We start from the raw sequence: 55,338 nt of genomic DNA on the forward strand, positions 1-55,338 counted from the left end.
GATGCTGCTTGACGAAATGAAAAAAGTGGAGCAAAATGCAAAAATTAAAGACGATAATTTCTATAAAGGATATTTAAACAATATAGTGCAATTAGATGCAGACAATTTTTTAATCCAGTTTTCTTATATAGGAATCAAAGAAAATACTCCGGTCCTGGCTGCAACTTTTGAGGTTATAGCGAAACAAAAAGATCATAAATTCTTTTTTTCATCTCCCCTAAAACGAAATACTATTGCATGGCAAAGTAAAAAAATCGGAAACTGCACTTTTCATTATAAAAATAAATTAAATAACAAAGTAGCAGCTGAATATGTAAAAACAGTAACTCTTCTGGATAAAAAACTGAATATAACTAACGCACAAATAGAATGGTATGGCTGCAGTGATTTTTCTGATATTATACAAAATATTGGAGTTGATTATAAATTAGATTATAACGGAAAAAGCTCAAGTACTTTTAGTGCAAACGAAAATAATACCTTATTAATAGTGAGTGGCAATGGCGACCAAAGCTTTAATAGTTTTGATCCTCACGATTTATGGCATGACAGATTACGTTTTGCTTATTCCAGAGATGTAATCAACAAACCGGTTGACGAAGGCTGCGCTTATCTTTATGGCGGAAGCTGGGGAATATCATGGGAACAAATTTTAAAGACATTTAAAGAAAAAGTAGCTTCTAATCCAAAAACAGACTGGCTGGCTCTGGCAGTTTATGAAACACCTCAATTAAATTTTGGAGAAAGCAAGGAAAAACACTTAATGGCTGATTATGTTGTAAATGCATTACTGGTCGAAAAAATTGAAAAAGAAAAAGGGTTTTCTGCTGTGATTGAATTTATATGCTGCGGAAAAAACAAAAAAGGAGGTAATGACAATTATTTTACTGTACTGGAAAAATTAACAGGGATTAGCAAAAGTAATTTTAATACCAAAATTTGGGAGCTGATTAAAGAAAGTAAAGCATAAAATGGTTAAAAAAAATTTCCCGTATTTTAGACAATTGGACTACAGAGATTGTGGTCCGACTTGTTTAAGGATGATCGCCAAGTATTACGGTAAAACTTTTTCGAGAGAATTTCTAAGGGACAAAGCAGGTATAACCAGAATTGGTGTTACAATGGCCGGAATTGCCGAAGCCGCCGAAGCCATAGAAATGCGTACTCTCGGAATGCGAATCTCATTAGAAAGTCTGATAGAAGAAGCTCCAACACCATTCATTGTGCCATGGCGCCAGAAACACTTTGTTGTCGTATACAAAACATCCAAAACAAAAATCTGGCTTGCAGACCCGGCTCAGGGATTATTAACGTATTCGCATCAGGAATTTCTGGATGCATGGACAGATACCATTGATAAAACCGGATTTGTACTGATACTCGAACCCAATACAAATTTTAATGAGCAGGAAGATGAGAAAGAAACTGAAAAAGGATTTTCTTTTTTATACCCCTATTTTAAGCCTTATAAAAAGCTAATTTATCAGATCTTTATTGGTTTACTCGTAGCCACTATTATTCAGTTCATACTGCCTTTTTTAATGCAGTCCATAGTTGATATAGGGGTTAATAATCAGGATATGCCATTTATCTACCTGATCCTTGTTGCGCAGCTGGTCCTTATTTTATCACAAACATTAGTCAGTGTTTTTAGGGAATGGATTCTGATACATATTACAAGCAGGTTTAATATAAAAATGATTTCAGATTTTTTATATAAAATGATGAAATTACCGGTAAACTATTTCGAAACCCGAAATGCCGGAGAACATTTGCAGCGTATTACAGACCATACGCGTATTCAGAATTTTATATCCTCGTCGAGTCTGAATATGGTTTTTTCGATGGTGACTTTTTTGATATTTAATGCAATTCTGGCTTATTACGACTTTGCCATTTTTCTTGTATTTATAATCGGAGCCATTTTGTATGTTGGATGGACATTTTTCTTTTTGAAAAAAAGAGCAGAATTAGATTTCAAAAGATTTGATCAGTTATCACAAAATCAGACGTCATTAATTCAGATTATAAATGGAGTCAAGGAAATCAAAATAAACAATTCGCAGAGAAAAAACCGCTGGAAATGGGAGTTCAATCAGATCAGTTTATTTAAAACTTCCCTGAGTACCTTAAAACTAGCCCAATACCAGACCATTGGAGCAAATTTTATCAATGAGTTAAAGAATATAATAATTACTTTTCTTTCGGCTAAGGCAGTTGTCGATGGTAATCTTACACTCGGTATGATGACCTCTATACAGTTTATTGTCGGACAGCTTAATATGCCATTAAGTAATTTTGTCCTTTTTATACAATCGTGGCAGGATGCAAAAATAAGCCTTGAGCGTTTATCACAGGTTCATCTAAAAGCAGATGAAGATGCAGATGCGGCGCACAAATCAAAAGAACTGCCAAATGATAAATCAATTGTTTTAAAAGATTTATCTTTTCGCTATGGCGGAAAATCTTCACCATTAATCCTGAAGAATATCACCTGTGTTATTCCCCAGGGAAAAACCACGGCAATAGTGGGGGCCAGCGGAAGCGGCAAAACTACCTTAATGAAATTGCTGTTACGATTTTATGATCCTGTCGGAGGAAGTATAAATATTGGCGCAATAGATCTGAAAGACATCAACAATGATTTCTGGCGTTTAAATTGTGGCGCCGTTATGCAGGATACTTTTATGTTTAATGATACCATTGCAGGGAATATTTCAGAATCGGAGCAAAACGAAATTATCGACAGAGAAAAATTAAACAATGCTGCATTTGTGGCCAATATAGAAGATTTTATTGAACGATTGCCTAATAAATATAATACAGAATTAGGAACATCGGGAATACGACTCAGTGGAGGCCAGGAACAGCGTATCATGATTGCTAGGGCAGTTTATAAAGATCCTTTTTACTTATTTTTTGATGAAGCCACCAGTGCTCTTGATGCCAATAATGAGAAGGTAATCATGGAAAACCTGAATAACTTTATTTCGGGTAAAACTGCCATTATTGTGGCACACAGACTGAGTACAGTAAAAAATGCAGATAATATTATTGTACTTGAAAACGGAGAAATTGTAGAACAGGGTAATCATAGTGATCTGACCAGACTGAAAGGTAAATATTATGCATTGGTCAAAAATCAATTAGAACTAGGAAATTAAATGGAAGCATTAAACGATGGTCTGAAAATATACAGCGAAGAGGTAAGGGATGTTTTATCTGACCCGCCAAAAGCAATCCAAAAATGGGGAAACACCATTTTGTTGTTGTTTATCATTATCTTATTTCTTATTTCCTGGTTTGTAAAATACCCGGATATAATTAATTCCCAAATCACGATCACTACCAATGTGCCGCCACAAAAACTTATTGTAAGGACATCCGGAAAAATCGATAAGATTTTGGTAAAAGACAGAACACAGGTAAAACAAAATACACCTCTTGCAGTTCTGGAAAATTCAGCAAAATACCAGGATGTTTTTCTGCTAAAAAGTATAGTAGATACTATTAATATAGAGAAAATTAAATTCCCTTTTGAAAAATTGAGCTATGTACAATTAGGAGATGTAGAAAGTGCTTTTGCAAATTTCAGGAAAGAATACATTGCAGATCAGCTTAATACTAAACTTCAGCCGTATCATGTAGAAGACAATGCGCAGAATTATGAGAATATCCAGCTCAAAGAAAGATTGAATTTGCTTATATCTCAAAAAGAGATCAATCAGAGAGAACTAGCCCTTCAGAAAAATGAACTGGACCGCTATGAGATTTTATTCCAAAAAGGAATCTATTCTTCTCAGGAAGTAGAACGACAAAGATTAACGTATCTGCAGGCACAAAAAGCATACAAAAACCTGCTTAGTACCATTTCGCAGTTAAAATCATCATTAAACGACCTGAACCGCAACAGTAAAACCACTCATATAAATGAAAGCAAAGAATTGATAAACCTGCAAAACAATAAAGTTCAGGCATTTTATCAATTAAAAAAAGCTATAAAAGACTGGGAATTAAGTTATGTACTGCGGTCATCAATAGAGGGTAAAATTACGTTTTTGCAAATTTGGTCCGAAAATCAGTCTGTTGAGGCTGGGTCTACGATTTTTGCAATAATTCCAAATAACGAAAATGGTTATATCGGAAAAGTGAGCGCTCCGGCCCTAAACTCCGGAAAAATAAAAATTGGACAAACCGTTAACGTAAAACTAACCAATTTTCCTGACAGGGAATTTGGAATTATAAAAGGCAAAATCAAAGCAGTCTCACTGACTCCTGACACAGGAGGAAATTTATTAATAGATGTTTCATTTCCTGACGGATTAAGGACATCGTACAAAAAAGATATTGCATTTCAGCAGGAAATGCAGGGCAGGTCTGATATTGTTACAGAAGATTTACGACTGATACAACGTTTGCTTTATCAGTTTAGCGATGTTTTTAAGAGATAATGACTATTGTTTTCTGATATTTAAAACTTAAACAATTCCGCATAATCTATTTCAAGCGCATTGCAGACTTTTTCAAGAGTTGATAGGGTTGCGTTCGCGTTTCCGTTTTCAAGCCTGGACATATTGCTCTTCTCAAAATTGCATTTGGACGCCAAATCCTGTTGTGAAATATTTTTTTGTATTCTTATTTCCTGGATTCTTTTTCCAACTTTTTGTTGTAAGGTCTTTTCCAATTTAAATTATCTTTTATGATAATTCAAATTTTGTTCTATATTTGTTAACTATGGTTATCTTATAAGATAACTTTATGAAATTAACTAAATACTTTTAAAATTAAGCAAATGGATATAAATCGCAAAGAACCGGCAATGCATTTATTGGAGTTAATCTGTAAAATGAAATATTTTACAAAACTAAAACCAGAAGATAAAAATGATAATTCATTTAATACAAACCTAAAAGTTTCAAGTTACATCGAATTAAATCAGATGATTACTTCTTTACTCAAAACAAGCATCAGTACATTGAGAAATAATACTTCTGAAAGTAAAATTGATGCAATGATTTTACTTGAAATTGCTTTACAGTTATTGCCAAATGATGAAATGGAATTACTGGATGAGTTGTATAATATGAGTGTTAATCGGGCAATTTGAAATAAGTCATAATTCAGGTGAATGGCTTTTATTTGAATAAATGAAATTATTCAATGTCACATCATTTTTCCTTCTTTGGCATATTCCTTCTTAATTCCCTGAAGCAGATGATTAAGGTTAATGCTTTTATTCTGGTCTTCTAAAGTCCTAAGACAGGCATACTGAATGATGTTGACAATATTAGCACCCGTAATATCGTATTTTTTTGAAAGCTCGTTGAGATTTACATCTTCTGCAATCTTAATTCCTTTGGGCAGGTTATTGTGCCATAATTTTAAGCGTTCGCCGTAAGAAGGAACTTCAAACTCAATAATAGACTGAAATCTTCGGGTAAAAGCCGTGTCAATATTGGTTTTAAAATTAGAAGCCAGAATAACCAATCCGGGATGATTTTCGATGCGCTGCAGCAAATACGAAACTTCCTGATTGGCATATTTATCGTGTGCATCCCTAACGTTGGTTCTTTTTCCGAAAACAGCATCGGCTTCATCAAAAAACAGAATCCAGTCTTTGTCTGTCGCTTTGTCAAAAAGAGAGGATAGGTTTTTTTCGGTTTCACCAATGTATTTCGAAATCACCATCGACAAATCAATTCTATAAACATCTCTTTGGGTATATTTTCCTAAAAGTGAAGCCGTAAGCGTTTTTCCCGTTCCCGGTGCACCGTAAAACATAACCCTGAAACCGGGCTTTATTTTGGCTTTCATATCCCATTCATGAAGTAAAATATCGTTGAACTTAAGCCACGTTTCTATTTCTTTAATTTGATTTAAAGTAGTAGAATTGAGCACCAGATCGTCCCAGTCTAATTGGGTTTCGATTAATTGAGCAGGGAAAATACTGCTAAGCTGCGGTTTCAGGATTTTTCCGGTAATAAATTTCTCGATATATTCATCTTCCAAAATCAGTAAACCGCTTAGTTTGGGTTCGCCATTTGGAACAGACTCTATTTTGATGATCCTTTTTTGATAAAGAAAAGAATGATTGTGTAAGTAATCATAGAAAGAAAGCCTATTATCAAGATCATTTCCGGCAATTAAAAACTGGGCAGTTTCGCCGGTTGGTAAAATTCCACGATGATTTTTGGTTTTCATTCCGCCAAATTCGGGCAATTCGCCGCCATTAGGCAAATATTCGGCAATAACCGAACTTAAAAAATCGGGTTTAACATGGGGAGCAAGAGCCAGTCCCAATAAAAGAATCTCGATTTCTGTCAGGTTGTTTTCGATTATGAATTCATTGATAAAACCACCCGAATCAATTTGATTCAAAACAGGTTTTTCCATTGGGTTTTCGGCCTGAAAAAGATTGTCAAGCTGAAATACGAATTGGTTTTTCAGATAGGTGAATACATTTTCCATTTATACTAGAGATTCGATTGAAAAAAAGTCAATTTTAGATTGTTTAAAATTTCGGATCCTATTCAGGACCGCGTTTCCATTATGGGAACCGTCAGAATTAGTGTTGCCTTCAACTGTTTCAATGATATCACCATGAACTGCCTTTACGATTCCGGTATGAAACCAGTCGTTTGTTGTTTTTTGAATTAGAAATACATCTCCGGGTTTTATCAAAGCCGGACTGGTTCTGGCAGTTTGAAAACGTGTTAGTATTTTTTTCTGAAGCCCGGTCGTGCCAACAGTATCGCAGCTGTACGTTAACGGCATCAGCGTTTTAAAGTTTTTTCCCTGAACAGAAGCCGCCTGATCAATAATAGCCTGAACAAATCCCATACACCAAAACCAGTCACTTCCTTCGTGACCGTCCATATAACTTCGTACCCAGGGACCGGTATTGCTCTGGCTGTTGATGACAAGTTCAAAAGGATGATTTTTTACATGATTCTGAGCCGTATTCAGGATTAATTCCCTCAAATTATTTCCGGCTACAGGACTTGCAAAAGCCTTTTTAAGAGGAGAAACAAGTACATCAAATACGGCTTGATCTACTTTTCCGGTTTGGGAAAGGCCATTGACTTTTTGAAAATTAAGCACAGCTTTTTCCGTTGCCGGTCCAAAATCGCCATCGATACCCGTTGCAGTTCCTGAATCAGGATTTTGCATAGCAAATAAATTAAGCCAGGACTGAATTTTTTCGATATCCTTTTTGTTATTATCGATACCTTTTCTTTGTTGTGTTGCTTTAATAAGCAGCTCTTTTTGATAGAATGTTTTTTGCATGATTACTATTTTTTAAGTTTATAAAAATTAGCTATAGAATGTTAGACGGGCTGCCTAACTTTTAATTGAGCTCTGGCATTATTAATATTTTCAGGTGTCAGTCCTTCAGGTAATGAAGAACCTGAAAAATCCCAGCCGCCTGTCATCAAGCTTGCAATTCCAGTTGTTGATGTGCGTTGATGAGGAGCACCTCCCGATGCATAAACTTCTGTCCATCCAATACGAAAAGTAGCTGCAGGATTATATCTTTTTACTTCAGTTGATAATATTTTTAAAGTTCGACAGCATTCATCACAAGGGCTAACGCCGCTTAAAAGAAGATTTATATGAGTGATTTTTCTTTTAAAAGCTTCTCCTCTTTGATTTATCCATCCTTCAAATTGATGTTCGGCGTGTGTTCTGTTACCATCTCTATGTCTATTAACAGAACCGGTATTCCAGGTAACCAATTCAACATGGGTTGGGTCAGCTCCGGCTCTTGACCTAAAAACTCCTCCGCCTCTGTTTTCCTGGCCGCCAAAATTACCAAAGGTTGAAAAGCCTCTGTTATCACCTGTCGTACCTAATTCTTCGTCATTTGTTTGATCGTTTATGGTAATTTGAACAGCCAAATTCACTGATTTATCTTGAAATTGGTCAGGAATTAATTCAAATAATTCTTGTATTGGACTTGCAGCTGCCTCAATTTTATATTGATTTTCTTCTCCTGCCATTGGCACAACACGAAGTATTCGTAATCCTCTTGCTCTTAATTCTTCAAGAACTGTGGCGGTGGCAGTTCTTGCTTCTTCAACGCTGGATTCAGGACCTAGTATAGAGAGCAATCTTGTTTTAGCATCATTTTTTACAGCTCTGCTTTCTGCTGTTTCTTCTCCTTCTTCATCGCCACCTCTTCCCATAATTCTGTCCAACAATGCCATTCCCCGGTCAACAGCCTGATTTACTAACCACGTTAACGCCTCGTCAACCATTTGACGGACAGAAATAATCATTTCGCCCACTCTTGCCCCAATTCCTGAAAGTCCAACCTGATTGGCAAGGAATCCAATTACAATTGGCATGGCTTGACCCATGGTGTTTTCGAGATAGTTGGCCGCGGTTGTCACATTTCCTTTTGCGATATCGGCCACACCGTTGACAAACGAATTGACCACTTCGAGCATTTCACGCAAGTATTTTATAAAACTTTGAATGGCACTGTACAAAGCCATTGCTCCGTTTATCACAGCCATAATTCCGGTTGGGTCTAACATGCTCAGCAGTCTGGCAGTTATACGGTTTACGATGCGCTCCATGATAAAGTTTTTCACGGCATCGAGAACGGTATTCCACAAATTACTAAGCTGTTCCTGTATTTTATCCCAAATGGCAGCCATACCACGTTCCTGAACATCTTTAATAAAAGTCCAGATACCTTCGAGCGTATTAATCATGCTACGGATTCGGGCGACTCTTGCCGGGCCAATTCTAGGATGTGCTGCAAGTTTTTCCCAGATTCTTTCCATTGAGATTCCAAGAACTTCAAGCACCCAGGAAATTACGCCTCGTAAAGAGAAATCAGTCAATACAGGAATATTGGCATCTTTTAATTCACTCATTAACCAGCCTGTAACACCGTCAATTAAATGTGTTACAATGTTGTCAAAGAATTGGACAAATCCTTGTTTAATGGCACGTAGAATATTTTTAAGGAAACCAATAGGATCTTTTTTAATATCTTCAATTGCCTGCATTGCGCGGGTTATGATATTTCCGATGAGGTCAAAAGGGAAATTCATAATTTCCAGAATGGCAACAATTACAATTCGGATTATTTCGGCAACAAAAGCAATAAGACGACCGATTGGTTCTCCAAATTTTTCGATAATTCGGGTAAACGCATCAAGAGGATGAATAAGATCATCAATCGTAAACGAGTTCCAAAGATCCGTAAAGAGCCGGATAATACCCGCAGGAGTCATGTTTAAAGTCGCAATGGCCGCTTCAATTTCACCTGCAATTCTGGCGATTGCACCCGTTTCGACCATTTGGGCATATTGTTCTTCGCCGCCGTCCATCAAACTCATAAAACCTCTAATAAGATTTGGAACTGATCGTTCGACAGTTTCGTTCGTAAAAGGATCACGTCCTATAATTACTTTTATCAACGAATAGCCCCTAACGGTAGCAGCCTGCTCAGAAAGCCATGCTAATAAGGATTCCTTAACAAGTTCTAATACTTTGAGTGCCACACCTACAGCAAAATCCCAAACCCTTTGCAGGAATCCTCCGGCCTGGTCTGCAAGGGCAGAAAGATTATCGGCAATATTGACCAGATTCGACGGCTGGATAGCATCCCAGGCTGAAGTTATAAGTCCGCGAAGTTCACCTAATAATGAAGTAAAAGTCCCAACCTGAGTGTCCAGCCAATCGGCCGTTTTTTGCAGCGTACCTTTTTCACGCATTTGCTCAAGCTCGGTTTGCTTGTCTATCAGTATTAAGAAATCTTCTAATATTTCGACCGTTGTTGCATTGACTGCTTCATCGCGTAACGGATCGTATTTGATTATTTTTTTGATTAATGACCAGGCTTTGTTTTCTGCCAGTATAGGTTCTGCCACACCAATCAGGGCTTCTTTTATCCACGTAATGACCTGATCAACAGTTGCGCTTATGAAAGAAGTAATTCGGTTAACGACCTCATTAAATTTTTCAGTAACTAAATCAATAATATTGGTATAAGGAAATGATACCTCGTGCCACACATCTTCGACCAGTTTTAAAATACTGTCAATTGTTAACCCCAATTCTCCCAGTTTTCCTTCTACCCAGTCAAAAACCTGCTGCAATATTCCATATTCCTGAAGTTTGTCGAATATGGCAGTTCCAAAAGGAACAAGTCCCATTAAACCTTCAACCAGATTAATTGGAGTTCGCTCTACATCAACCTGTCGTAACGGATCGTAACCGATAATTACAGTGAAAAGGGTATAACCCGGAATATGTCTCGCCTCGTTGATAATCCAGTCCGGAACTAAATCGAGGAACGAACCCTGAATCATTTCTGGAGCAGGGGATATAGGCTCCTCTTTTTTTCTAATGGCAGCTCCCTGCTGTACCGTATGTGTTAATTCGTGAGCCAGTAAATGCTTGCCATCCTGCGACCCCGGATTGTATTTTCCTTCGTTAAAATAAATATTATTTCCGGTTGCAAACGCCTGCGCTCCCAATTGCTGGTTCATTTTTACAGCGGTGGAGTCATTGTGTATGCGGACATTGCTGAAATCGGCTCCAATACCGGATTCCATGTCGGTTTTTACTTTTCCCGATAATGGTGTACCACCGCCTTTACTGCTGTTTAAAGTACTTTCGAGATTCGAAGTATCAGAAGGATTTACATCTGCACTGGCGCTCATCTGCACTTCCTTTTCGTCTTCTTTGGCCTGGATTTCCTCTTCTTCCTTAGCCTGGATTTCTTCTTCTTTTTTCTTCTGTATTAATGGTTTTTGAGCAAGGTGTGCTTCTTTATTTTTTGGAGTTTCTGTTTTTACGGAATCCGTTTTATTTTGAGCTGTGTCTGCTTTTTCAACTGTATTTTTTTTCTGAATTTCTTCTTCTTTTTTCGATTGTACCAAAGATTTAGAAGTACCGGTTTTTTCCTTCGGTTTAGGAGATTCAGTTTTGTTTTGTACCGATTCTTCTTTCTCTAATTTTAATCGAATAACCGGAACCGTTTTCTCAGTTGCGGTTTCTTTTTGAACTTCTTTTTCAGTATTATTTTTTTTCTGGACTTCGTTTTTTTGTTTGTTTTGAATAACAGGCGAAGCAGGGAAAAAAGTTTCAGGTTTTGCAGCCTGCTTATTATGGACTACTTTTAGTTTTGGCTGAACACCCGGTGTAATTCCTTCTGCAGCAGCTTTATTTTGAACAGTAGGTGAGGCCGCAAAAAATGATTCAGGAGCTGTGTTTTTTTTATCTGAAACAACAGTATCGGCTACTTTGTCTGCTTCGGCTTCAAATTTATCATTTGATTTTCCAATATTGAGTTTTGCCTGCACACCAAAAAAAGAATCCCTCTCATTTCCTTTGTTATGAGGATTGAGGCTGCTTTTTCCGGCTGTACTTTTGGCAAAAACACTCATTTTATTGATTTTTCTTGTATGGTAATTAAATGTGTTTGATGAATTAAGTTTTGTAATTTCAGCAAATGCTCTTTATTATCAAGGTTTAAAAATGTATCTGTTAAAACATATAACGTATGTTCATGATCAATAACTTCGGTATAATACCAATCATTGATTGTATTGTCCAGATTTAAATTTTCTATTTGTTTTTTACCTAAAAAGTTAATCCACCAAAAACCGTTAGGAACTTGGCTAATGTTGATTTCATTGATTGAAAAATGAGAAGGTATATTAAAACGATTATCAGGGTCGAAATTTGGTTTAGGAAGAAAATCTATATACTCAAAAGGTAATTGCGACAAAATTTTATCATAGCTTCTTTGTGCAAAATATACCAGAAGTATTTCTTCATCTTCCGTGTAAGCATACATTCCGTTAAAGTTGATAAACAGACTTTTTAATAAATTCAGAAGAGGTTTTAAATCGGGTATTTTGGGAAAACTATGAATTAGTGCATTAAAAGAAAACCATAAACAATCATAGATTTCGTCTCCGCAAATTTCTTCAGTAAGAAATAGGTTAAAATCTTTAGTTTCATTGCTAAATACGGTTATATCTTTTTGTTTTTTAGTTAGATAAGTATGAATTTCATTTGAAGTAATTTCATTTTTGAAGTATTGATCTCCAAGATATTTTACATTTTTTTTCTCATAATTATGCTTTTCCAGCTCGTTTATTACGGCTAGAATTTTTTTTGATAATTCTAAATCAGATTCTTTCCTGCTTAGAATTTTGAAACGGATATATGTGAAATCTTCTTTTTTCATTATTCTGGAATGCTTAAAACCGGAGGATAACCTCCCCAGCGTGTATTAAGTAATAAAGCAACGTGACGATCCGGAATAGACCAGACGTGGAAAAAAGCACATCTTTGTGCGACAAAAACACCGAAATTTTTCTGAGCATCAAATCTTGCTAATGTGAGATCTCGCAGACTAATCATTGCAGGATTAAAGAACCAGCCAAAACCAACTTTAACTTCCCAAACAATTGTGTGATTGGTTTGTCCATCATAGTTAATAGCCGAAAATGGAGGGCCTGGCCATACATTAAAATCAAATGATCTGCCCGATACTTTTGTTGCATAGGCATCATGTCTGGCATGTCCTCCCAGTCTTGTAATTTCCCTGCTTTTGCACCCTGTTCTATCGTCATCTTCTTCTGGCTGTGGTGCCGGATCCGGTAATGGAATAATATCTGTTCTTGGATCCGTTTCTTCGTCTCCGCTTGTTCTCGGCGTTAGTCTTCTGGCTCTGCCTAAATAGTCTAAATATTCTCTTTGATTAGGAGATAAACGATTGACCCAATCATACTCTCTTGGAGATGCGTATGGACCTCCTGTTATAGGATTTAATTCATCCATCCAGCGAGGTGCGGTAGAGGTTGGCCATAATAAAATTGTAAAAAAAGCAACTGGCGGTGCAGCTTCGGCAGAAAACATTGCTATTCGGGTAAGTACAGAAGTTGCCTCTGCGCCTGCAGCAACTGTCGCTCCTCCTTCTGCAAGTGCAGCTCCACCTTCAATCACTGATGCTGAACCCCATCTTGCGGCGGCAGTTTCTAATGCAGTTGTACCTGTAGCTGCGGCTCCACTTGCTCCTGTTCCGGTTGCAGCTGCGGCAGACGGAGCGGTTAATCCGGCAAGTAGTGCAGGTGCGGCACTTGCCATTGAAGCAGCTTCTTCTTGTGTTACAGGAATTTGAGGTATTGTGGGAACATCATAAGGTAAATAAGGTGCGCTTAATAATCCCGCTGCTTCCCATTCAATAAGAGAACTTAACATGGTAGATATTCTGTGTTCAACTCTTGGTTGAGGAGCAGGTTCTGGGGGAACTTCTTGTCTTTGAAGTTTTGGTTTATTTCCTTGTTGTATAGTATGTGTTAACTCATGTGCCAAAAGATGTTTGCCCGATTGTGAGTTCGGATTGTATTTTCCTTCATTGAAATAAATATCATTTCCATTAGCAAAAGCCTGCGCTCCAATTTTTTGGCTCATTTGTACAGCATTTGCATCATTGTGAATTCGTACGTTACTGAAATCGGTACCGAAACCCGATTCCATTTCTGTTTTAGTATCTTTAGAAAGTCCCACGCCATTGCCTTTTGAACTATTCAGCTGACTCTCGAAATTAGAATTAACTGCTCTATCGGCCTCAGCTTCATCTCCTTCCTTTTTTTGAACATTTTCATCTTCACAATTGCATTTTTGAATGGGCTGCAATTGTACTACAGGCGTAATTGGTTCTGCCAGTGGTTTCTCCTGAATTTCATTTTCGTTGTTTTCTTTTTTATGAACATTTGGAACCTGATTTTTTTGTACAGTAGAAGAGGAGAAGAAAGGTTCTGTTGTTTTTTTTGAATTGTTTGATACTATTCTGTCAGCAGTTTTATCGGCTTCGACCTCATATTTATCATTCGATTTTCCAACATTTAGCTTTGCCTGAACGCCAAAAAAATCCTCACCCTTTCTTGAATTAAAGGGAGAAGATTCTGAAGCATTTGGTTTTGATCTTTGGTTGAATGCACCCATGACAACTATTATTTGAATTTTACATTACTGTCTGTGTTTTGTTCCTTTTCCGGTAAAAGCATTTTCGCCGCATGACTGCGGAGTAGCAATAATCATGTTGAAAGTATCAACTTTTAATGCTGTGAAATTGAAAGGAAATGTGCCTCCTATTCCGACAGACATTGGGCCTCTGACAACTGCCCCGTTAGAGTCTGTAATTGTCACACTATAAGTTGAACAAGGATTTTCATTTTTGTTTCTTTTTGTAGTCAGCGTAATAGAAAATGATTTGCAATCTTTTGTTGCTTTCAATGGTTCTATATGTGTTGGTTCTGATGAAAATTTGAATCGGTTGAATATGTCGCAGTCTTTTTTCTTTGGAGGTTTTTTATTTTTTCCTTTGTCTTTTCCAGCATAAATGTCGTCTAAGCGGCCAATTGTTTGTATGCCAACAACACCATCATAGGCCAAATCATTATCGGATTGGAAATTGAGAACTGCGGCTTTTGTTTCACTGCCATAATCACCATCAGCACCAAATTTTGGAAGACTATATCCTAAATCCAGCAAACCTGATTGCACTTTTTGTACCGGTTCGCCCTTTGATCCAACGGCGAGATAATCTAAATTATCATGCGCTTGTTCCAGTCTATATTCACCTTGAAAACGAGCAGCTTCTAAATCTTCAGAAGCACTTGCATTCGGATCAATTGATTTTTGGACGGCTCCGGTTTGCTGCACGGTGTGCGTTAATTCATGTGCCAGCAAATGTTTTCCTTCTTTTGAGCCCGGATTGTATTTTCCTTCATTAAAGTAAACATCATTTCCGTTGGTAAAAGCCTGAGCTCCCAATTCCTGACTCATTTGAACAGCACTGGAATCGGTGTGGATTTTTACATTGCTGAAATCGTTGCCAAAACCCGATTCCATTTCTCTTTTTGTTTTTTTATCTAAGCCCGTTCCGCCGCCTTTTGAACTGTCAAGTTTTCCTTCTAACTCATTGTTCTGAATTTCAGTTTCTGAATTTTGTGCTTTCTTTTGAACCGGTTTTTCCTCTTCTTTTTCCTCTTTTTTCTGAACCTTTTCTTCTTTCTCGCAATCGGTGCATTTTTTCTGTACCGTTTTGTCTTCTTCTTTTTTATCCGATTTTTTCTGAACTTTTTTATCTTCTTCCTTATCCGGTTTTTTTTGTACCGATTTATCTTCTTCCTTCATTTCTTTACTCTGAACCGTAGAAATGGTTTCTGAAACAGGTTTTTGCTGTACTTGTTCTTTTGACTGTAAAAGTCCGCCTGAAGACGGATTATGGTTCACTACTTTATCTGCCACATTATCTGCTTCGACCTCGTATTTATCTCCAACCGATCCGGTTTTTAGTTTTTTCTGAATTTTAGGTCCAAAAAAGACAGTAGTATTATCGGGAATGTTTCTTTTTCGTTGTTCAAATGCTCTCATAACAATATAATTTTACCATTGGGTGTAGATTAATTTTTGAATCCACGGAATTTTAACGATGCTGATATTCCACGGAATTTTTTCTAATAAAAGATCCTGCGTTTTTCGTTCAATTGTCAGTTTTGGATTCGATTCGCTCCAATCCAGTTTGCCTTCTCTTTGAAGAAATTCACTTCGTAAAACAGCTGTAGAAGTATTTTTTAAGGCAGACCAGTGATAAACCGCTGAGTCTAACATTTCTTCTGCGTGCTGTTTGTGTTTGTCATCAATTTTGATTTCTCTTTGGATGGATTGCTGCAGTGGGATTCCGCATAAAAACTTTTCAAAAAGCATCAGGTGTTCGTAATCATTTTCTCGTTTTGTAGCCGCATAATGCAAAATATGCGCTGCTAACTCTTTGTTTAAAAGCGTATTATTGTCATCTATTAAATCACAGCTTTTTAGCATCTCCTTTAAAAAGGGATGCAGAATGATCAAGCCTGCATTTTGTACATAACACGATTTAGAATCTATAGTACCATCTTCAATTATGGATTCTTCTTTTATTGGAAGTATTTCTGATTGAGGAGCGGTTTCCTCTTTTATTGTATCAGAATTGGCTGCTACAATTGACTTTTCTTTTTCAGAAACCAGATAATCCGTTTTCATTTTCATCAGCTCTTCAGTAGAAAAATCAAGAATTGCCAGTATTTTTATATTTTGGATATAATTTTCGAATGAGATTTTCTCGGATAAAAATTGAGATTCTTCTTTATAATAAAATTTAACGAGGCTAATTGGCTTTTTTTCTTTCCAAAAATCAAAAATCAATTGCCAGAAAGCAGTTTTAAAAGCGTGCGTTTTTTGATTCAGAAAATCGGTTAAATTATTTTTTGAAATGGTTTTTCGCTGTTTTTCTAAACCTAAAAAAGCCGAAATCAAAAGCATAATTTCAGGATTGGAAAACTGGTTTATGATTCGGTTTTGAACTTTTTTCTGCACCATTAATCTCCTGAATGGAATCCTGAAAACATCATTTTCAAATTGATCAGGACTGATTTTTTTGAAAAAATCAGCCTCATTTCCGTTCGAAATCCACCAAGGCATACTGCCATTTTCTATAAAATAAAGCAAGGTTTTTAAGTCTTTATCTTCGGGTGAAATTGTAAGAATTTCTAAGTCTCTTTTGTCTTCTTTTTTAGTGTTTTTTTGCAGTTCATTTAACGCTTTTTGAACCTCTTTTTCGATTTGGTTTTTGATGTCATTACTGGAAAAAGAAACATCGTTTTTCCCTATAATGGATTCAAGGTTGATTTCAATTTTTTCTATTTGAATAATCTGATTATCAATATTTTTAATTGAATTAAAATGTTTTTCAAAGATCGAAAGGACCTCATTCTGCACGAACATGGCAAGGTTGTTTTTGATAGAATTAGCCATCGCCATTGAGGGGGTATCTATCTCTAAAAAAACTTTTTGTATGCTATGTGAATTTTTATTCATTTTTATTTGTTTGTATAAATTTTTTTCCTACATTTGTATCTGACCGTGAAGGTTATACTGGGAAAAGATAGTTGTCGTAATTGATAGCAGCTCCCCATTAAAGCTTGAGATTTGCCAGTTTGGTATTTGTCTCAAGCTTTTTTATTTGGTGTCACCCGGTTTCTTTGGAGTTCTTTTAGTAACAGGCTTGGTTATTTTTTTGGTAATAGGGGATTTGGTTATTTTTTTTGTGTTAACCAAAACTCTCTTTTTTATACTTCCATCTTTAGAAAAACGATTTTGTTCTATCTTAATAAAGTTACCATTGGCAGGTTTATAGAAATAGAATTCTGCCTTTTTAGCGTATTTGGTAAATAACTCTTCAAAATCAGAAAGTTTTACGTTTCTGGTTGTATCAATATGAATCATGTATTTACTCACTTTATCCTCATTATGAATCTTTTTTCTTAAATTGATAAATAGCACTAATTCATCATTTGTGTCTTTACTGTTTTCGAGATAGTAATTGTACATTGTTGTATTGACATAGTTTCCGGTTGTCCAGTCACCGCCAATATAAATGTCATTATAATGATCGTCTATTCGAACAATTTCCTGGGCAATATTCAACAACTCGTCTGCAACGGTTGTATCTTCATATTGACCATTATTATAAGTAACCGGAATGCTGTAGAAATCATCAAAAATTTTCGGGAATCTTATCAGTGATTGTGTGCGTTTATGGAATCGCAACTCGCTTCTTAAATATTCGAATTTATCCCAATCATCATTAAAACGTCCAAAATTGTCATCATCCTTATTAATAGGATCGTAATGGGCATGGATTTTTTTATAAATCTCGGCTTTATGCGAATTCATAATGGCGCAGGTTATTTTATTTGAAGAATAAACTTTACCATTTTTGGTCACTCCGTTTTGTGTAAACGTATAAGTAGGAGCAGTTCTGGAAAGTGTAATGTCTTGAATTTCAAATTCAAACGTGTCTTTTTCAAGACGCATAATTCTAAGTTTTTTCTCTTCTTCAATAAAATCAAATAAAAGACCTGTAGGAAACCTGTTGTTGAGTGTTTCCATTACCACATGCAAACGACGGGCAAGAAGCTGATCCAACGGAATATCTATTAAAACTCTGTCGGTGATTAAATTAACGCCATTTATGGTATATTTTTTTACACTTAGTTTGTAATGAGTTGGCAAATCAACTTTGTCGCTTCTGCTTCCTCTTAAACTTCTGGATAAATTATTGATATATCGAAGCGAACTAATCCATGGGTATAAACAGCCCATGATCGTGCAGCAGCCCAATCCGCTGTCTGGATTTATTTTTCCATCAATAGCAAAATCAGTTATCAATGTAGTTCCTGATTTCAGGAGTAATAAAGTACCTCCTTTTTTGACCCCGGCTTTATGCTCAAAGGAATAATTGGTATTGAATAAGATTTTTAAATCGGCAGCATTTTCAATAACATCCATAATATAAAAATCAAAATCCAGTCCGAATTCTATTCTCTTTGCGATTAAAAATGCTTTTACATCGTCAACGTTGCCGTTTAGATAACCTTCAATTCGGTAAAAATCATGATCGTCTATACAAAATCCCAACGGAGTTTTGATATAATCACTATTGAGCAGATTTGTGGTGTGATAGCTAAAATTGGCCAGATGGTTATAAAGACTGCTTTTTTCAAAATCCCAGGCATGGAGTAAATTATCATCGACATTATAGTAATACGGAACTGATTTTGCACCTAATTTGCCCATTGCTTTTGAAGGCGTAATTTTAATGCCGTTGGCTGTTGTTTGATAATTATCTAAAATGCCTTTGAGTCTTCTCATCAAAGAATCAAAATGGCTGAATGTTTTATTGTGGTCTAAAGCTGGTGCTTTGTAAAATTGATGTCTGTAATTTTTAAAACGATTATTGTCTTCTACTAATCCCAATAACAAATGTTTTGGAAATGAACCAATGGGCGGATTACATTCTGTTTTTAGCTGCAAAAAAAGGTCTTTTAGTTCTTTGTAAGTTGCCAGAATATCTTTTAATAAATCGTATCGGTAATGAATATCTGCCGGAATATTGTTTGGGTCAATGGTAAACAATGTAGTAAAGCGGGCACTGATGGCGGCAAGTTGTGTCGTATAGCCAAAGGGTATAAGGACAGTGGTTAAATTGGCAAGTAACTCGGATTGAAATGTAACATCATTGACAACAGTGCTAAAAAGCTGCTTGATTTTATTGGCAGTTGAGGTATTGTTAAATGTTGGAATTACTTTTTTTATGCCCAATTCGTCAAGCATGCTGTATTTGTCAAAAACATCATATTTACTATAAAGAGGATCTCTTTGCGGAGTACTGCTTTTGCCAATAATACTATTGGCAGTTGTCTGACTTACTACAAGTACACGTAGGTTGAAAACTTCTTCACCGCCTTTGTTAGAACAATCCGTTTCATCACATAAAGTGGCATTTTTAGTATAATTTTCAAGGTAAAGAAGAACAACATGGTTTTTTAGATTCGCAAAACTAGTCAATAAAGATTCGCCGGTTTCTAAAGCGCCTGTTTTTTCAGGCAGTAATTCCCACATTGGTAACATTGCGCTGCCGTTTTTAAAATGGGGATAGTCACCTTTATCCGTATCAAAAACTTTATAGGTTTTATAATCAATTTTTGAGAGATCAATCCTGAACAATTTTTGTTTTACATCTTTTGCTTTTTGTACATCAGCAATTGTAGAGGCTTTGGCTGATAATTTTATTAAATCACCATCAGTTGTAATTCCGTTTCCCTGAGATATGGTTACGGTAGAATAGCCTGGATTTGCTGAAACCTGAAGGCCGCAAACAATTCCTGTACCGGTAAGAAAGACTCTGTTCAGTCGATTTTGGTCATCAAAATAATCAATAGTCTCGTTAAGCTGAAAGTGTGTTAACACCTGATCTGCTACATAACTATGATATTGTCCTGTAATGGTGGTAAGTTTTGCTGCCATGACCTTGTATTTTTATATTGTTCCTAAATTTGTTCTTCCTAATACTATTTTTCCTGAAATATCTTCTTCTTCATCTACACAATTGTATAATGTGCCGGTAGGATAAACAGAGTTTAATTTTGATAATGACCTGATGAATTCTGGTAAAGCATCTTGTTTATTTTGCGTTTTATCCGTCAGGAATTTTTTGAAATCTTCTTCAAAATCGAGTAAGTCATTATCTTTTGGGGTAATCTGATCTTTTCGGTAACCAATCCAGCAGATTTTGCCCAAAATATGCGATGGGATTTCCTGCCGAATTACATCTTCGGCAAAATTTCTAAAATCAACATCGGCAAAACGATACGTATATCCCGGTAAAACCACACTGATTTTAAACGAATACGGATTTGGGATACAACAACCATCTGAGCAGTCGTCTGCACATATTGGCATGTAATAACTTGCATCGATTACTTCGTTTGGATTGGGAACCAGCAGAATATGTTCTACCAGAAAAACACCTTCATCGCTAAATTCTTCTTTAAAGAAAATAAGCAAATCAAGCATTGCGGTTTTTACTTCTTCCAGTGTGGCATAAAGCTCGTATTGTCGTGCAATAATTCTGTCCGGATTGCTGATATCATCCACAAATTCCGGATTTACGATGTGAAATGAATATTGATGCGTGTCAGACTCAATTACTTCAAAAGTGTTGATAACAGTGTCTTTAAAAGGGATTGCGTTGTCTCTGTTTTCCAAAAGTTTTTTAAATGCCTGTTCAATTTGCTTTTCGCTGGTTTCGTAAATTTTCAGGATCGAAAAATACATTTCCTTAATCGCAGTCAATTGATTTTCATAATCTTCGGTTGCGGTTAAGATAATTTCACTGGCATTGTTTCTGATTCTCCATCTAAAAAGATTGGGAATCACGCCCGGACTCGGATCATAAAGCTGTACAAACAAACCGGAAATATCTTTTCTTTTGATTCCTCTTTTGCCCGTAACCGGATTTTTATCGCCTTTAATTCCTAACAAACCGGCAATTCGGTTTTCTAATCCGGTCACATTAAAAGTGTTCCATAAATTAGAAATCGGCTGGTTAAAATAATTAAACCCGCTGCCGCGTTTGCCGCTTATCGTATCGTAATTGATTAAAAATTCGGATTTATTTTGGAGTACGATTTCATCAGAAGATGCGCCGTACAAGGATTTCATCAGGAAAGCATATTCTGCAAAACGCTCTGCAAAACGAGCAATAAGGTGATCTTTTATCTGGTTTTGTCTTTTAACAGAATCGTCGAGATCACTAAAAAGCAATTCGTTGAGTTTTTTTTCATTTGCTGACAAATACGTCTCATTTACGATTTCTTCAAAACCCGTCATATCTTTAATAGCCTGAGTAAAATAAGTAGTTTCCTTATCACCGTTGATAGAAAGCAATTCTTTTACGGTACTCAAATGCTTGAAATAACTCGCCAGAATTTGATCAAAAAACAGCAAATATCCTTTTAATTGTTTGGCTTTGGCTTTTCGTTCTTCGCTGGCAGATTCTGAAAGTCCAATTTCACCAATACCATAATTTTCTGGAAAATTGTTGGTAATACTGGTATAGAAATCAGATGCCGTAATTTTGCCTTGCGGTATTGACAGCTCCTTGTTTTTAGCTGCATTTAACTGCGAATAGGCAAGGTCTTCTTTTAACTCTTCCAGATATTTTTTTGCTTTTACTTTGTTGACTGTAACGGGCAAAACACCTTTGCTAAAGTTCAGCGTGCTTTTTTGGCAAAGACTTGGTTTTTTGTTGGCCGGAATGCAGATGTTCCAAACACTTCCTTCTGTTTCAATGGCTTCGCAATTATTCAGTGCAATGTCTTTGATGACACTTACGCCTTGTATATTCATGATAATCTGCATAATATCAGAAAGACGGACTTCGGTTCTTAATGATGAATTTTCTAATTCTGCAGTATCTATAAATCCCCTTTCTAAAAGCGGCCCTTCAAAAATCTCGTCGCTTGAATACCCTTTCTCAAACATTTCGGCCAGCGAATAATAAGTGACGCCCGGCGACAGGTATTTTTCAAGCTCAAAAGTGATTAAAGCATGAATATATTCTTCGTTGGCTTCCGGCTCAAGTTCAATTAAGGCACAAACGGCAATGGGCTGAATTTCTATTTCTTTAATTTCTAAAATATCTTCGCAAAGGTTTCTGTTGGCGTGAAATTTTTCGCTTATTTTAGTTTTTAGCAGGTTTTTCTCTGCGACGGTAATTTCTTCAAAATCAACTAATATGTTATAGTATCCTTTAATTTTAGATTCTTTAATGAAAATATCCGGAGTGCCGGTAAAATCTTCTTTTTTGAGTGAAATTTTAGCCTCTTTGCAATTGACAAATAAGTTTTTGGTGGTTTTTTGAAGCCAGCAGTTTTTGATGTTTGGATCAATATCAATTAAAATTTTTCGGTAATCAGGAGCCGTAACAGCCTGCATGGGTAAAATTTCAGAGGCGGCAAAAAACTGTTCCTCAACTGGGGTCGAATTATTGCTTAACAGATCTTCGATAGGCAGATTGATTCTCATGCCCAGATCGGTAATGGCATAACAAAGCACTTCCAGAATCGTAATTCCGGGATCGTGTGTGTTGTAGTCCGTCCAAAACTGGCTTCCTAACGATTCAATGTACTCGATTCCTTTTTTGCGAAGGAAGTCAAAACTCATGTCATCATTAGAACTGACATTTTTTGGGATGCTGATATGTTGGTTTATAGCTGACATTCTTCTTGTGGTTCTATGGTTTTAACAGTGCATTGTGTGACATTGGTGCTGATTACATGATTTTTTGCCGAAACTAAAATCGATTTTGGATTAGACGGAACGGCAGTTTTTTCAGCCAGGGCTCCATCTTTTTTTAGTGTTACATCTTGCAGATAATCTACATAACCTAATTTTTCGATGTAATTAATAAGGACACTGGAGTGAATCGTAACTCCAAATTTGATGGGAACATTTTTGTCCAGCGCCCAGGGCGATAAAAATTTGATAATATCGGCATTGAGTTGCTGTATGTAGAAATTTTCATCAAAACCCGGTTTGAATTTTACTTTTAAATCAACCGTAACTTCTTCATAATGTGGGTTTATTACATATGTGGTTACATGCATTGAGTTTAGTTGGTCAATATGCTTTTTGACTTTGTTGAGCGTTGCAGTACTTACTCTTGGCTGAAAAATATCGAATACGTTTTTGTTTACCGTGTCCGGAATTACCACCAGCGTTACATTTCCTGGTGATTGATACGAGCAGTCGCAGGTATGGTTTAAGCATTTTACTTTATACAATTCCGGAAACTTTTGCAATACAATGTGTTCGTAATCCCACATGGTAACCGCTCTGTTTTTGTGTCGAAGACGTTCGCTGATTCGTTTGTAATAATCTTCGTTTGATTCTTCCGGTTTATAATCAAAACTGCTGTAAGGCTGCGTAACCGATTTTACATTGCTGAGTCTTTGGAGTAGTTTTGAAATCGTTCCGGCTGGTAATCCGGTTTTTAGATGTGCTAAATCATTGGCATTATCCTGAAAAGTGGACAAAACAGCCTGTGAATGAATGCCGGTTATTTTGCAGACTACATCAAATTTTTTATGCATTTTGGCTTTAAGCCAGATATAATTTTTAGGAAGCCTGGTGTTGTTTTGTGTCGCCTCTTTTGGTAAACTGAATTTCAGGATTCCGGATTGTAATAAGTTATCGGTTTCATTCAGCAAAATGTCTGAATGGTTCAGAATACGCCATTCGTTATTGCCCAGAACAGACCATTCTATTTTTTGTTTTCCGGTAAAGGATGGTGTTTCGGGATTTTCGCTTCCTTCCAATACCTGAAAAAGTAATGTGATTTGCTGTAATTCCTGTACATTTTCAAGACCAATAAACAATTCTCCGCCTTTGCAGTAAGTAGGGAACAAATAAGAGTTTTGATCTTCTGCATAATCTAAAACAGATTTTAGATAACTGTGTTCCTCTGTATATCCAAAAGGATGAATGTGGAATAATTTTGCTTCGTTTTGACTATAAATAGCTTCGAATGTTTCCGTTCCGGTTTTTGAAAATTTAGTTGTTTCAGAAGCAGTATAACTGAACACAAGATTTTCAGCCAGCGGTGTGTAAGGCTGATTTGGAATGACCACATTATCATCGTCTGTAGAAAGTGCTAAAGCATAAATTTTGGGATATACACTATGTAAAAAAGAGTTTGTTAGTGTTAGTTTTAACTGGCCGTTTTTCTCTGTGGCATAATTAGAATTGACTACATTTAATGTTGTTTTAAACGGACTTGCAGCCGTAAATAAAGTTACAGCACTTCCGTAATTCTGCCAGATATTATTCGATAAAATTGCAGGCTGATATTGAAAATAACTATTGGCGGTTACTATTCCGCCGGCATTTTCAAAATTATTAGAAGAATTCAGTACACTGGTTTTAAATGCACCTACACTAATCGTATTTAATGCAGTCGTTTTGTACGCTTTGTAATGTTCTACAAAATCTGCCGGAGTATTTTTCCAAAGTACATCAACGTTTATATTTTCCCAGTTTTTAGAAAAAGCTTCGTTGTATTTGATAAGAAAATTAGACCCGGCAACAGGTTGTGGAGAAAATGCGAAAAACGGTTTTGCAGCGTTGATACTTCCGTTGTCATTTTCTAAAATGACACTCTTAATATTTTGAACATCAATATTGATGGTGATGTTTTCTAATTTATTTTGGGCTAATAATTTATAAAAATCATAACCGTCATTTTTTGCCAGATCCAGATTGAATTTTGCCACAGGCAGATTGGTAGCGAATTCATCACCGTAAACTTTAGGATCATAAGCCGTAACAGCGTCTGCATTTTCATCTAACAGAAAAGTAATTTTCATGGTTTTTCCGGTAACGGAAGTTGTGTAAGTGCTACCCGATTTTATCGTTAATGAGGGTGAAATTTCAGCAACTTCCAGCCATTTTTTGGCTGTGGTTACCTGAAGGCTCAAACATTCTATAATCATTGCAGGCGTTATCGTCGTAATGTCATTCTCAAAAGTAAAACTCATTTGAATGCTTCGTTTTCCTTCTGCTAAAGACAGAATAGGAGAGGCAACTGCAAAACCTAAAGCGGCATCTGATAATTGTGGTAATACGGGAGTTTTTTCGACATACCCAAAAGGCCACCATTGTGTATTGTTTTTATCCGGAAAAGCTTCGCCCAAACCGCCGTAAGAATTAGCAATAGGACTTGCGACTATTTTTTTGGTATCGATGTCGTTGTAAATATTTTTCAATGAAGAAACGACTGTTTTATTGGCAATCAATTCATTGTCTGAATGGTAATTTCTAGGTTTACCCAAAGCATCTTTTCCGCCGTCAAAACCGGTTTTGGTTTCAATTTTTTCCTGAACCGCATTTTTGGCCAATTCAAAAATCAGATAGACTTTATCAGGCGTAGCGGGCAGTTTATCAATATGTAAAATTTGTTTATAATAAAAATCCAGATGACGTTTGGTAAGGGCATTGTATCTTTTTTTACTGTTTTCCAGCAGCATTAAAAAAGTAAGGAACAAAGTTAAATGCGGTGTAATGGCATACTCCTTTTTATTTTCTGCAATCAGATCGGTTAATTCTTTTTTAATGCGGTCTAATTTTAATTGATTTTCTATAGATGGTTTTTCGCCATTCCATTTAAAAAAATCAAAAAAAGGTTTCCAGTCTCCGGATGGCGTTTGTGGATTTGAGGTTTCAAAATAATTTATGTATTCAGAAAAATTATGTGCAAATAAAACCCAGTCAGTCAGTTCAAAATCATTAAGACGAATGTTTTCAGGTTGTAACGCGTTGAGATAGCGTTGCTTTTGGTCGCTGCCATTAGAAGTCAAAACACTCAATATTGTATTACAATTACTCATCTTTTAATAATTTATAAATTGGTTCCTTCTTGTTGGTAAAATGGATAAACCATATTTATTCTCGAATTGGTGGCACGTACTTTAAAATCAATCAGTACTAATAATTCGCCGCTCAAATCGTCTCCTTTTGTAATGTCAATTTTTTCAACGTCAATTCTGGGTTCGTGATACAGAATAGCCGTTTTAATCAATTCAGAAACAAACGTTTTTAAAGTTCTGTTCAATGGATTAAACAAGAGTTCGTCCATATTACAGCCGTATTTGGGCTGCATAATACGCTCGCCAATTTTAGTCGAAAGCAAAATCTCCAGACTGCTTTTAATGTCGCTTTCATCCTTAAGCATTGTCACCTCTTTTGTGTTTGCTTTAAACTCAGGAGGAAAACTCCATCCTATACCTAAAAAATCTTGTTCTGTTTCCATAACTAACCAATTAATACAGTTGGTAATCCGGCTACTATTGTACCGCCGTGTGCGGTTGAATCGCCCATGCGTGCGGCAGGTTTGCCTCCAATTAAAACCGTTGATGAACCTGCAATAATGCTGTCAGGCGGACCTGTGCATGTGGCCATATCGCCTACGCATGCAGCGGGCATTCCGCCAATTAAAACAGTTGGTGCGCCCGCGGGTAAAATTGGGCCGCCCACATGCGGAACCGTTCCGGTAACCATTGGACAAACGTGCATATCGGTAATTCTGGCGGCTGGTGCTCCCATAATTTTAATTTATTTGTACAATACTTCCTTTTAAGACGGCTGTGGCTCCGGAGGACATTTCTACGCCCGCACTTCCTTCTGCCTTAAATTGCGCACTGGCATTTATCGAAACATTTGTCCCTTCGATTTTTACATCTCCGGTGGCTTTGAATTCAATATTTCCGGCACTTTCCATTTTTATTCCGTTGCTGTCGATTGTGATTACATTCGAGTTTTCATCTTCAATTTTGATGATACCCTGATCTTCATCGAGTGTTATTTTTTTTCCGGCTGGAGTTACAATTGCGATTGATTTTTTTTCATCATCAAACAAAACTTTCATTTCGCTTCGGGTTACAATACCTTTTTGATGATTGTCATCAGAAGCCGTAATTGGAGCCGGTTTTCCGCTGCTGTGAAGCATTCCTAAAACAATGGCGTTATTTGGATCTTCATTGATGAAGCCGATAATTACTTCGTCTTCAATTTCTGGTCTGAAAAAAACACCTCTTTTGTCTCCCGCATCAGGCGAAGCTACGCGGCACCAAATGCCTTGTTCGTCATTATTGATAATGGGGATTTTTACTAAAATTCGGTCTTCGCCGTTTGGATCTTCTTCGAGCTGCGTAACGATTCCCACATGAAGCCCTTTTATCGCGGGAATAATTCCAGAGCCAGTTGGTGTATGAATGTCAAATGTTTCAGAAAACCATTCGGGATTTAATCCAAATTGCGCATCAATCGTCCAGTTTCCTTCGGCCAATTCGTGAAAAACGCCTGTGATATAGGCATTTCCATTAAATCGGTCGCCTACGCCTTCGAGCTTAATTATGGTATTTGGTTTTACTGCCGGAATACCTTGAAATTTGACTCTTCCGCGAATTTTGGATAATTGCTGAAACAGTAATTTAGAATCGGCCCAATCCTGAAGCTCTACTTCGGTAATAGTTCCGCCGTGACGTAATTCAAGATTTTCATGATCGATAATTTTTGACAAATCAGAAACAGAAAGATTACCGTTCAGGCTTACGGCCGGATCGCTGGCTTCAATTTCTACTACTTCCTGATCAGTGTAATTCCAACTGTACGAAGACACTTTTGCAAATTGATTACGGGCATCAATTTCGGCATCAAAATCAAGTAAAGAGGAACCAAAAGTAACCGTTTCAACAGGCGAGGAGCCAACATTGGGTTTGCTGATAGTGATTTTTCCATTCTCCACAAAACAAAGTTTTCCGCTGGCCTGTGCTCTTGAAACTATAAAATCCCAATCAGACGTATTATACTGAACCAGTTCTTTGTGGGTGAAATTGGTCGCTTCGACATCTTTATCCAATCCGTATGCAGCAATAATTTCTTCAAATGCTTCACTGTCTTTTACATCATAAAAATATTTGCTCTTTCTGCCAATGGTCAGTTTTACTGCTTCGTCTTTACATTCGATAATCAGTAAAGAAGCGCTGCTTTTTATTTTGATCGAATGCTTGATGATAATTCCTTTGTAAATGGTTGCTTCATCGTTGTGATAGCCCGCACTTATTTCAATTTTTTTCCCCGGAATCAATAAATCTTCATTACTCAGTTTAAAATCTCTTTCAGAAGCTTCACCATCTACCAGAACAATTTGAGCCATAGGAATCCTGTTGACTTCATTTTGTACCACAACACTTTTTACCTGATAGGTTTTAGATAATTCTGTTCCTTCAATTAAAATTTTAAGTGTTACTAAATCGGCACTTTTACTGGTTTGTATGACTCCGCTGTTGTTCATCAGGATTGTTTTTGTAAGGGTGGAAAAAATAGTTTTTGTCCCGTTTTTAATTTTCTGAAATTCACAATGTTATTGACTCTGGCCACTTCCAGATAATACTTAGAATCGCCGTAAATGTGATACGACATTAAGGGCAGTGTATCGCCTTCCTTAACGGTTCTGTAATGTGTTAAATCGGGCGATTTGTTATTTTCTTTTGCTGCTCTTAAATTGTCTTCAACAAAACCCTGAAATTTTGCTTTTGCCACTGCTCTTATCGGAGTTCCGTCTGGTTTAAAGAGTTTGAATTCTACATCCATTTCGGTCAAAGCACCTTTAAAGAGCAATGTTCCCCAGGAAATGATGAGGTAATTGGGCTTGTGTTCGTCTCCATTGTAATCCAAAATAACTTTTTTGAATTTCTCAATGTCATCGATAATGCCATCGTCTGAACCTGCAAAGCCGTTAATTACTCCTGATCGGTCAAAAACAAAATCAAGCTCCAGGTTTTCAGGTAATTTTTTATTAAACCTTGGAGAAACGGTACTCGTTCCCGATGCCTGCGTTTCATCTGTTTCAATTTTATAGTGATAGGTATATTTCTCCGGATTTATAAGCGTAGAAAATTTACCATCAGCAATCTTGTTGTTGAATTCCGGGTCACTATAGGCAGTAACTTTTAGTTTTTCTAATTCTCCAGGCATGACTAGCGTTCTTTTTTACGTTCGATGATTTTCATTACTTGCTCTACACATTCCGCTACCGGATCTTCATCCTTGCTTTTTGCAGTACTTTTAGAAGCCGGTGGCTTTGATCCTTCGTTCACGTTTATTTTAATGTGAAGCTCTTTTATTTCTATGGGCATGACTAACTTTTAATTAAGGTGAAATAATTGTAGGTCAGCTCTACGTTTTCAATAACGAGCTTACTTTCTTCGGCATTAAAATCTTCAACTGCCCATTTTACAGGGTAGGCGTGAACCACGTTCCAGGAAACCAAAGGCTGATGCTGCTGATTGAGCAGTTTAACAGTCAGGTTTACAGGTTTGAAAGAAAAGTTTTCGATCGCATCCCGGCACCAGTTAATCACAACAGAATCAATCAGGATTCCTCTTTTTAAAGTCAGGTTTGGATATTTTGTCTTTACCGGAAGTTTGTGCTTGAATCTGTTTTCTCCACCTTCGGCAATTTCTTCGGTTTCGATGTCAACAGACAAACCGGAAACCGATTGAAACTGATGGTCTTTTTCTTTCGAGCCAAGACCTTCAAATTCAACTAAAAAATGAAAACCGACAGGTGGGTAATAGTTAGCCATGACTAGTCATTTTGAATAGATAAACCTTCGTGAACCAGTTCCATAGATTCGATCGCAACTTCATTTCCATCGGCTTTTAAATCAGTCGATTGAATTTTGGTAGGCCATGCATTTTTTACTTTCCAGGTAATCACAGGTTCGTGATCCTCGTTGAGTAATTTGATGGTAATGTCCCTTCTTTCTATGGTGTTTAGTTTTACTGTATTCCACCAGGTGTAATACTCATTATCGCTTGCAAACGTTCCTCTTTTTAATGTGATGTTAGAGAATTTCTGCATGCCTGGCATTTTGATCTTGCTGTATTCGGGACTTGCTCCCTGACGGTATTCAATGACTTCAGTTTCTACATCTAATCCGGAAACTTCTGTAAACCCTATTTTTGTTCCTTTCCAGTCAACTGAAAAATGGAACTTTGGTAGTGGATAACTCATGATCTATATTTTTTTATGTTGATATATTAATTAAGATTCCTGCATTTTGTGAGAGAAACGTAAAATGATAAATTCTGCCGGACGAACGACTGCCATTCCGATTTCGATAATCATATTGCCGTCTAAAATATCTATAGCCGACATGGTTTGTCCAAGTCCGACTCTAACATAAAATGCCTGTTCTGGTTTTGCCCCGGCCAGTGCTCCGGCTCTCCATTGCAGAATGAGGAAATTCTCAATCATCGCTCTTACTCTTATCCAGGTATTGGCATCGTTAGGTTCAAAAACAAACTGCTCTGTCGCTTTTTTAATAGATTCTTCGGCCATATTAAAGAAGCGGCGAACCGGAATGTAACGCCATTCGCTATCGTTACCAGCTAAGGTTCTTGACCCCCAAACCAAGGTTCCTTTGCCGGTAAAACTTCTGATAGCATTTATGGATTTACCTGCTGTAGTATCAACATTTAAGTTATCCTGATCGCCGTTTGTTATTTTCAGAGATGGTTTGATGACATAGTTTAAGCCTACGTTAGCCGGTGCTTTCCATACGCCGCGGTCACTGTCTACTCTCGCATAGACTCCAGCCAATGCCGAACTGGGCGGTAATGTAACAGGAAGACCTGCGATTTCAGACTTAATGATATTGTATGATGCATTTTCTAAAGGTTCAATATCAGCCAGAAATCTGCCGTTCATTGCGCCATTATTCACATCTACTCCGGAAACATTTACAGTTGAGACTGCTGCGATTATGGCACCAACTTGCGCAGACATATTTAAAAATACATCGGGAGTGATGGCAAGCGTATTATCAGGTAATCCTAAAACAGGAGTATAGTTTAATAGTTTTTTGACTTCGGTAATAATGTTTGTCGCATTTGTTTTTACTAAGCTTAATACTTTTGCATTAGTATCGGCGTTTTTGATTTTTGCAGTAAGATCGATGATATTTTTTAAGACACTTTCAATTTTATTGGCCCCTTCAAACCCGCCTGTAAAAGCGGCAAGTGCTACAATGATGTTATCATCTGCCGTAGATAATTCTTCTACAGATGCAATAGCTGAGTTGGCTGCATTTTTAACCTTTTTCTTGATTTCAACCAAATTATTTAGCTGCACAATCAGGGCGTCCAATAAAGTTGTGAAAGCAGGAATTGTTTTTGCTACTGTAAAATCAGGATTGTTATTATTATAGCCTGCAGGGTCCTGGGTATATTTTAAAATAGATGGAATGGCACCCACTATGTTATCATTTGTTGCATCGGCATCGGCAGAATCACTTATAGTTCTTAAAGCTGATATAATTGGAGTTAGCGCATTACTGGCATCATTAAGTTCTCCAAGAGCTATTGGCACAGCATCTTTTTTATATGAGATATGATTAATTAAGATGGAGTTTTCATCATATTTATAATCCAGAATAGTTTTTAAATAAGGAAAATATACCGCTCCATATTTTAAATAATCTTTTTCCTGATTTAGTTTAAGTCTGATTTCATCTATTGGTGAAACAAGATCAGTATCGTCATTTTCATATTCTACATCCCGATAGGTGTCTATAATGGCGAATCGGTCCTGCATATCATGACACTGTGTTAACGCACTTTTGTATAATTCATAGAAGTCATTGTCACTGGCTAATCCTGTAGCATCCGGAAACAGGATAAGTGTAGGCTCATCTTCACTTCTTAATAAATCAAGGCCATCCTTTAAATCTGAAAAAGAGATCAGGTTTAGATTGCTGTTTTCGTCTTCATAAGTGTTTACGGAAACAATATAACATGGTCCGCCGCCATTTGCAAAGTACATTTGTAATGCATAATACATCAAAAAAGTGCTGGGAGAACTGGGCTGGTTTACTACAATATCTCGTTGTAATTTGCCGCCAATTTCTACATCGGTTATATTTACGGATATAGTCTTTTCGGGATAGGCTGAACCAAAATAGTTTTCATAATCAAGTAAAGAGGTGATTCTTGTCGGATCATTAATTAAATCACCTGCAGTTTTCTTTGTTGCTTTTTCGGTATAGCCAATAAAAGCGGGAATCGCTGTTTCTACCTGGGCAACAGAAGGAGGAAACTTTACGATTTCCTCAATATATACTCCAGGCGTTTTGTAATTTGTTGCCATAATTGATTGTTTTTTAATTATTTAAATAAATATTTCAGAATAGTAGTCACTACTGATTTTTGTTATTGATTTCACCGATGGATTTGGATATTGACTGTCTGGTGGCTGTGCAGGCGTAAAATCGGTAAGTGGGTCAATTTCAACAAAACCAGAGCGTGTGAGTGGTTTTGCTGTGTTGGTTTTAATTTCGGTTCCTGCTTTCCGGTTAATATATTTCCAAAGTGTCTTTCGATTGTCAAAATGAATTTTAAAATTCGGGCTTATTATTTCGCCCAAATTGGTCACAATGTTTCCGGCACTATTATCGCCCTGAAGATTTAGAGAAATAAGCCCAAATACATTTTGTTTTTCTGATGATTGAAGTGTCGAAATTGAATTGGCAGTGGTTTCTTCGGATACTAAAAAATCATCTGAAATTAATTTGTTGTCATTTATTTTTGGAAGATATTCAAATGAAACCGGTTCAGTTAACGGTCTGACGTTGCTAAAAAGAAAAACCTGATTAAGGGCAAAGTCGAGAGCGGTATAATTTTCAAATTGATAATCCTTGATTTTGATCAGAAATTTTAAGTTTAAATCAACTGGAATTTTTATAAAAGGTTCAGTTTCATTTGTTTCTTTCACTTTAATGTATATTCTAAAACCCGTTTTGGTTTTTTTGAATACCATTTTGTAATTTTTGAGCTCATTATAGGTTTCCAAAGTTGGCGTTATAGCTGTAAAGGCATCGGTATTAAAATGTTGCAGCATTTTTTCTTTATCGGCAGCTGACATATCTGCAAAAGTTTCTTCGGCATTATTCAAAAAATAATTATGAAGAAGCGTTACTTCAAATAGCAATCCGTATGTGATAGAAAAACTCATGACTGCTCTTTTGTTTTGGTTACACCTTTAACTTTGCTGATTAGTTGTCCTTCTGCCTGAGCAATATTGCGCTCAATTTGTATCATGCTCACTTTGTATAAAGCTGATGGAAGCTGCTTGCCGCCCAATGTTCCCCAGATATAATTCAACTCTTCAAAAGTGGGAGTGTAGAGTTCCACTGTGAATCTAAAATTGTCAACATTGCTCATGGCAATATTGTTTCGGTTATAAATAGTATTGGCCTGGGTAAAAAGTCTTTTCCCCTGAAAAAATTCAATGATTTTTGAAATATCCTTAAGTGAATTGACATAATTATCTCTGTTGGCGCTAAAAAGGATATACAGGTTTAAATTGACGATGCTGTTTTTGTAAATTGTTTTAGCATTTTCAATAGTATGATTGGGAAAGTTTTTTAAAGTAGCTTCTTCATCTAAATTGATTACCGTAAGTGCCACAGCATTTTTTAACGCGTCGCCTATATCTTCATTTTGGGATTCTAAAAAAGCAATATTTTCAGGGACAACAGATTTGTCCAGCCCAATTTCGTCGAGATAGTTATTTACTTGTTCTGCAATTATTTGAATAACTTCAAAAATCATCTTATAATAAGTTTTTAAGGTCCTGCATTAATAAAATTCTGAGATTAGCAGTCATAAACGAGATTGTCATGACCAAAAGGAATAGATTCTACGGCGTAGATTAAAAAAAGAAGAACTTTTCTACTTAAGCTTAAAGTAAAAATGAAGGCTTCTTTACTGGTGCAAGGTAGATAAACCTAAGGCTATAATAAAAGGGGAAAAAGCCCCTTTTTTATCCGTATTTTTGCGGTTAAATTATTGATTATAAATACCTTGTGTGTGTTTTTGCAGTTTGCTTTATTTTGTCGAAAAAGAAATTTAGAAGGTATAAAAAGCATTTAGTTTTTTAAGGATGAAATCTAAAAATAATGGGTTTTTTGAGTAAGACAGAGACAAAAAAAGACAGATAATAATAGTAAATTTGCCTGATCAACTGCTAATTTCTGCATCACAAACAAATGACTATAAAACAACTAATCGGTACTTATTCTATTTCGGGAAGTAATCAGGAAGAAGGGAACGAAATAAACTATAAAGGAATTTTGACTTTATCTTTGGACGGGAATAACCGGATCATTGCCCGTTGGCTGATTAATGATTCGCAGGAGCAAATAGGCCATGGATTCTTTAAAGATAATATTTTGGTCATTAATTTTAGTTACAAAGGAGAAGACCATAAAACCTATAAAGGAGTTGCGGTTTACCGCTGTATTACAAAAGATGTCCTGAATGGATTTTGGTCAGAAAAACACGGAAATCCTCTCTATCTGGGAACAGAACATTGCTTAAGAATAGAAAGTACAGAACGGCTGAATTAAAGTATTCGGCCCTGTTTTCTATCATTATATTTTTCGAAACAATTCTGAAATTTCAACATCCAAAGCCTTACGGATTCTCATTAGTTTATCAATCCCCATAATTTGCTTTCCAGACATATACCTTCTCAATGCTTCGATATCAAGATCTGAATCGTGAGCTACATGTCTTACTTTAAGACTTTTTTCTTTAATAATCTCTTTAATATTATTTCCTATAATCCTCACAGATTCAGGTACCTCAGTTTTTCTCATTTTTTAATTATTTAAAGCTGAATATTTATTGTAATAAAATAACTATATATTAGCCAAAAATACATGCTTATCCGGAAGAGACAAAACATTTAAGGCTTTCTGTGAAAGTTGATTTAAGTTGTTGTTTTCCATTTCTTTAAGTCATGGTTTGTCCACTTGCATTAAAAAAGAGATTGTAATTATGATTGAAAAAAAGAGTAACAGCATAAACTTAAAATACATTTTTTTAGTTTTTATTGCCGTTTTTTTAAGTACGATTTGCCACGAATTAGCACATTGGGGAATGGGAGAGATTCTGGGAAATAAAATGACAGTATCATTAAATACTGCAAAACCAATTTCTGGCGAATATTTAGCGGAATGGCACAGAAACTATGTAACGCTGGCCGGGCCATTATTCACACTTTTACAGGCAATTCTATGTTACTTTTTGATCATGAAGTATAAGAAAATCGAGATATATCCATTTCTCTTTTTTCCTTTTGTAATGCGGTTTGCTGCCGGATTAATAAATCTGAAAAGTCCAAACGATGAAGGCAGACTTGGACTTTCTCTTGGAATAGGATTGCTAACAATTTCAGTTTTCGTTTGTTTTTTTCTCTTTATCCTAGTGCGAAAAGCAACAAAAGAACTCCAAATAAACTGGAAATTGAATACTCTGAGTTTTATTTTATGCTGCATCTTTTTGTTGTTACTAACATTTATTGATGCAAAATTTAAAATCAGGATTATCTAATCTGAAGACTATATAATTTTGAAAATAAATAAAATGAAAAGAATATTACGATAATCTCTTTCTTAGATATTATGTTTCGCGCTCAAATTCAAGTGTATAGGTAAAACTGTCTGCCTTATAATATCCTACGTTCCATTCGAGAGGTCTGCTGCCCGGATCAAAAACAAATCTTTTACGTTTCAATATTGGCTCTCCGGTTTTTATTTCTAATTTTTCAGCCAAAACGGAATCTGAACTGATGGCACTAATCTCTTCTTTAGACAATTTTGCAATTGAATTATAATCCTGTCCCAGTATTTCATATAACGGACGTGAAAAATCCTCATTGCCTGTTAAGCCAATTCTGGGGTTAAAATAAGATATGAAATAAACAAAAGGATATTCGGCTTTGCCTCTTACTCTTTCTAATTTTAGAATCCTCACATCATCTTTAATATCAAAAAACAAACAAAGTTCTTCATTTGGTTTCACCCAGCTTAAATGCAATTCATAATTTTTGGTTTCTATGCCCAGGGCTTTCATTTCCTGCGAAAAACTCAGCCAATTTTGTGCTTTTGAACTAACAGATGTCTTTTTTGCAAAAGTCCCAACTCCTTTTTTTCGCATTAGCAGCCCTTCATAAACCAGTTTATTTATAGACTGGCGCAAGGTACTTCTGGAAATTCCTAATTGTTTAGACAAATCCATTTCGTTAGGTAATTTTACCCCTTTCTGATACTCTTCAGACTTAATTGCTACTCTTAATTGTTCTTCTATCTGAATATGAAGCGGGATAGGACTACTGTGATTTAATGTTATTTTCATACTTATTTATCAAATTCATTACGAATCATTCATTTCTGTTAAACATTTAAAATCAATGTTTTTCAGGCCAAAAGAGCAATACCACGTAACGATAAAACCATTTTATTTAAAATACTCCTACAAAGTTACTTTATTTTTTTGATAAAAAACAATAACCTGCTTTGTAGTATGATAACAATTTATTTACTTTGCTACAACGATATTGTACATACATATATACATGTTGAAATTTACTGCTATTATTTTAATTTAAACTTTATGAAATTTTATTATTTAGGTGTTGATATTGGAGGCTCGCATATATCAGGAGCTTTAGTTGATTCTGAGACAGGTTTACTTGTTGCAGATACTTATCAGAAAACGCTATTAGATTCGAATGGTCCCTGCCATTCCTTTTTCACAGGTTTTGAAAATCTGATTGAAAAAATAATAGACAATCCCTCAAATATAACTTTGGCTCAAATTGGAGCCGTAGGTATCTCGATGCCCGGACCTTTTAATTACAAAGACGGTATTTCAGAAATCAACGGTGTCAAAAAATATGATTCCTTATTTGGCCTGAATGTAAAACAGGAAATTAAAAAGATTGTAAATAATATTCCGGTTTACTTTTTAAACGATGCAGAAAGTTTTGCCATGGGCGAATACAAGGCAGGAGCAGCAATGTATAATTCGCGAAGTATTGTATTAACGTTAGGAACCGGTTTTGGAAGCACGTACCTCATAAACGGAAGTGTACAATCAAAAGAAAAAAATGGAATACCCACCAATGGATATTTATACAATATTCCCTTTAAGAACGGAATTGCCGATGATTATTTTTCGACAAGATGGTTTGTTGAAAAATGGAACCAATTGAATCGTGAAAAAGTCCATACTGTAAAAGAGATAACCACCCTGGCAGATAATAACGATTCTGATGCCCTTATTTTATTTGATGAATTTGCCGAAAATTTTATCGAATTCATGACTCCGCGAATATCAGACTTCCAACCCGAAAGCCTTGTTTTGGGAGGAGGAATAGCAAAAGCATCCCATCATTTTTTAGATAAGATCACCAAAAAAGTACAGGAAATTAACGAAACTAAAATTCAAATATGCAAACTATGGGACAAAGCTGCCATAACAGGAGCTGCCTTAAATGCAAGTAACTCTTTAAAAAATCAAGATTTGGAACAGAATAAAGAATGGCGTAAAACACAACAGTATCTAGCACCTGAAAAAAAAGTAAATAATGAAGTTACCTATGATGCTTATCCTTCATTTCCACTCGGAGAAAACAAGATAAAAGCGGGTACAGAAGAATTTGCAAAATGGATCGAACAACACAAAACGATTATAATAGATGGGTATGTAGGTGTTTTTTGGCACCATTTGGTAGAAAATCTGGAAAAAGAACTTAAAAAAAGAGGTAAAACGGTAAGATGGTTTCATGTAGATGCCGCGATGAAATCTTCGGATGAATTAGATCAGATGTTGGAGCCTTATCTTGGAGGTGATGATCCTCTTTTTGGAAAAATTACCGATAAGAATTTAATAGACTGGTTTGATACTGAAAAATTAAAACTGATTAAGCCTGATACTTCAGCAGATATAAATATCCTGGTGGGTTGTGGAGCCTCTCTGGCTCAATGGCAGGCACCAATTGTTTATTTTGATTTACCAAAAAATGAGTTACAGTTTAGAGCCCGTGCCGGAATGGCAACGAATCTGGGATCTAAAAATAAAATAGACAATCGCAGGACCTATAAGCGTTTTTATTTTGTCGACTGGGTAGTTTTAAACAAACACAAAAACGAAATACTGCCTTTCATTGATCTTGTTGTAGACGAACAAAGACCGGATAATTACTTGTTTATGACCGGAGATTCACTTCGTTCAGGACTTAGCCAAATGGCAAAAAATGTCTTTAGGCCAAGACCATGGTTCGAGCCTGGAGCATGGGGAGGAAGCTGGATGAAAGAGCAAATGGAAGGACTGAATAAGGAAGTCGAAAACCTTGCCTGGTCATTTGAACTTATGGTGCTGGAAAATGGGATAATGTTTGAAAGTGATCAATATCTACTGGAAGTTTCTTTTGATTTTTTGATGTTCAATAATTATCAGGAGGTATTGGGAGATTGTGCAGAAAAATTCAAATACGACTTTCCTATCCGATTTGATTTCCTGGATACTTTCGACGGAGGAAATCTTTCGATTCAATGCCACCCAACGCCTGAATATATCAAAGAAAATTTCGGAATGCCCTTTACCCAGGATGAAACCTATTACATTTTGGATTGTAAAAATGACCCGTTAGTATATTTAGGATTTCATGAAGGTGTAAAACCTGAAGAATTCCATCAAGCATTAATAGAGAGCCAAAAACAGGTAAAAGAATTAGATGTAGATAAATATATTCAAAAATTTACAGCAAAAAAACATGACCTTTTTTTAATACCCAACGGTACTATCCATGCTTCCGGAAGCAACAATCTGGTTCTTGAAATTAGCAGTGCTCCCTACATTTTCACTTTTAAAATGTACGATTGGTTGCGTCTCGATTTAGATGGGAAACCGCGACCGATAAATATTGAGCATGGCATGAAAAATTTAAATTTTGAAAGAAAAGGAAATCGTGTTGTTCCGGAATTGATTTCTGCGCCTTATGTCATTGCTCAAAAAGAAGAATATACACTGGAACATTTACCAACACATCCCGAACATTTTTATGATGTACACCGATATACCTTAAATGACAAAATACATATTTCAACAAATAACAAATGCCATGTCTGGATGCTTATCGAAGGTACTTCTGTAATTATAGAAACTAAAAACGGAATCAGGCAGCGTTTTAATTATGCAGAAACATTTGTAGTTCCGGCTTCTGCAGACAGTTACACCATATATAATGAAAATCCAAACGACAAAACCTTATTGATAAAGGCTTTTGTGAAATAACAGAAACACACTTTACTAATTAACCAAAATCTAAAATCAATTATGAATTTATGAAAAACCACAAAGCACCCAGTCCGATTTTTTGGATCCACAGATCCAAAAAAACACGGCTAATTTTATCATTATTTTTGATAATTAATATGACCGTGTTATATGCACAAAATTCAATTTCGGGTACTGTAAAAGACAGTAAAACGCTCGAAACTATAGTTGGCGCAACAGTTAGTATAAAAGGAACCAAAACCGCTACCAGCACTAATTTTGATGGAGTTTACACTCTGAAAGCTCCGGTAAATTCGGTAATCGTAGTAAGCTTTCTGGGTTATGAAAGTATCCAAAAAACAGTAACCGGCAGCGCGGTTCTTGATTTCGTTTTAAAAGAAGAACAAAACCATCTAAAAGAGGTTGTTGTAGTAGGTTACGGCACTCAGAAAAAGGCAAATCTAACCTCCGCAATTAGTAAGGTAGGTTCAGATGTTTTTGAAAACAAACCTGTCACCACCGCATCGCAGGCACTACAAGGAACGATTGCAGGATTAGTTATCCAGCAAGGATCAAGTGAGCCGGGTCAGGGAACAAATATCAATATTCGCGGAATTGGAACTTTTCAATCGGGTACCTATCCCTTAATATTAATCGACGGTTTGGAAGGAAGTATTGACAATATCAATCCCAATGATATCGAAAGCGTATCGGTTCTTAAAGATGCTTCTTCAGCAGCAGTCTATGGTTCAAGAGCTGCTAATGGGGTGATATTAATTACAACCAAAATGGGAAAATCCGGAAAAGTAAGAATTTCTTACGATTACATTTATGGAATGCAGCAGCCTACCAATATGCCCAAATATGCCAAGGCATGGGAATATGCGGAACTAAGGAACGAAGCTTTGATAAATTCGGGTTTACCGGCAAAATTCACACCGGATCAAATCAACGATTTCAAAAAAATGGGACAAGGTACCGTTTGGCTGAATGAAATTTACAGAGATAAAGCACCACAATCTACACAAAATCTTTCGATTGAAGGAGGTGGAGAAAAAACCTCATACCATATTTCGATTGGTCATGTTGATCAGCAAAGTTTATTTGAAGGTAACGACGATTATGGTCTGAAAAGAAATAATGCCAGAATAAATATCCACTCAAAGCTGTCCGAAAAATTAAATATAACAGCCAGCGGTGCTTACAATGGAGCGGTAATCAAAGAACATGCCTACTGGACCAACTGGCTTATAGAACAGGCAACCAGAATACCGGTAATATATCCTGTAAAAGATGAAAAAGGAAACTATACCCTTCCAAGCGGTAGTAACTCTAACGGATTGGCCCGTTTAACAAAAGGAGGTATGAGAACCTATCAGAACGATGGTTTTGCAGGAAGCCTGACCGCAGAATGGTCGATAATAAAGGATCTGAAACTTAAAGGATTTTTTGGAGCCAACCTGTCCGATAATAATAATCATGAATTCAGAAAGTCCATTGATTATGCACCTTATACAGGAGGCGGAGACAATGAAAGCTCGGTGATGGATCGTTTTGACAGGACTTTGCTTCTTAACTCAACCCTTACTTTAAACTATAATAAAAGAATAGGCGAAAATCATTCTTTTACCGGTTTATTAGGTATTTCTGAAGAAAAGAGCGACAGAAGATGGTTTCAGGCAAGAAAAATTGGAATTCCCGGAAATGAATTTGGAGTTCTGGGTAATGGAGCAGTAACAGATGAAAAAAACACGTTTGGTAACGGAGAAGAATGGGGAATTCAATCTTATTTTGGAAGAATAAACTATTCTTATAAGGATCGCTATCTTTTAGAAGGTAATGTGAGGGCAGATGGCTCGTCGCGTTTCTCTTCTGAAAACCGATGGGGAGTTTTCCCGTCATTCTCCGGAGCATGGAGAATCTCAAAAGAAAACTTCATGGAATCGGCGAGTTTTGTTAGCAATTTAAAAATCCGTGCTTCCTGGGGACAAGTTGGTAATCAGGATATCGGACTCTATAGATATTTGCGAACAGTTTCTGTTAATACCCAGGCATATTCTTTTAATGATAATCTGGCCAATGCTGCTTATTTCAGTGAAGCAAATCAGAACCTTAGTTGGGAAACCAGCGAAATGGTGGATTTTGGAATCGATGCCGGTTTCTTTAATAATAAATTGTCATTTACACTTGATTTATACAGTAAGGATTCTAAAGATGTACTAGTAAACAACCTTCCGGTTCCGGGAATTTATGGCAGCCAGTCGCCAACTCAAAATATTGGTACGGTAAACAATAAAGGGTGGGAGTTTAGCACAACTTATTTATTTACCACAGGAAAAGTAAAACATTCCATCAATGCAAATATCGCCGATAATGTCAATGAAGTCACAGATGACGGAGGAAGAACCCTGATTTCCGGAACTGATGTGGTTACGATCCTGAAAAAAGGATTTCCTCTGAACTCTTACTACGGATTAAAAAGTGATGGCTTTTTTCAAAATGCAAACGAAGTTGCCAATGGTCCAAAACAAAATTTTAATGCTGCTGGTGCAAAACCCGGAGACATAAGATATGTTGACAGAAATGGAGACGGGGTAATCAAGGAAGAAGATGACCGATTTATTTTAGGAAATCCATATCCTCGTTATACCTATGGTCTTACTTATACCGCTGAATGGAACGGGCTTGATTTAAGCATCTTTTTACAAGGCGTTGGAAAACGCAGTATGTGGATTAGAGGTGAAGGAGTAGAAGCGTTTCATAACAGCAATGAAGGTCCGGTAATGGATTATCATATTGACAGATGGACCCCTGAAAATCCTAATGCCGAATATCCCCGTTTAACAATTGGTACTGAATCGGCAAATAACGCTGCCAAATCAGACTTTTGGATAGAAGACGCATCTTATCTGCGCTTAAAAAATGTACAATTAGGATACACAATTCCTTCCCGATTTACCGATCAGTTAAGAGTGGCTAAATTCAGAGCTTACATTACCGGTCAGAATCTGGTAACATTAACCAAATTGAAAGCAGGATATGATCCCGAAATCAATTCTGGCGAAGCATCAAACGGGCGTGTATATCCGGTAACAAAAGTTTTAGCCATCGGGCTTAGTGTTAACTTCTAAATATTTAGATATGAAAACAAAACATATAATAGTACTATTGATAATGTGTGTCTTTTGGGGATGCGAAAATCTCGACACACCATTATTAGATAAAGAATCGGATTTATCATTCTGGGATAAACCCGAAGACGCCCTTAATGCCTTAAACGCCTGTTATCCGGATTTATACAATGCTGATCAGTTTATTTTTAATGAATCACTTTCTGATAATTCCTATACTAAAAGCAACAATGGATCACTGGTGAGAGATGTTGCAAATGGCAGTTATGATGCTTCGGCGGCATTAGTTCGTGATGTCTGGAATTCCAGATATGTAGGAATTAAACACTGCAATATCCTATTAGACAATATCGATAAAGTACCGGGCTTAAGCAATGATATAAAAAACAGATACATTGCCGAGGCAAGGGCAATTCGTGCTTTCCATTATTTTATTTTAATGAATAATTTTGGCGATGTACCTCTGGTTACCAAAGAAATAAGCATCGAAGAATCTAAAAGAATTTCCCGAACTCCTAAAAATGAAGTATTACAATTTATTTTAGATGAGTTGGATTTTGCCAAAATCCTGCCTAATTCTTATGCTTCTACAGATAAAGGACGTTTTACAAAAGGAGCAGTATTGGCACTAAAAGCCAGGGTTTTGCTTTGTGAAAATCGTTGGCAGGAAGTGGCCAGCATTTGTGACGCACTTATAAACAAACATGAAGCAGGTAATCTGGATTTATTTTCAGGATCTTATGCCGATTTGTTCAAGCCACAGAATAAAAATAATATTGAGGTACTTCTGGATGTTCAGTTTATGGCTATAAACAGAGAGCAAAATACACAATATTATCTAATCCCTCCTTCATTTGGTGGCTTTGCAGCTATTTCGCCAACGCAGGAACTAGTTGATAATTATTTGTTATTAAATGGCAAAACGATTGCAGATGCCAGTTATAATGAACTAAATCCATATAATAACAGAGATCCGCGTTTAGATGCTACCATCATAAGACATGGTTCTCAATTAGAAAATCCAAACGGAAGCTTTACGACTATAAATACAGCTTTAGGAACCGGGGATGATGCTATAAACAATTCATCAAATTGTACTCCAACCGGATATTATGTATCTAAATTTTACGACAAAACAGCTCGTAATATGTTGTATTCCGGCTCAAACCTAATCCTCATTCGTTATGCAGATGTACTATTAATGTATGCCGAAGCAAAAGCGGAACTAAATGAATTCAGTCAGGCAGAATGGGATTTAACGATTAAGAGACTGCGTACAAGAGCAGGATTTACAGATGCAAATGCTTTGAATTGCCCTACGGTTTCTAATACTGAAATGGAAGAAATCATACACCGCGAACGCCGTTCTGAGCTTGCAATGGAAGGGTTAAGATTAATGGATTTGCGTCGTTGGAAAACAGCCGAGATAGTCCTTAATGACTGGGTTCATGGCATGAAAACAAATGAAGCGCCACTGATTGACAATGGTTATGTACGTGTCGAGAAAAGAATATTCATGGCGAATAAAAATTACCTCTGGCCAATTCCGCAATCAGAAAGAGATTTAAATAAAAACTTATCCCAAAATCCTAATTGGTAAAATCTAGTCTATGAAAAAGATATATACAAGACTATTTAGTCTTATAGCAATCCTTATTTTAGGAAGCTGTACCGAGAAATACGAATTAGAGACAGGTTTTGATGCGCCGGAATCATTAATAAACCCGGCGGCAAACCAACTTGTAGTGATAGATTTAGAAAATGGAACCCCGACAGTATTTGAGTGGGCAAAATCAAAGTCTTACTATGGAGGCGTGGTTTTATATGAAGTTCTGTTTGACAAAGAAAATGGAAATTTCACCAACCCGATCTACAAAACAGTTTCCAATGCAGGCGGTGGGGATAACTGGTTATCATTGACACCCAAACAACTTATCGTCCTGGCCAAAAGTGCCGGCATAGGTATAGATTCTGAAGGGGCTGTAAAATGGAAAGTAGTAGCCTCTCAGGGAGGAGAGAAAAAAGAAACGCAGGAAACACGCATTATTAAATTAAGACGCCCTGCCGGAATAGCAGAAATCCCAAGTGAATTATTTATTTATGGACAAGGATTTGAAGCACAAAGTATTAACGCTGCAATGAAATTTAAGAAAACCGATGACGGCGTTTTCGAAATTTTTGCTTCTCTTGGCAATAGCGAGATAAACCTTTGTAATTCTCTTTCTGCTTCTAAAATTTACTACAAATTAAGCAATGATAATAAATTAATCGAATCCGAAACGGAATCAGGCACTCCGATTAACGGAACCGGAAAAGTCTACAGAATTGTGGTCGATTTTAATTTACTGACAATTAAAACGACTGAAATCCAGTCTATTCAGATGATTAGAACATGGCAATACAATTTAGGAGATTTTACTTACGTAGGCAATCACAAATTTGAACTTAAAAATATTGCACTGCCATTTTACCACGACTGGGGGTATCCGGAAGAGCGCTATCGTTTTTGGGTGACTACCAATGAAGGGAGAGAAATTTGGGGAAGTTATCATAATGACCAGATGAACGGTTCAAATATTCCAGGAATGCCGGCATTTGGAAACCCTCCTGACGGAACTCAGCCAGCTCAATATTATAATGTATATAATCTTGCAGACATCCCTAGTGCAGGTCAAAACCAGGACTGGGTAGGAATGTACAAACTTCCTAAGGATTCTGAAAACAAACATGCAAATGTTGTTCTTGATATGTCGCCTATAGGAGATTACAAACATTCGGTAATTATAATTGATTAAAAAAAACAACAGGCTGTTTGACCAGTTCAAACAGCCTGTTTAAAAACTTATAATATGAAAAATATCCAAAAATTAAGTTTATTGTTACTTTCAATGCTTGTGTTTTCCTGTCAGGAAAATCAGGATAATGAGTTAACGCATTCAGATCCAACCGATCCGGTTGTGACCATTACTTATAAAGAAAAGGCGAAACAAACATTTGATTTGATTCAGCAAAATTATAAAATCAATAGTTCGGGTCTTTATCTGGAAAACTTTCCGAAGGAAGTTGGTGACCGCCAAAGCTCTTACCTTTGGTCACTTGATGGTCTTTTGGCGGGTGTAAACCAATTAAAAGCAATAGGTTATAAAGATGCAGTATTAAACGATTCGTATACTGCTTTAGACAAATATTATGATTCCCAGCGTTTGCCAAGTGCTTATGCGGCATTTCCTGTTCAATATAGTTTAGATGATCGTTTTTACGATGATAATGCCATTATTGCACTTGAACTAATTGAAGATTATGAAATTACCAAAAATCAGGCTTCATTAGACAGGGCTATAAAACAAGTAGATTTTACCATGACGGGTGAAGACAACAAAACTGGCGGCGGTCTCTATTGGGTTGAGCAATACAGAAATAAACCCGAAAGCGATCTTTGCAACAAGGCAGTTTGTGCAACTGCTTTTACAACCACTTATCTTCTTAAACTTTATCAGCACACCAAAAACGAAGATTATCTGCTATTCGCAAAAAGATTGTACAAGTGGCTTAATGAAAACACTAAGGACCCTGTTGATAATCTTTTCTGGAATGATATCAGGGTAAGGGACAACTATGTAAACAAAACCAAATGGACATACAACTCTGGTGCAATGATTACCAATAACATTTTATTGTACGAAATCTCAAAAGACCAGGCCTATCTTAATGAAGCAAAAGCAATTGCTTCCTCTACGTATCGCGTTTTTACAAGAACAGTAGATGGCAAGCTTTTTTTTCCGGAACATGATTCCTGGTTTAATGTATGTCTTTTCAGAGGATATCTGGATCTTCTTAGACACGATACAAATGCGCAAAATTATGTAAACACTTTTATCAGTAATGCCGATTATGCCTGGGAAAAAGCCAGAAACAATCATGGATTATTTTATGAAGACTGGGCAGGAATCAAACCGGGAAGAGACAAATGGCTGTTACAACAAGCAGCGTTAGTAGAAATCTATGGCCGAATCGCATTATTAAAAGGAGAAAAACAGCTATGAACAAAGTAACCGCTCTTATAATCTGTTTTTTATTTGCTGTACAAGCTAATAGCCAGAACAAAAAGCCGGAATCTTATAAAACATATAAAAACAAGGCTGAATTGTTCTACGATTTGGTTTATGGATTATATTATTTGCCCAAGTATAATTTGTTTTCTGAATATTATCCCAATACCAATCAGCCTAATATAAATTATTTTAATGATGGGGAGAAAACAGCAAAAGAAGTTTCATTTCTATGGCCTTTTAGCGGAATGACATCTGCTGTAAACATCCTTTATAAGATTGATAAAAAGAAATATAGTGCCTCTCTTAAAAATTTGATTGAAGCTCAAAAGCAATACCGCGACACTATCCGAAAACCTGTTGGATACCAGGCATACCCAACCAGGCTTGAAAAATCAGATCGTTATTATGATGACAACGGATTAGTGGGTATTGATTATATCGAGGCTTACGCAAATACAAAAGAAGCTCATTATCTAAAAGATGCGAAAGAAGTTTTTGAATTCATAATAAGCGGATGGAATAACGATCTCGAAGGAGGAGTTACCTGGCTTGAAGGTGTTTATAATCAGAAACCAGCCTGTTCTAACGGAAAAGCAACAGTCTTGGCCTTGAAAATTTACGAACAGACAAAAGACAAATATTATTTAGACTGGGGCTTAAAATTTTATGACTGGATGCATTCGCATTTAAGGGCAGAAGAAAATATCTACTGGAATGATATGAAAACCGCCGATCGTTCTGTTTTAAAAACCGCCTGGACTTACAACACCGGAACCATGCTGCAGGCGGCCGTGAGTTTATATAAAATTACAGGGAACAAAATTTATCTCAAAGAAGCACAAACGCTGGCCGAAGGATCTTATTTGTATTTTGGAAAAAAACAGGCTGATGGACGCATATCCATTCTGGACGATCCGTGGTTTACAATCGTTTTGTTTCGTGGTTACCAGGATTTATATGAAGTAGATCAAAACCCAAAATATGTAAATACCATTATTCAGAATATTGATTTTGCCTGGACAAATGCCCGGGATGATAAAGGACTTTTTTATAGCAACTGGAATGCCGGAAAAGACGAATCAAAAACACCAAAATGGCTGCTTAATCAGGCAGCTGTAATCGAACTTTACGGTCGGATTGCATTAATAAAAAAATAAATCACTTAAATTTATCCTATCATGAAAAAGATTTTAAGCATAGTAATTATAAGCATAAGCTGCATATTCAATACAGCTTACGGCCAAAAAGGACAAAAAAAACTATCCCATTACGTAAATCCAAACATAGGAACAGCGCATAGCCGATGGTTTTTTTACACCCCGGCTGCTATGCCTTTCGGGCTGGCAAAATTAGGACCTTCGACCAACGCTCATTATGGCAATGAGCAAGGTTGGGAAGCAACAGGATATGATGACCGTGATACCTCGATTGAAGGCTTTGCCTGCCTGCATGAATTTCAGGTTGGAGGTATAGTTCTGGCACCTTCTGTAGGTAAATTGCAAACCATTCCGGGAACTCTTGAAAACCCGGATGAAGGATACCGTTCCCGATTTGACCGAAAAGATGAATACGCAACTTCCGGATATTATTCGGTTTTACTAAAAGATTACAACATAAAAGCAGAGCTTACCGCAACAAAAAGGGTCGGTTTTCAGCGTTATACTTTTCCAAAATCCACAGAATCTCATATTATATTTGATATAGGAAACAGGCAGGGGGAAAGCGGTGCGGTAAAAGAGTCAAAAGTAATGATGACCGAAGACGGCCGTATTGAAGGATATGTAATTACCAATCCCGAATATGTAAAAAAATATCAGGCTGGTGCCGAAGTTGCCATGTATTTTTCTGCCGTTGTGGATAAAAAACCGAAGAATTTCGGGGTATTCAACAAGCAGGAAACACAAGCATCCAAAAAAGAGATTTCCGGAATTGGAGCCGGTTTATATTTAACCTTTGATACCAAAGAAAATGAAGCCATTACAGTAAAAGTCGGACTATCTTATACTTCAATTGCTAATGCCCGATTAAACTTAGATTCCGAAGCCAAAAACACCAATTTTGATAAGGCAAAAAAAGAAGCACTATCAACATGGAATGAATATTTGGGAAGAATAACGGTTGAAGGGAAAAATGAAACAGATAAAATTAAATTCTACACCGGTTTATATCATGCTCTTTTAGGAAGAGGATTATACAATGATGTCAACGGAGCATATCCGATGAACAATGGACAAATTGGACAAATTCCATTAAATAGTAACGGAACTCCTAAACACAATTGTTACAATACCGATGCAATTTGGGGAGGATTCTGGAATCTAACCCAATTATGGGCTTTGGCTTACCCGGATTATTATGCTGATTGGGTACAGGGTCAGTTGCTTGTTTATAAAGATGCTGGATGGCTTGGTGACGGACTTGCAAATAGTAAATATGTTTCGGGCGTTGGTACCAATTTTACGGGATTAGCAATCGCTTCTGCGTATAATTCAGGCATTCAGAATTTTGATGTAGCACTGGGATACGAAGCGGCATTAAAAAATGAAATCGCCTGGAAAGACAGAATTGAAGGTGCAGGAAAAATGGATGTAAAGCAATTTATAGAACATGGCTACTCACCGCAAATTGAAGATATCGGTTTTAATACCATTACTGAAGGCTCCGGATTTTCAGCTTCACATACATTAGAATATTCCTATAGTGCTTTTGCAGTGGCACAATTCGCCAAATCATTAGGAAAAACTCAAGACTATGACCAATTAATAAAATTATCTAAAGGCTGGAAATTATTGTACGATAAAGAAACCAAATTTATACGTCCTAAATATGCCAACGGAAAATTTGTAGATAATTTTGATCCGTCGCAACCCTGGAGAGGTTTTCAGGAAGGCAATGCGTGGCAATATACTTTTTATGTCCCTCATGATATAGAAGAATTAGTCGAAACGCTTGGTAAAGACACTTTTAATGACCGATTAGAAAATATTTTCGAAGCCTCTCAAAAAAATGTATTTGGCGGTGGTACCAAGATTGACGCTTTTGCCGGATTATCAGGATTTTATAATCATGGAAATCAGCCCAATTTGCATATTTCCTGGTTGTTTAATTTTTCCGGAAAACCTTATCTAACCCAAAAATGGGTACATGCTATCTGCGATGAATTTTACGGAACCGAAGGAATTCACGGATATGGTTACGGACAAGATGAAGATCAGGGACAATTAGGATCCTGGTATGTAATGTCTTCTATTGGTTTATTTGATGTAAAAGGCCTTACGGAGATAAATCCGTCTTATCAGATAAGCAGTCCGTTGTTTGATAAAGTCAGTATCAAATTACCAAAATCATTAAACAGAAAAGACTTTACCATTCAGGTAACTAATAATTCTAAAAAGAATATTTACCTGCAAGAAGTAAGATTTAACGATACAGATTTGAATAAATTAAAAATAAGTCTGGACGATATTAAAAAAGGAGGAATAATAAAAATGGTTGTAGATGAAAAGCCTGGCCAAAAATGGTCTAACTAATTTTCTTTCAAACAAAAAATATACAATAAGTCATGCAAAAAGAGCAAACTAATTTAAAACTGCTACCCATTCTATTGGGATTTTTCATCATGGGATTTTGTGATCTGGTAGGTATTTCAGTAACCTACGCACAATCCCAGTTCAATTGGAGCGAGACGCGTGCCGGATTTTTACCTTCGATGGTTTTTTTATGGTTTTTTATAGTATCAATTCCGGCAGCAATAGCAATGGACAAATACGGTAGAAAAAACCTGGTTTCCCTTGGATTACTCATTACATTAGCAGCTACTTTTATACCAATTGTTTCGTTTAATGAAACTACTTGCTATGTTACATTTATTTTACTGGGAGTTGGTAATACGATTCTACAAGTATCTCTTAATCCATTACTTACCAATATCGTACATGGTGAAAAATTAACCAGCTACATTACTGGCGGGCAATTCATTAAAGCCATATCATCTTTTGCAGGACCCTTATTAGTTGGGTATTTTTCTTTACAATACGGTTCCTGGGAGAAGAGTTTTTACGTTTATACCTTAATTACCCTGATTTCATTGATCTGGCTCTTTTTTACAAGAATAGAAGAGGGGGTCAATGAAAAGAAAACGGCCAGTTTTTCTAAAACAATCGGCCTGCTAAAAGATAGAAATATTTTGCTGTCTTTCCTTGGTATTTTATGTATTGTTGGACTCGATGTCGGGATGAACACGATAACTCCTAAGCTATTAATCGAACGTGCTAATTTAGCCAAAGAAGCTGCTACATACGGTTCAAGCTGGTATTTTGCGGCACGTACAATTGGTACCGTTTTCGGGGTATTTTTATTGAGCAAATTTTCTGAAAAAGCCTTTTTCAAAATCAATATGACCGTTGTTCTTTTTGCATTAGTTGCCTTAGTTTTTGCCCAAAACCAATCTCTTATTCTGGCATTGGTTTGCATAATAGCTTTTGGATCGTCGAGCATCTTTGCTGTAATTTATACACTGGCTATAAAATCACAACCATCGTTAACTAACGAAATATCCGGATTAATGGTTACCGGAGTTGCAGGAGGAGCTGTAATACCGCCTTTAATGGGATTTGCCACAGATTACATTGGCTCACAGCAAGGTGCTGTGGGAATTATTATTTTGTGCGCTATATTTCTTGTTTATTGCTCTTTTAAGCTAAATAATAGTGTAGTACGACAGTCAGATTTTTGAAAATTTCTACATAAAGTTCCCCAAATAAAACTGCCCCTAAATAGTTGTCTAACGATTTGGGGGCAGTTTATTCAAGAGATTCTCCTGCTTTATAAAAACAAAAAAAACGTATAGAAATAATTAAAAGAAAATTCGAATTAATTGTAAAGATATCAGCCATGAAAAAACTTTAAATTTCATTTTTCTTTTTCGTGTAAATTGAAAAGTTAAGTCTTATGTTTGTTCACAATTCAGCAAAAAAATAAACATAGAATTAGAAATATATAATGACAGATAAATTGGAGGCTAAAGTTCATGAAAAATTATATGGACTTGATCATTTACGGGCTTTTGCTATTATTTTAGTTTTCTTTTTTCATTATTATATTGTAAGTGACGGAGAACCCGAATGGCTTCCTGGTGTAGCTTCATTTGGTTGGACAGGAGTTGATTTGTTTTTTGTGTTAAGTGGATTTTTAATTTCTTCTCAGCTATTTCTACAAATCAAAAAAGGGGAGTTAATTTCATTTAAAGTTTTTTTCATCAAACGATTTTTTAGAATTGTTCCTGCATTTTTAGCAACAGTTGGAATTTATTTTTGCGTTCCGTATTTCAGGGAAAAAGAATCACTACCAGCACTTTGGCGATTTCTTACTTTTACCCAAAATTTAAATCTTAATTTAAAGGACTACGGAACCTTTTCACATTGCTGGTCGCTATGCGTAGAAGAACATTTTTATCTTTTTTTACCAATTATTTTAATATTGCTGCAGACTTCAAAACTGTTCTCCAAATCATTTTGGTTATTAATAACCTTTTTTTTATTCGGTTTTGCGATTCGGTTTTATAGTTTTAATTACCTGTATCTGCCAAAAATTGATCAGGAAAATAGCTGGATGTACTGGTATAAATATATTTACTATCCAACTTACAATCGCTTAGACGGACTTTTGGTTGGTGTTTCTATCGCAGGAATTTATCAGTTTTTACCAAATTTATGGATCAGACTTTCAAAATATGGTAATCAATTTATTTTATTCAGTTTATGTATTTTGACAGGGGCATATTTTTTATGTGAAGACTTACTGACTTTTAATGTATCTGTTTTTGGATTTCCGTTAATTGCACTTGGCTTTGGTTTTATGGTCGCAGGTGCAATTAGCCCTGTAAGCTTTTTATATAAAATGAATTCAAAAATAACAACCTTTAGAGCTAATCTCTCTTTTTCAATTTATTTGACCCATAAAGGAATAATTCATACAACCCATCAGCTATTAAAAGATTTTGAAATAGAAAATAATGTAATGCTTCTGATTTGTGTCATGACGTGTGTTTTAGGCGCATATATTCTTCACCTGACAATAGAAAAACCATTTATGAAAATAAGGAACAAAACCATTAAAACATCTCTAATCAAATAATTGAAGATTACAGTATTATAGGACGCGCATCTCAATTTTAAAATAGCAGGATAATTTGTTTACTGTCCACATTCATTTTATGTGTCAAAACATCCGGTAAAATAAAAGTCTTATGGTGATTTATAATGGAAATATTATATATTTGAAAATAAATGATGTGTAATACTTATCACACATATCTACCCTGATTTGGGTGGCTTGTGTAGTTTCGTCACACGTATAAATCATTTTGTAAAACAAACCCAAGACAAATTAACACGATAAGATTTTTAACAAAAAAATTATGCAGGAAGAAGTACAAAAACATACTCAAAAAATTTACAAGACTATGAAAAACGAGAAACACACTTTTGGTGAAAAAATAAAAGAAGTGTTAATAGAAATATTCATAATTGTTTTTGCAGTAACACTTTCAATAGGGTTACACAGTTGGAGCGAACACAAACACCAACAAGAAGAAGTATCTGTGTTTCTTGCTAATTTAAGAAATGATTTAAAGAATGATTTAAAAAATATGGACATTGAAAAGGGAGCATACGAAGACTCAAACAAAGGCTATGAAAAAATTTTAGCGCTAACGACTTCTCAACTTGACAGTATTTATAAATCTAAAAATAAGGTTAATTTCCCAATTTATTCACATGGACAAATAATGAATATTGGTAATTATGAAGGTTTTAAGTCAAGTGGTAAAATTGGCTACATTGAAGACGAAAAATTAAAACAGAAAATCTTAAACTATTACCAGATATCTGTACCGGCAATTAACGAAGTTGATAGAATGTACAATGATTTTCTGTTTAAGAGTTTTGACAAAATGATAGAAAATGCAGATAAATCAGAAGAAGAATTATATGCAGACCCAAAATTTAAAAAGACAATCGAATTCCTTGTCAAACTAGGTAAGAATAACATAAGGGTTTATGACATAAATACAAGACCACAAGCAATTGAACTTATTAAAGAAATTGAAAAAGAATTGAATAAATAACAAATTTAAGAAAGGCAGATAACCTAAGTTTTTAAACGTTTAAATGAAAAAAATTAAATTTACGCTACTATTTATTTTAATTACAATTAGTTTTCACGCTCAAAAAATTTCAGGGAAAATTCTGGATGAAAATAGTAACCCAGTTTCTGAGGCAAGAATCGGAATTGAAAACGAAGAAATTGGGGATGTCACAGATAGTAATGGAAATTATACCATTGACTTAACTAATATTGACGAAACCAAAAATGTAAAAGTCATAGGCAATGAATATGACCTTTACAGGGCTAAGATTTCGGACTTTATCAAATCTCAAAATTATACGATTTATTTAAAAAGAAAAGCTGTAAATCTTGAAGCAGTAATAATCAATCCCAAAAAATATGTTCTTAAAAATTTCGGAACTTCAAATTCAAAAAGAGCATATTCAGAATATAATTCAAATGATCCAAATGACATTTTTAAAGAATGTGCCATAAGAATTAAAAACAAAAAGAAACTCAGGATAAAGAACATAAATATTAATATTGTCGATTACAAGTTTGAAAAAACGGCAACATTTATTTTTGACATACAAGGAGAAAAAAACGGTTTTCCAGATGACGCACAGTCTTTGGTCAATGAACCTTTAAAATTGACAGTAACCGAAAATGATTTAAAAGACAAGGAAATATCCTTAGACTTATCCGATAAAAACATTTGGACAGATAAAGATTTTTTTGTTTTAGTACGTATAGCAGAAGACTTTAAAGGAAGACTTAACTTTGGTGGTAATATTTTTGCATTTTCAAAAGATACTTATTACAGAAATTATTTTGGTGAATGGAAAAAATTTTCAGTTGGAGAGCCATCAATAAATGTTGATGTATTGATAGAAAAATAAAAAACGACAGATAGGCTTAATTTAGTCCCTACCCGCTAGATGGTACATCAATAGGTGCCGGAGGTATGGTTGGAGTTAGTTATTTATTTCCAGTTTTTCACTCTCAATTTAAAAAATGATAAGTCATATGGATATGGGAAAAAGATATTTTATAGGTATTATTAGTAGTATAGTTTTATTTATTTTTATAAACACATTTATTAGATCGAGAAACGAGTATAAAATAAAATATGATTTTGTAATAACAAAAATTACAATAACACCAACAAAGACTTTGGAGTTTTACAACAATAAAGAAAAAGTAGTTCTTTGGAATTATATAATTTCTGAAAATGAAGGAGTAGAAGTTGGAGATTTATTGTATAAAAAGGAATGTTCAAAATACTTATACATTTTTAAAAAAAATCAGGCGGGTAAATATATAGAGCACTTAAAAGTAATTCCATCTGGTCTTTTCCCTTTTGAATGGTTTTGGATGTAAATTTATAATTTTGAATAGTAAAAGAGATGCCTGCTGGTCATCTCTTCTGTTTTTAATATTGTTTTAGTGTATCAATTAATATCTTTTTATAAAGTTTATTTATCTTTTAATAATTTCTCTAAGACGTTAATCTGTTCATCTTTGGCTTTCAAAAGTTCTACATTTAAACGTTTAATTTCCTCTAAAGCTTCGATCCATTTTTCTACTGGATTTACATTGAAAGTTGGATAATAATTGTAACCATTAGATTGGTCGTTAAAAGTATTTGAAATAATATTTACGGCCTGTTCCTCATCAAAGTTCTGAAAAGCTTCAACGGGAATTTTCAGGACTGCAGAGATTTGTTTAAGCAGATTGTTTTCAATCACATCTTTCTGTTCCAGCATGGAAATTTTTTTCTGATTCCATTCTTCTCCCAAATCATAAGCCAGTGCTTCCTGTTTGATGCCAAGCATTTCTCTGAAACGCTTTACGTTTCTTCCCTGATGTATTTTCTGTTCCATAAATGAGATTTAGTTTTCCGAAGTTCAAAGATAAACCCATTCGGATTAAAAAAACTGA

The 55,338-nt window shown here is 35.8% G+C and carries 42 protein-coding genes; 18 read left to right on the forward strand and 24 right to left on the reverse strand.

Annotation, left to right across the window (positions count from 1 at the left end; genetic code table 11):
* The 3 genes from DCO46_RS22665 to DCO46_RS10040 all read left to right on the forward strand — a co-directional run.
* Positions 1-970, forward strand: a 970-nt coding sequence (locus DCO46_RS22665) for a hypothetical protein (RefSeq protein ID WP_165828902.1), incomplete at its 5' end; no start/stop codon positions are given.
* 1 nt (position 971) lies between these two features.
* A complete protein-coding gene (locus DCO46_RS10035) occupies positions 972-3,164 on the forward strand; it encodes a peptidase domain-containing ABC transporter (RefSeq protein ID WP_116752420.1) in 2,193 nt (730 codons plus the stop codon).
* Positions 3,165-4,451 (forward strand): HlyD family secretion protein, encoded by a 1,287-nt coding sequence (locus DCO46_RS10040; RefSeq protein WP_116752421.1) that lies wholly within the window; start codon positions 3,165-3,167, stop codon positions 4,449-4,451.
* A 20-nt stretch (positions 4,452-4,471) separates the two neighbouring features.
* On the opposite strand, the gene DCO46_RS10045 is transcribed toward DCO46_RS10040, so the two are convergent.
* Positions 4,472-4,684, reverse strand: a complete 213-nt coding sequence (locus DCO46_RS10045; protein ID WP_116752422.1) for a helix-turn-helix domain-containing protein — start codon at positions 4,682-4,684, stop codon at positions 4,472-4,474.
* A gap of 108 nt (positions 4,685-4,792) precedes the next feature.
* Between DCO46_RS10045 and DCO46_RS10050 the strand changes: the two genes are divergently transcribed.
* Positions 4,793-5,107: a hypothetical protein gene (locus DCO46_RS10050; RefSeq protein ID WP_116752423.1), complete on the forward strand. Its 315-nt coding sequence runs from the start codon at positions 4,793-4,795 to the stop codon at positions 5,105-5,107.
* A 56-nt stretch (positions 5,108-5,163) separates the two neighbouring features.
* On the opposite strand, the gene DCO46_RS10055 is transcribed toward DCO46_RS10050, so the two are convergent.
* The 20 genes from DCO46_RS10055 to DCO46_RS10145 all read right to left on the reverse strand — a co-directional run bounded on the left by DCO46_RS10055 (position 5,164) and on the right by DCO46_RS10145 (position 33,593).
* Entirely contained in the window at positions 5,164-6,468 is a 1,305-nt protein-coding gene (locus tag DCO46_RS10055; protein ID WP_116752424.1) for an ATP-binding protein, read from the reverse strand.
* Complete coding sequence (locus tag DCO46_RS10060; protein ID WP_116752425.1) at positions 6,469-7,287, reverse strand: peptidoglycan-binding protein; 819 nt, start codon at positions 7,285-7,287, stop codon at positions 6,469-6,471.
* A 41-nt stretch (positions 7,288-7,328) separates the two neighbouring features.
* Positions 7,329-11,408 (reverse strand): DUF4157 domain-containing protein, encoded by a 4,080-nt coding sequence (locus DCO46_RS10065; protein ID WP_243416290.1) that lies wholly within the window; start codon positions 11,406-11,408, stop codon positions 7,329-7,331.
* Positions 11,405-12,217 (reverse strand): hypothetical protein, encoded by an 813-nt coding sequence (locus DCO46_RS10070; RefSeq protein WP_116752426.1) that lies wholly within the window; start codon positions 12,215-12,217, stop codon positions 11,405-11,407. The genes DCO46_RS10065 and DCO46_RS10070 overlap by 4 nt, the downstream gene beginning before the upstream one ends.
* Positions 12,217-13,980 (reverse strand): DUF4157 domain-containing protein, encoded by a 1,764-nt coding sequence (locus DCO46_RS10075; RefSeq protein WP_116752427.1) that lies wholly within the window; start codon positions 13,978-13,980, stop codon positions 12,217-12,219. Before DCO46_RS10075 ends, DCO46_RS10070 begins: the two co-directional genes overlap by 1 nt.
* Positions 13,981-14,004: 24 nt before the next feature.
* Complete coding sequence (locus tag DCO46_RS10080; RefSeq protein ID WP_116752428.1) at positions 14,005-15,414, reverse strand: DUF4157 domain-containing protein; 1,410 nt, start codon at positions 15,412-15,414, stop codon at positions 14,005-14,007.
* A 12-nt stretch (positions 15,415-15,426) separates the two neighbouring features.
* A complete protein-coding gene (locus tag DCO46_RS10085) occupies positions 15,427-16,896 on the reverse strand; it encodes a contractile injection system tape measure protein (protein WP_124019554.1) in 1,470 nt (489 codons plus the stop codon).
* A 141-nt stretch (positions 16,897-17,037) separates the two neighbouring features.
* On the reverse strand, positions 17,038-19,887 hold the full coding sequence (locus tag DCO46_RS10090) for a hypothetical protein (protein WP_116752430.1): 2,850 nt from the start codon (positions 19,885-19,887) through the stop codon (positions 17,038-17,040).
* A gap of 12 nt (positions 19,888-19,899) precedes the next feature.
* The gene (locus DCO46_RS10095; RefSeq protein WP_116752431.1) at positions 19,900-22,644 is read right to left on the reverse strand and encodes a hypothetical protein; all 2,745 of its coding nucleotides are present in this window, start codon (positions 22,642-22,644) and stop codon (positions 19,900-19,902) included.
* A complete protein-coding gene (locus DCO46_RS10100) occupies positions 22,632-25,808 on the reverse strand; it encodes a baseplate J/gp47 family protein (RefSeq protein WP_116752432.1) in 3,177 nt (1,058 codons plus the stop codon). Before DCO46_RS10100 ends, DCO46_RS10095 begins: the two co-directional genes overlap by 13 nt.
* A gap of 11 nt (positions 25,809-25,819) precedes the next feature.
* Entirely contained in the window at positions 25,820-26,230 is a 411-nt protein-coding gene (locus DCO46_RS10105) for a GPW/gp25 family protein (protein WP_116752433.1), read from the reverse strand.
* Between the two features lie 2 nt (positions 26,231-26,232).
* Positions 26,233-26,523: a PAAR domain-containing protein gene (locus DCO46_RS10110; RefSeq protein WP_116752434.1), complete on the reverse strand. Its 291-nt coding sequence runs from the start codon at positions 26,521-26,523 to the stop codon at positions 26,233-26,235.
* Positions 26,524-26,527: 4 nt separating this feature from the next.
* A complete protein-coding gene (gene vgrG / locus DCO46_RS10115; RefSeq protein WP_116752435.1) occupies positions 26,528-28,273 on the reverse strand; it encodes a type VI secretion system tip protein VgrG in 1,746 nt (581 codons plus the stop codon).
* Complete coding sequence (locus DCO46_RS10120; RefSeq protein WP_116752436.1) at positions 28,273-28,956, reverse strand: CIS tube protein; 684 nt, start codon at positions 28,954-28,956, stop codon at positions 28,273-28,275. Before DCO46_RS10120 ends, vgrG begins: the two co-directional genes overlap by 1 nt.
* 2 nt (positions 28,957-28,958) lie before the next feature.
* Positions 28,959-29,117: a DUF5908 family protein gene (locus tag DCO46_RS22670; RefSeq protein ID WP_165828904.1), complete on the reverse strand. Its 159-nt coding sequence runs from the start codon at positions 29,115-29,117 to the stop codon at positions 28,959-28,961.
* A 2-nt stretch (positions 29,118-29,119) separates the two neighbouring features.
* Positions 29,120-29,566, reverse strand: a complete 447-nt coding sequence (locus tag DCO46_RS10125) for a phage tail protein (protein WP_116752437.1) — start codon at positions 29,564-29,566, stop codon at positions 29,120-29,122.
* 2 nt (positions 29,567-29,568) lie between these two features.
* Complete coding sequence (locus DCO46_RS10130) at positions 29,569-29,997, reverse strand: phage tail protein (RefSeq protein WP_073488721.1); 429 nt, start codon at positions 29,995-29,997, stop codon at positions 29,569-29,571.
* Between the two features lie 30 nt (positions 29,998-30,027).
* A complete protein-coding gene (locus tag DCO46_RS10135; RefSeq protein ID WP_116752438.1) occupies positions 30,028-32,130 on the reverse strand; it encodes a phage tail sheath C-terminal domain-containing protein in 2,103 nt (700 codons plus the stop codon).
* 21 nt (positions 32,131-32,151) lie between these two features.
* The gene (locus DCO46_RS10140; protein WP_116752439.1) at positions 32,152-32,994 is read right to left on the reverse strand and encodes a hypothetical protein; all 843 of its coding nucleotides are present in this window, start codon (positions 32,992-32,994) and stop codon (positions 32,152-32,154) included.
* Positions 32,991-33,593, reverse strand: a complete 603-nt coding sequence (locus DCO46_RS10145) for a DUF4255 domain-containing protein (protein ID WP_116752440.1) — start codon at positions 33,591-33,593, stop codon at positions 32,991-32,993. The genes DCO46_RS10140 and DCO46_RS10145 overlap by 4 nt, the downstream gene beginning before the upstream one ends.
* Positions 33,594-34,030: 437 nt before the next feature.
* On the opposite strand from DCO46_RS10145, the gene DCO46_RS10150 reads away from it, so the two are divergent.
* Positions 34,031-34,390: a hypothetical protein gene (locus DCO46_RS10150; protein WP_116752441.1), complete on the forward strand. Its 360-nt coding sequence runs from the start codon at positions 34,031-34,033 to the stop codon at positions 34,388-34,390.
* Positions 34,391-34,414: 24 nt separating this feature from the next.
* Here the strand turns inward: DCO46_RS10150 and DCO46_RS10155 are convergent, their stop codons facing one another.
* On the reverse strand, positions 34,415-34,642 hold the full coding sequence (locus DCO46_RS10155) for a helix-turn-helix domain-containing protein (protein ID WP_116752442.1): 228 nt from the start codon (positions 34,640-34,642) through the stop codon (positions 34,415-34,417).
* Positions 34,643-34,823: 181 nt separating this feature from the next.
* Between DCO46_RS10155 and DCO46_RS10160 the strand changes: the two genes are divergently transcribed.
* Positions 34,824-35,378, forward strand: coding sequence for a hypothetical protein (locus tag DCO46_RS10160; RefSeq protein WP_116752443.1), 555 nt, complete (start codon positions 34,824-34,826; stop codon positions 35,376-35,378).
* Between the two features lie 69 nt (positions 35,379-35,447).
* Here the strand turns inward: DCO46_RS10160 and DCO46_RS10165 are convergent, their stop codons facing one another.
* Positions 35,448-36,182: a GntR family transcriptional regulator gene (locus tag DCO46_RS10165; protein WP_116752444.1), complete on the reverse strand. Its 735-nt coding sequence runs from the start codon at positions 36,180-36,182 to the stop codon at positions 35,448-35,450.
* Positions 36,183-36,440: 258 nt separating this feature from the next.
* On the opposite strand from DCO46_RS10165, the gene DCO46_RS10170 reads away from it, so the two are divergent.
* The 12 genes from DCO46_RS10170 (at position 36,441) to DCO46_RS10225 (ending at position 54,777) form a co-directional block, all read left to right on the forward strand.
* A complete protein-coding gene (locus tag DCO46_RS10170; RefSeq protein WP_116752457.1) occupies positions 36,441-39,125 on the forward strand; it encodes an ROK family protein in 2,685 nt (894 codons plus the stop codon).
* Positions 39,126-39,175: 50 nt separating this feature from the next.
* On the forward strand, positions 39,176-42,238 hold the full coding sequence (locus DCO46_RS10175) for a SusC/RagA family TonB-linked outer membrane protein (protein ID WP_116752445.1): 3,063 nt from the start codon (positions 39,176-39,178) through the stop codon (positions 42,236-42,238).
* Between the two features lie 10 nt (positions 42,239-42,248).
* The gene (locus DCO46_RS10180) at positions 42,249-43,838 is read left to right on the forward strand and encodes a RagB/SusD family nutrient uptake outer membrane protein (protein WP_207784962.1); all 1,590 of its coding nucleotides are present in this window, start codon (positions 42,249-42,251) and stop codon (positions 43,836-43,838) included.
* A gap of 10 nt (positions 43,839-43,848) precedes the next feature.
* Positions 43,849-45,033 (forward strand): SusE domain-containing protein, encoded by a 1,185-nt coding sequence (locus DCO46_RS10185; RefSeq protein WP_116752447.1) that lies wholly within the window; start codon positions 43,849-43,851, stop codon positions 45,031-45,033.
* 54 nt (positions 45,034-45,087) lie between these two features.
* On the forward strand, positions 45,088-46,281 hold the full coding sequence (locus DCO46_RS10190; protein ID WP_116752448.1) for a glycoside hydrolase family 76 protein: 1,194 nt from the start codon (positions 45,088-45,090) through the stop codon (positions 46,279-46,281).
* Complete coding sequence (locus DCO46_RS10195; protein ID WP_116752449.1) at positions 46,278-47,447, forward strand: glycoside hydrolase family 76 protein; 1,170 nt, start codon at positions 46,278-46,280, stop codon at positions 47,445-47,447. The genes DCO46_RS10190 and DCO46_RS10195 overlap by 4 nt, the downstream gene beginning before the upstream one ends.
* Positions 47,448-47,468: 21 nt before the next feature.
* Complete coding sequence (locus DCO46_RS10200; RefSeq protein ID WP_116752450.1) at positions 47,469-49,820, forward strand: GH92 family glycosyl hydrolase; 2,352 nt, start codon at positions 47,469-47,471, stop codon at positions 49,818-49,820.
* A gap of 32 nt (positions 49,821-49,852) precedes the next feature.
* The gene (locus DCO46_RS10205; protein ID WP_116752451.1) at positions 49,853-51,025 is read left to right on the forward strand and encodes an MFS transporter; all 1,173 of its coding nucleotides are present in this window, start codon (positions 49,853-49,855) and stop codon (positions 51,023-51,025) included.
* A 266-nt stretch (positions 51,026-51,291) separates the two neighbouring features.
* Positions 51,292-52,425, forward strand: coding sequence for an acyltransferase family protein (locus DCO46_RS10210; RefSeq protein WP_116752452.1), 1,134 nt, complete (start codon positions 51,292-51,294; stop codon positions 52,423-52,425).
* 283 nt (positions 52,426-52,708) lie between these two features.
* Positions 52,709-53,416 (forward strand): DUF6090 family protein, encoded by a 708-nt coding sequence (locus DCO46_RS10215; protein WP_116752453.1) that lies wholly within the window; start codon positions 52,709-52,711, stop codon positions 53,414-53,416.
* A gap of 43 nt (positions 53,417-53,459) precedes the next feature.
* A complete protein-coding gene (locus DCO46_RS10220; protein ID WP_116752454.1) occupies positions 53,460-54,296 on the forward strand; it encodes a carboxypeptidase-like regulatory domain-containing protein in 837 nt (278 codons plus the stop codon).
* Between the two features lie 115 nt (positions 54,297-54,411).
* Positions 54,412-54,777 (forward strand): hypothetical protein, encoded by a 366-nt coding sequence (locus DCO46_RS10225; protein WP_116752455.1) that lies wholly within the window; start codon positions 54,412-54,414, stop codon positions 54,775-54,777.
* A gap of 95 nt (positions 54,778-54,872) precedes the next feature.
* Here the strand turns inward: DCO46_RS10225 and DCO46_RS10230 are convergent, their stop codons facing one another.
* Positions 54,873-55,280 carry a helix-turn-helix domain-containing protein gene (locus tag DCO46_RS10230; RefSeq protein WP_116752456.1) on the reverse strand — a complete coding sequence of 136 codons (408 nt, stop codon included), beginning with the start codon at positions 55,278-55,280 and terminating at the stop codon, positions 54,873-54,875.
* Positions 55,281-55,338: the final 58 nt, after the last annotated feature.

This window comes from Flavobacterium sp. HTF (genome assembly GCF_003105115.1).
GTDB lineage: Bacteria > Bacteroidota > Bacteroidia > Flavobacteriales > Flavobacteriaceae > Flavobacterium.

What these genes read in the sequence shown, in the direction of transcription:
- DCO46_RS10170 (WP_116752457.1), top strand. Translation starts at nt 36,441, where the DNA reads ATGAAATTTTATTATTTAGGTGTTGATATTGGAGGCTCGCATATATCA.
- DCO46_RS10135 (WP_116752438.1), bottom strand. Translation starts at nt 32,130, where the DNA reads ATGGCAACAAATTACAAAACGCCTGGAGTATATATTGAGGAAATCGTA.
- DCO46_RS10080 (WP_116752428.1), bottom strand. Translation starts at nt 15,414, where the DNA reads ATGAGAGCATTTGAACAACGAAAAAGAAACATTCCCGATAATACTACT.
- DCO46_RS10225 (WP_116752455.1), top strand. Translation starts at nt 54,412, where the DNA reads ATGATAAGTCATATGGATATGGGAAAAAGATATTTTATAGGTATTATT.
- DCO46_RS10095 (WP_116752431.1), bottom strand. Translation starts at nt 22,644, where the DNA reads ATGTCAGCTATAAACCAACATATCAGCATCCCAAAAAATGTCAGTTCT.
- DCO46_RS10085 (WP_124019554.1), bottom strand. Translation starts at nt 16,896, where the DNA reads ATGAATAAAAATTCACATAGCATACAAAAAGTTTTTTTAGAGATAGAT.
- DCO46_RS22670 (WP_165828904.1), bottom strand. Translation starts at nt 29,117, where the DNA reads ATGCCCATAGAAATAAAAGAGCTTCACATTAAAATAAACGTGAACGAA.
- DCO46_RS10230 (WP_116752456.1), bottom strand. Translation starts at nt 55,280, where the DNA reads ATGGAACAGAAAATACATCAGGGAAGAAACGTAAAGCGTTTCAGAGAA.
- DCO46_RS10190 (WP_116752448.1), top strand. Translation starts at nt 45,088, where the DNA reads ATGAAAAATATCCAAAAATTAAGTTTATTGTTACTTTCAATGCTTGTG.
- DCO46_RS10090 (WP_116752430.1), bottom strand. Translation starts at nt 19,887, where the DNA reads ATGGCAGCAAAACTTACCACCATTACAGGACAATATCATAGTTATGTA.
- vgrG (WP_116752435.1), bottom strand. Translation starts at nt 28,273, where the DNA reads ATGAACAACAGCGGAGTCATACAAACCAGTAAAAGTGCCGATTTAGTA.
- DCO46_RS10050 (WP_116752423.1), top strand. Translation starts at nt 4,793, where the DNA reads ATGGATATAAATCGCAAAGAACCGGCAATGCATTTATTGGAGTTAATC.
- DCO46_RS10215 (WP_116752453.1), top strand. Translation starts at nt 52,709, where the DNA reads ATGCAGGAAGAAGTACAAAAACATACTCAAAAAATTTACAAGACTATG.
- DCO46_RS10035 (WP_116752420.1), top strand. Translation starts at nt 972, where the DNA reads ATGGTTAAAAAAAATTTCCCGTATTTTAGACAATTGGACTACAGAGAT.
- DCO46_RS10040 (WP_116752421.1), top strand. Translation starts at nt 3,165, where the DNA reads ATGGAAGCATTAAACGATGGTCTGAAAATATACAGCGAAGAGGTAAGG.
- DCO46_RS10165 (WP_116752444.1), bottom strand. Translation starts at nt 36,182, where the DNA reads ATGAAAATAACATTAAATCACAGTAGTCCTATCCCGCTTCATATTCAG.
- DCO46_RS10110 (WP_116752434.1), bottom strand. Translation starts at nt 26,523, where the DNA reads ATGGGAGCACCAGCCGCCAGAATTACCGATATGCACGTTTGTCCAATG.
- DCO46_RS10220 (WP_116752454.1), top strand. Translation starts at nt 53,460, where the DNA reads ATGAAAAAAATTAAATTTACGCTACTATTTATTTTAATTACAATTAGT.
- DCO46_RS10100 (WP_116752432.1), bottom strand. Translation starts at nt 25,808, where the DNA reads ATGAGTAATTGTAATACAATATTGAGTGTTTTGACTTCTAATGGCAGC.
- DCO46_RS10125 (WP_116752437.1), bottom strand. Translation starts at nt 29,566, where the DNA reads ATGGCTAACTATTACCCACCTGTCGGTTTTCATTTTTTAGTTGAATTT.
- DCO46_RS10180 (WP_207784962.1), top strand. Translation starts at nt 42,249, where the DNA reads ATGAAAACAAAACATATAATAGTACTATTGATAATGTGTGTCTTTTGG.
- DCO46_RS10200 (WP_116752450.1), top strand. Translation starts at nt 47,469, where the DNA reads ATGAAAAAGATTTTAAGCATAGTAATTATAAGCATAAGCTGCATATTC.
- DCO46_RS10105 (WP_116752433.1), bottom strand. Translation starts at nt 26,230, where the DNA reads ATGGAAACAGAACAAGATTTTTTAGGTATAGGATGGAGTTTTCCTCCT.
- DCO46_RS10150 (WP_116752441.1), top strand. Translation starts at nt 34,031, where the DNA reads ATGACTATAAAACAACTAATCGGTACTTATTCTATTTCGGGAAGTAAT.
- DCO46_RS10060 (WP_116752425.1), bottom strand. Translation starts at nt 7,287, where the DNA reads ATGCAAAAAACATTCTATCAAAAAGAGCTGCTTATTAAAGCAACACAA.
- DCO46_RS10140 (WP_116752439.1), bottom strand. Translation starts at nt 32,994, where the DNA reads ATGAGTTTTTCTATCACATACGGATTGCTATTTGAAGTAACGCTTCTT.
- DCO46_RS10075 (WP_116752427.1), bottom strand. Translation starts at nt 13,980, where the DNA reads ATGGGTGCATTCAACCAAAGATCAAAACCAAATGCTTCAGAATCTTCT.
- DCO46_RS10205 (WP_116752451.1), top strand. Translation starts at nt 49,853, where the DNA reads ATGCAAAAAGAGCAAACTAATTTAAAACTGCTACCCATTCTATTGGGA.
- DCO46_RS10145 (WP_116752440.1), bottom strand. Translation starts at nt 33,593, where the DNA reads ATGATTTTTGAAGTTATTCAAATAATTGCAGAACAAGTAAATAACTAT.
- DCO46_RS10070 (WP_116752426.1), bottom strand. Translation starts at nt 12,217, where the DNA reads ATGAAAAAAGAAGATTTCACATATATCCGTTTCAAAATTCTAAGCAGG.
- DCO46_RS10120 (WP_116752436.1), bottom strand. Translation starts at nt 28,956, where the DNA reads ATGCCTGGAGAATTAGAAAAACTAAAAGTTACTGCCTATAGTGACCCG.
- DCO46_RS10155 (WP_116752442.1), bottom strand. Translation starts at nt 34,642, where the DNA reads ATGAGAAAAACTGAGGTACCTGAATCTGTGAGGATTATAGGAAATAAT.
- DCO46_RS10185 (WP_116752447.1), top strand. Translation starts at nt 43,849, where the DNA reads ATGAAAAAGATATATACAAGACTATTTAGTCTTATAGCAATCCTTATT.
- DCO46_RS10210 (WP_116752452.1), top strand. Translation starts at nt 51,292, where the DNA reads ATGACAGATAAATTGGAGGCTAAAGTTCATGAAAAATTATATGGACTT.
- DCO46_RS10160 (WP_116752443.1), top strand. Translation starts at nt 34,824, where the DNA reads ATGATTGAAAAAAAGAGTAACAGCATAAACTTAAAATACATTTTTTTA.
- DCO46_RS10130 (WP_073488721.1), bottom strand. Translation starts at nt 29,997, where the DNA reads ATGAGTTATCCACTACCAAAGTTCCATTTTTCAGTTGACTGGAAAGGA.
- DCO46_RS10195 (WP_116752449.1), top strand. Translation starts at nt 46,278, where the DNA reads ATGAACAAAGTAACCGCTCTTATAATCTGTTTTTTATTTGCTGTACAA.
- DCO46_RS10175 (WP_116752445.1), top strand. Translation starts at nt 39,176, where the DNA reads ATGAAAAACCACAAAGCACCCAGTCCGATTTTTTGGATCCACAGATCC.
- DCO46_RS10055 (WP_116752424.1), bottom strand. Translation starts at nt 6,468, where the DNA reads ATGGAAAATGTATTCACCTATCTGAAAAACCAATTCGTATTTCAGCTT.
- DCO46_RS10065 (WP_243416290.1), bottom strand. Translation starts at nt 11,408, where the DNA reads ATGAGTGTTTTTGCCAAAAGTACAGCCGGAAAAAGCAGCCTCAATCCT.